This window comes from Pseudanabaena sp. PCC 9330 (genome assembly GCF_055795045.1).
Genome location: NZ_JAYFES010000089.1, coordinates 1 through 56,878, shown reverse-complemented (window position 1 = coordinate 56,878; position 56,878 = coordinate 1). Strand labels below are relative to the sequence as shown.

The 56,878-nt window shown below is 59.2% G+C and carries 48 protein-coding genes, 1 tRNA gene and 1 riboswitch (1 of these 50 cut by a window edge); of the genes, 21 read left to right on the top strand and 28 right to left on the bottom strand.

The features are described 5' to 3' along the window. From AC0QKW_RS08865 to AC0QKW_RS08835, 7 genes are all read right to left on the bottom strand, one after another. Positions 1-415, bottom strand: the 5' portion of a protein-coding gene (locus AC0QKW_RS08865) for a site-specific integrase (protein ID WP_473150700.1). The gene continues 245 nt to the left of window position 1, outside the view; the window shows 415 of its 660 coding nt (coding positions 1-415); its start codon is at positions 413-415; its stop codon lies beyond the left edge, outside the window. A 361-nt stretch (positions 416-776) separates the two neighbouring features. Next, positions 777-847, bottom strand: a tRNA-Cys gene (locus AC0QKW_RS08860). Positions 848-1,040: 193 nt separating this feature from the next. Further along, complete coding sequence (locus tag AC0QKW_RS08855) at positions 1,041-1,319, bottom strand: transposase (RefSeq protein WP_473150699.1); 279 nt, start codon at positions 1,317-1,319, stop codon at positions 1,041-1,043. Between the two features lie 46 nt (positions 1,320-1,365). Beyond that, complete coding sequence (locus AC0QKW_RS08850) at positions 1,366-1,677, bottom strand: NIL domain-containing protein (RefSeq protein ID WP_473150698.1); 312 nt, start codon at positions 1,675-1,677, stop codon at positions 1,366-1,368. Between the two features lie 10 nt (positions 1,678-1,687). Next, positions 1,688-2,566 carry a sulfate ABC transporter permease subunit CysW gene (gene cysW / locus AC0QKW_RS08845; RefSeq protein ID WP_473150697.1) on the bottom strand — a complete coding sequence of 293 codons (879 nt, stop codon included), beginning with the start codon at positions 2,564-2,566 and terminating at the stop codon, positions 1,688-1,690. After that, the gene (gene cysT / locus AC0QKW_RS08840) at positions 2,559-3,404 is read right to left on the bottom strand and encodes a sulfate ABC transporter permease subunit CysT (protein WP_473150696.1); all 846 of its coding nucleotides are present in this window, start codon (positions 3,402-3,404) and stop codon (positions 2,559-2,561) included. Before cysT ends, cysW begins: the two co-directional genes overlap by 8 nt. A gap of 77 nt (positions 3,405-3,481) precedes the next feature. Next, entirely contained in the window at positions 3,482-4,558 is a 1,077-nt protein-coding gene (locus tag AC0QKW_RS08835; protein ID WP_473150695.1) for a sulfate ABC transporter substrate-binding protein, read from the bottom strand. A gap of 321 nt (positions 4,559-4,879) precedes the next feature. Between AC0QKW_RS08835 and AC0QKW_RS08830 the strand changes: the two genes are divergently transcribed. After that, positions 4,880-5,911 (top strand): sulfate/molybdate ABC transporter ATP-binding protein, encoded by a 1,032-nt coding sequence (locus tag AC0QKW_RS08830; protein WP_473150706.1) that lies wholly within the window; start codon positions 4,880-4,882, stop codon positions 5,909-5,911. 40 nt (positions 5,912-5,951) lie between these two features. On the opposite strand, the gene AC0QKW_RS08825 is transcribed toward AC0QKW_RS08830, so the two are convergent. The 10 genes from AC0QKW_RS08825 to AC0QKW_RS08780 form a co-directional block, all read right to left on the bottom strand. Further along, a complete protein-coding gene (locus tag AC0QKW_RS08825; RefSeq protein ID WP_473150694.1) occupies positions 5,952-9,764 on the bottom strand; it encodes a PAS domain-containing hybrid sensor histidine kinase/response regulator in 3,813 nt (1,270 codons plus the stop codon). 119 nt (positions 9,765-9,883) lie between these two features. Next, the gene (locus AC0QKW_RS08820; RefSeq protein WP_473150693.1) at positions 9,884-11,947 is read right to left on the bottom strand and encodes a hybrid sensor histidine kinase/response regulator; all 2,064 of its coding nucleotides are present in this window, start codon (positions 11,945-11,947) and stop codon (positions 9,884-9,886) included. 8 nt (positions 11,948-11,955) lie between these two features. Further along, on the bottom strand, positions 11,956-12,531 hold the full coding sequence (locus tag AC0QKW_RS08815) for a chemotaxis protein CheB (protein WP_473150692.1): 576 nt from the start codon (positions 12,529-12,531) through the stop codon (positions 11,956-11,958). Then, positions 12,531-13,346, bottom strand: coding sequence for a CheR family methyltransferase (locus tag AC0QKW_RS08810; RefSeq protein ID WP_473150691.1), 816 nt, complete (start codon positions 13,344-13,346; stop codon positions 12,531-12,533). Before AC0QKW_RS08810 ends, AC0QKW_RS08815 begins: the two co-directional genes overlap by 1 nt. Continuing rightward, positions 13,343-16,987, bottom strand: coding sequence for a response regulator (locus AC0QKW_RS08805; protein ID WP_473150690.1), 3,645 nt, complete (start codon positions 16,985-16,987; stop codon positions 13,343-13,345). Before AC0QKW_RS08805 ends, AC0QKW_RS08810 begins: the two co-directional genes overlap by 4 nt. 247 nt (positions 16,988-17,234) lie before the next feature. After that, positions 17,235-19,070 (bottom strand): signal peptide peptidase SppA, encoded by a 1,836-nt coding sequence (gene sppA, locus AC0QKW_RS08800; protein ID WP_473150689.1) that lies wholly within the window; start codon positions 19,068-19,070, stop codon positions 17,235-17,237. A gap of 78 nt (positions 19,071-19,148) precedes the next feature. Further along, entirely contained in the window at positions 19,149-19,346 is a 198-nt protein-coding gene (locus AC0QKW_RS08795; RefSeq protein WP_473150688.1) for a Sec-independent protein translocase subunit TatA/TatB, read from the bottom strand. A 59-nt stretch (positions 19,347-19,405) separates the two neighbouring features. Then, positions 19,406-20,611 (bottom strand): aspartate aminotransferase, encoded by a 1,206-nt coding sequence (locus AC0QKW_RS08790; protein ID WP_473150687.1) that lies wholly within the window; start codon positions 20,609-20,611, stop codon positions 19,406-19,408. Then, positions 20,608-21,765: an iron-containing alcohol dehydrogenase gene (locus tag AC0QKW_RS08785; RefSeq protein ID WP_473150686.1), complete on the bottom strand. Its 1,158-nt coding sequence runs from the start codon at positions 21,763-21,765 to the stop codon at positions 20,608-20,610. The genes AC0QKW_RS08790 and AC0QKW_RS08785 overlap by 4 nt, the downstream gene beginning before the upstream one ends. A 71-nt stretch (positions 21,766-21,836) precedes the next feature. Further along, a complete protein-coding gene (locus AC0QKW_RS08780; RefSeq protein WP_473150685.1) occupies positions 21,837-22,352 on the bottom strand; it encodes a DUF2518 family protein in 516 nt (171 codons plus the stop codon). Positions 22,353-22,740: 388 nt separating this feature from the next. Here AC0QKW_RS08780 and AC0QKW_RS08775 point away from each other — a divergent pair, with 388 nt between their 5' ends. The 7 genes from AC0QKW_RS08775 (at position 22,741) to AC0QKW_RS08745 (ending at position 31,025) form a co-directional block, all read left to right on the top strand. Next, positions 22,741-23,343: a hypothetical protein gene (locus AC0QKW_RS08775; protein WP_473150684.1), complete on the top strand. Its 603-nt coding sequence runs from the start codon at positions 22,741-22,743 to the stop codon at positions 23,341-23,343. A 610-nt stretch (positions 23,344-23,953) separates the two neighbouring features. Next, positions 23,954-24,883: a heterocyst differentiation control protein gene (hetR, locus tag AC0QKW_RS08770; RefSeq protein ID WP_473150683.1), complete on the top strand. Its 930-nt coding sequence runs from the start codon at positions 23,954-23,956 to the stop codon at positions 24,881-24,883. Positions 24,884-24,975: 92 nt separating this feature from the next. Continuing rightward, positions 24,976-26,514, top strand: a complete 1,539-nt coding sequence (gene crtD / locus AC0QKW_RS08765) for a C-3',4' desaturase CrtD (protein WP_473150682.1) — start codon at positions 24,976-24,978, stop codon at positions 26,512-26,514. Between the two features lie 242 nt (positions 26,515-26,756). Further along, positions 26,757-28,013, top strand: a complete 1,257-nt coding sequence (locus AC0QKW_RS08760) for a hypothetical protein (protein ID WP_473150681.1) — start codon at positions 26,757-26,759, stop codon at positions 28,011-28,013. Between the two features lie 468 nt (positions 28,014-28,481). Then, on the top strand, positions 28,482-29,144 hold the full coding sequence (locus AC0QKW_RS08755) for a glutathione S-transferase family protein (protein WP_473150680.1): 663 nt from the start codon (positions 28,482-28,484) through the stop codon (positions 29,142-29,144). Further along, positions 29,141-30,742: a phospholipid carrier-dependent glycosyltransferase gene (locus AC0QKW_RS08750; protein ID WP_473150679.1), complete on the top strand. Its 1,602-nt coding sequence runs from the start codon at positions 29,141-29,143 to the stop codon at positions 30,740-30,742. The genes AC0QKW_RS08755 and AC0QKW_RS08750 overlap by 4 nt, the downstream gene beginning before the upstream one ends. A 151-nt stretch (positions 30,743-30,893) precedes the next feature. After that, positions 30,894-31,025 carry a hypothetical protein gene (locus AC0QKW_RS08745; RefSeq protein WP_473150678.1) on the top strand — a complete coding sequence of 44 codons (132 nt, stop codon included), beginning with the start codon at positions 30,894-30,896 and terminating at the stop codon, positions 31,023-31,025. Positions 31,026-31,035: 10 nt separating this feature from the next. Here the strand turns inward: AC0QKW_RS08745 and AC0QKW_RS08740 are convergent, their stop codons facing one another. Together AC0QKW_RS08740 and AC0QKW_RS08735 are read right to left on the bottom strand one after the other, a co-directional pair. Further along, a complete protein-coding gene (locus tag AC0QKW_RS08740; protein ID WP_473150677.1) occupies positions 31,036-31,908 on the bottom strand; it encodes a phosphatidate cytidylyltransferase in 873 nt (290 codons plus the stop codon). Between the two features lie 213 nt (positions 31,909-32,121). Continuing rightward, positions 32,122-32,730 (bottom strand): hypothetical protein, encoded by a 609-nt coding sequence (locus AC0QKW_RS08735; protein ID WP_473150676.1) that lies wholly within the window; start codon positions 32,728-32,730, stop codon positions 32,122-32,124. Here AC0QKW_RS08735 and AC0QKW_RS08730 point away from each other — a divergent pair. After that, positions 32,729-33,751 carry an aspartate carbamoyltransferase catalytic subunit gene (locus AC0QKW_RS08730; protein WP_473150675.1) on the top strand — a complete coding sequence of 341 codons (1,023 nt, stop codon included), beginning with the start codon at positions 32,729-32,731 and terminating at the stop codon, positions 33,749-33,751. The two genes, AC0QKW_RS08735 and AC0QKW_RS08730, sit on opposite strands and share 2 nt — an antisense overlap. Positions 33,752-33,781: 30 nt before the next feature. On the opposite strand, the gene AC0QKW_RS08725 is transcribed toward AC0QKW_RS08730, so the two are convergent. The 7 genes from AC0QKW_RS08725 to AC0QKW_RS08695 form a co-directional block, all read right to left on the bottom strand. Then, on the bottom strand, positions 33,782-33,967 hold the full coding sequence (locus AC0QKW_RS08725; RefSeq protein ID WP_473150674.1) for a hypothetical protein: 186 nt from the start codon (positions 33,965-33,967) through the stop codon (positions 33,782-33,784). A 277-nt stretch (positions 33,968-34,244) separates the two neighbouring features. Then, complete coding sequence (locus AC0QKW_RS08720) at positions 34,245-34,712, bottom strand: hypothetical protein (protein ID WP_473150673.1); 468 nt, start codon at positions 34,710-34,712, stop codon at positions 34,245-34,247. A 138-nt stretch (positions 34,713-34,850) separates the two neighbouring features. Continuing rightward, complete coding sequence (locus AC0QKW_RS08715; protein ID WP_473150672.1) at positions 34,851-36,608, bottom strand: ABC transporter ATP-binding protein; 1,758 nt, start codon at positions 36,606-36,608, stop codon at positions 34,851-34,853. Positions 36,609-36,691: 83 nt separating this feature from the next. Next, a complete protein-coding gene (gene lepB, locus AC0QKW_RS08710; RefSeq protein WP_473150671.1) occupies positions 36,692-37,732 on the bottom strand; it encodes a signal peptidase I in 1,041 nt (346 codons plus the stop codon). A 107-nt stretch (positions 37,733-37,839) separates the two neighbouring features. Then, positions 37,840-38,628: a type 1 glutamine amidotransferase gene (locus tag AC0QKW_RS08705; protein ID WP_473150670.1), complete on the bottom strand. Its 789-nt coding sequence runs from the start codon at positions 38,626-38,628 to the stop codon at positions 37,840-37,842. A 76-nt stretch (positions 38,629-38,704) separates the two neighbouring features. Further along, on the bottom strand, positions 38,705-40,021 hold the full coding sequence (locus tag AC0QKW_RS08700) for a MurT ligase domain-containing protein (protein ID WP_473150669.1): 1,317 nt from the start codon (positions 40,019-40,021) through the stop codon (positions 38,705-38,707). Between the two features lie 240 nt (positions 40,022-40,261). Continuing rightward, positions 40,262-40,468, bottom strand: a complete 207-nt coding sequence (locus tag AC0QKW_RS08695) for an acetyltransferase (protein ID WP_473150668.1) — start codon at positions 40,466-40,468, stop codon at positions 40,262-40,264. A gap of 155 nt (positions 40,469-40,623) precedes the next feature. Here AC0QKW_RS08695 and AC0QKW_RS08690 point away from each other — a divergent pair, with 155 nt between their 5' ends. From AC0QKW_RS08690 to AC0QKW_RS08650, 9 genes are all read left to right on the top strand, one after another. After that, complete coding sequence (locus AC0QKW_RS08690; RefSeq protein ID WP_473150667.1) at positions 40,624-41,436, top strand: cobalt-precorrin-6A reductase; 813 nt, start codon at positions 40,624-40,626, stop codon at positions 41,434-41,436. A gap of 315 nt (positions 41,437-41,751) precedes the next feature. Continuing rightward, positions 41,752-43,206, top strand: a complete 1,455-nt coding sequence (locus tag AC0QKW_RS08685) for a PP2C family protein-serine/threonine phosphatase (RefSeq protein ID WP_473150666.1) — start codon at positions 41,752-41,754, stop codon at positions 43,204-43,206. A gap of 145 nt (positions 43,207-43,351) precedes the next feature. Next, complete coding sequence (locus AC0QKW_RS08680; RefSeq protein WP_473150665.1) at positions 43,352-43,951, top strand: DUF2808 domain-containing protein; 600 nt, start codon at positions 43,352-43,354, stop codon at positions 43,949-43,951. A 56-nt stretch (positions 43,952-44,007) separates the two neighbouring features. Next, a complete protein-coding gene (locus AC0QKW_RS08675) occupies positions 44,008-44,610 on the top strand; it encodes a 2'-5' RNA ligase family protein (RefSeq protein WP_473150664.1) in 603 nt (200 codons plus the stop codon). A gap of 106 nt (positions 44,611-44,716) precedes the next feature. Then, positions 44,717-44,791, top strand: a riboswitch (Glutamine riboswitch). A 42-nt stretch (positions 44,792-44,833) separates the two neighbouring features. Next, entirely contained in the window at positions 44,834-45,280 is a 447-nt protein-coding gene (gene gifA, locus AC0QKW_RS08670) for a glutamine synthetase inactivation factor IF7A (protein WP_473150663.1), read from the top strand. 462 nt (positions 45,281-45,742) lie between these two features. Beyond that, a complete protein-coding gene (locus AC0QKW_RS08665; RefSeq protein ID WP_473150662.1) occupies positions 45,743-46,369 on the top strand; it encodes a DUF3859 domain-containing protein in 627 nt (208 codons plus the stop codon). Positions 46,370-46,375: 6 nt separating this feature from the next. Continuing rightward, a complete protein-coding gene (locus AC0QKW_RS08660) occupies positions 46,376-48,103 on the top strand; it encodes an asparagine synthetase B family protein (RefSeq protein WP_473150661.1) in 1,728 nt (575 codons plus the stop codon). Between the two features lie 29 nt (positions 48,104-48,132). Next, the gene (locus AC0QKW_RS08655) at positions 48,133-49,359 is read left to right on the top strand and encodes a diaminopimelate decarboxylase family protein (RefSeq protein WP_473150660.1); all 1,227 of its coding nucleotides are present in this window, start codon (positions 48,133-48,135) and stop codon (positions 49,357-49,359) included. A gap of 24 nt (positions 49,360-49,383) precedes the next feature. Then, entirely contained in the window at positions 49,384-50,502 is a 1,119-nt protein-coding gene (locus tag AC0QKW_RS08650; protein ID WP_473150659.1) for a toprim domain-containing protein, read from the top strand. Between the two features lie 132 nt (positions 50,503-50,634). On the opposite strand, the gene AC0QKW_RS08645 is transcribed toward AC0QKW_RS08650, so the two are convergent. Both AC0QKW_RS08645 and pdxR read right to left on the bottom strand, forming a co-directional pair. Continuing rightward, on the bottom strand, positions 50,635-52,356 hold the full coding sequence (locus AC0QKW_RS08645) for an asparagine synthetase B family protein (RefSeq protein WP_473150658.1): 1,722 nt from the start codon (positions 52,354-52,356) through the stop codon (positions 50,635-50,637). 272 nt (positions 52,357-52,628) lie between these two features. Continuing rightward, a complete protein-coding gene (gene pdxR / locus AC0QKW_RS08640; protein ID WP_473150657.1) occupies positions 52,629-54,092 on the bottom strand; it encodes a MocR-like pyridoxine biosynthesis transcription factor PdxR in 1,464 nt (487 codons plus the stop codon). Positions 54,093-54,219: 127 nt separating this feature from the next. Here pdxR and AC0QKW_RS08635 point away from each other — a divergent pair, with 127 nt between their 5' ends. From AC0QKW_RS08635 to AC0QKW_RS08625, 3 genes are all read left to right on the top strand, one after another. Continuing rightward, entirely contained in the window at positions 54,220-54,714 is a 495-nt protein-coding gene (locus AC0QKW_RS08635; protein WP_473150656.1) for a GNAT family N-acetyltransferase, read from the top strand. Continuing rightward, positions 54,711-55,322 carry a transglutaminase-like domain-containing protein gene (locus tag AC0QKW_RS08630; protein ID WP_473150655.1) on the top strand — a complete coding sequence of 204 codons (612 nt, stop codon included), beginning with the start codon at positions 54,711-54,713 and terminating at the stop codon, positions 55,320-55,322. Before AC0QKW_RS08635 ends, AC0QKW_RS08630 begins: the two co-directional genes overlap by 4 nt. A 108-nt stretch (positions 55,323-55,430) precedes the next feature. Beyond that, positions 55,431-56,087, top strand: a complete 657-nt coding sequence (locus AC0QKW_RS08625) for a pyridoxamine 5'-phosphate oxidase family protein (protein ID WP_473150654.1) — start codon at positions 55,431-55,433, stop codon at positions 56,085-56,087. The last annotated feature ends 791 nt before the right edge of the window (positions 56,088-56,878 follow it).

The following is a 56,878-nucleotide window of genomic DNA, read 5'->3' as shown; positions in this document are numbered from 1 at the left end:
GGTTAAGAAAATCGCCAAAGTCGATCATGCCCCCCTTCTTGCTGCGAAAGATGAACGCCTCCGGGTCGCAGTCCTCCGGGCGCATCGCATTCCAAATCTCCTTTAGCTGACGGTTCACCGGGAACCGCCGTTGTGGCTGAGTCTTCAGCCCACTCTTCAACGCCAGCCCCTTGGTGCTGATGGTAATGGCCTGCTCGAACAGGATAAAGCGATCGTAGATGTGCTTCCACTGGAGGGCGATCGCCTCCGAAGGGCGGCACCCCGTAAAGAACAACACCTGTACCAGCGGCGCATAGTAGCCATACAGCGGGCTCTCCTGGAACGCTTGGATAATGGCATCCCGCTCCTCCGCTGTAAACGGGTTGATGTCAGCCTCCTCCACATCGCCTTTAGAGAGATAGACATCGCCAGCCATATCCCGAAAGGGGTTGTGGTCAATTAGCTGGCTGCGGATGGCCCAGTCGCAGCAGGCATTGATATTGGTCAGAACCCGTTTGGCGGTGTTGGGGGTGACATTGGCCAGCAGGTAGTCTCGAATCGCGATAGCTTGCGCTGACTTGTCAGTTCACATCCCTCAAATCATCCGTCGGCAGCTTCTGGATGTGGTTGCGGTAGCGGCGATAGTCCACCGCGTAGGTGGACTGGCTAAGCTGAGGCTCCTTAAATTCGGAATACTCCTCCCGCAGCTCCGATAGCCTCAGCTACAGAAACACCGAAGTGCTGCACTCGCCGTCGGTCGGGGCCACTGGGGGCTGAATCTAGCGGTTTACCGTTAAAGGCGACACCCGGATTCGAACCGGGGGTGGAGGTTTTGCAGACCTCTGCCTTACCACTTGGCTATGTCGCCGCTTTGTTCAGTTTACGATTGTAGCAAACTTAGGGGTACGATTTAGCTAAGAACGCGATGTGCAACTAATCTATCATTGAATCACCAAGTAATAATACTGCCGAACTGTAGCCAAGGCCTCTCCCTGCTGGTGGCTCAGCCAAATTATCACGGTATGGGCGAGGATTTTACAGACTAAGTGGCTGGTCAGACGTTACAGGTTACGGCTAGAGACTCGCGCAAGGTCAAACCAATGGCACAGATGGCCAATGATGGTTTCAACACCCTGGCGTTGACAACTCACCAGCCGATTAAAGTCGGCGGCGCAAGCGGACATCGTTTTTTGTCGAGGCGTTAACAACTGAAGTCTTGGGTGGGCCAACTGAGTCGTTAGGCTTTGGCGGATATAGCCTTTGTCGCCGAGCAGCAAACCTTCGAGGCCCACGACGAGTTCAGGCACGACATCGCGTTCGTCACCGTTGGCCAGGGTCACCGCTAGACCGAGGACAGCCCCTTGATGACAAGACTAAAAACTAGCTTCAGTAGCCGTCGTCGTCGTCGGTGTTGAACCAGAGGTCGGCGTCTAGCTCCACCAAATCGAGCAGGGCCTCGTGGATGGTGCCCGCGCGCCCCTCGATCGCCAAATCAAACCAGCCATCTTCTTGGCCGTTGGCTCCGAGCAGAGCACCAAAAATATTCACCTTGAGGCCATAGCGGTTGATCAGGTTAGAAATCACCGGGTCGGGGTGCCGCGCTTTGGGAATGCGGATTTTGACCTGGGTTTGCACCAGGCTTTCAGGTTCCTTAAGGCGTAGTGCCTCCAGGCCATAGTCGGGAGAGATAGATGTCATAAAAACCTCTTTAATGACCTCTGTGCTGAATGCCAGCACTGCGCTCTAGCAAATACTTCAACACCAGAGTAACCACCGCCAAGCAGGCCAGCAGCAGCGCCGCCGTATAGGCCGCCTGGGTGTTGTACTGGATGTGGGCCTCTTCAATAAACAGCGGCAGGGTTTGGGTTTTGCCCACAATATTGCCCGACACCACCGCTACCGCCCCAAACTCACCCATGGCCCGCGCGTTACAGAGAATCAGGCCGTAGAGCAAACTCCACTTAATCGAGGGCAGCGTCACTCGCCAAAAGGTTTGCCAGGGGGTGGCCCCCAGGGTAGCGGCGGCTTCTTCCTGCTGAGTACCCGCTTCTTCGAGGGCGGGCAGCACCTCGCGCGCAATAAAGGGCATGGTGACAAAGATGGTCGCCATCACAATGCCGGGCATCGCAAAGATAATCTTGATACCGCCGGCATCGAGCAATGGGCCAAACCAGCCCCGGTTGCCAAACAGCAGCACCAGCATCAGACCGGCAACCACGGGCGAAATCGAGAAGGGCAGGTCGATGATGCTGATGAGCAAAGAACGCCCCGGAAAGTTTTTGTTGGCCAGCGACAGCGCCGCACAGAGCCCAAACACCGTGTTTAGCGGCACCGTGATCACCGTTGTAATCACCGTCAGCTTCACCGCATTCAAAAAGAACTTGCTGGTGAACGTATCGACTAAACCAGGCAGCCCCGCCTTAAGCGCCTGAATAAACACGTTGAGGGCAGGCACCAGCAAAATTAGCGCCAGGTAGCCAAACACAAAGGTCACCAGCAGCCACTTGCCCCACTGAAAGCCCGAGGTCGCTGCCTGGGTCTTAGACCCGGCCATAACAACGGGTTGTTTTAAAGACGAATCAGCCATAGAAGCGCCTCCCTCGGGCTTGAATCAGGTTAATTACCAACAACACCGCCAGGGAAATCAGCAGCAGCACCGTGCCCACCACCGTGGCCCCGGCGTAGTCAAACTGCTCCAACCGCTGAATAATCAGCACGGGCGCAATTAAGTCTTGAAAGGGAATATTGCCCGCAATAATCACCACTGAGCCGTACTCGCCCACCGCCCGCGAAAACCCCATCGCCACCCCGGTGAGAATGGCAGGCATCAGCGGCGGCAAAATCACCCGATAAAAGGTCTGCCACTGGGATGCCCCCATCGACCAGGCGGCCTCTTCCGCCTCCGCTTCCAGGTCTTGCAGCACCGGCTGCACTGTCCGCACCGCAAAGGGCAGCGAGATAAAGATCATCGCCACCAGCACCCCTAGGCGGGTAAACGACACTTTGATACCGAAGGGTTCTAAAAAACCGCCAATCCAGCCGTTGGTACTGTAGATGGTCGAGAGGGTTAACCCGGCTACCGCCGTCGGCAGGGCAAAGGGCAGGTCGATGATCGCATCGAGAAACCGCTTCCCTGGGAACTCGTAGCGCACCAGTACCCAGGCAATAATCAGTCCGGCAAAGCCGTTGATAATGCCCGCTACCAGCGCCGTAAAAAAGGTGACGTTGTAGGTGGAAATGGCCACTGGGTCAGTGGCAATCCGCCAGATTTCTGCTGGGTTGAGGGTCAGCGCCTTGAGCAGGAGAGCTGCGATCGGCAAAAACAAAAATAGGGTGAGATAGAGCCAGGTGACCCGCCAAGGCCAAGAGGCGTGGAGAACCTGGTGCCAGAAACCTGGCGATGAAGATGGTGGGGATGAAGTCATGGTTTAAAGAAGAATGATCAAGGTTCATGCAGGTTGGCAGGCTGGAACGTTCTAACCTGCCAACCCTTTACATCGACCTACTTGCCAACCTTGGATTGAACTTGGTCAAAGATTGCCCCATCGGCAAAGAACTTTTTATCAATTTCTTCCCAGCCACCCAGATCGGCAATGGTAAACAGAGTGTCAATTTTGGGAAACTGCTCGGCAAACTGTTCGCCCACCTCTGGATCAGAGGGGCGGAAGCCAACTTTGGCAAACTCCGCTTGGGCCTCTGGGGTAAACAAAAACTCCACAAAGGCTTCGGCTACCTCGCGGGTGCCGTGCTTATCCACATTGGCATCGACGACGGCAACGGGGTTATCGATGGAAATATTCACATCGGGAACGATGTAGGGCAACTCTTCACCATTTTGAGCGGCCAGCAGTACCTCGTTTTCGTAGTTAATCAGCACATCGCCCTGGCCTCGGGTAAAAAATACGTCGGTGGCTTCCCGCGCGTCCTTGGGCAGCACCGGCACGTTTTGGTAGACCTTGGTGACGAAGTCTAGGGCGGCGGCATCATCGCTGCCGGTTTGGGTCAGAGCGCCCCAGGCTCCGAGAAAGTTCCACTTGGCCCCACCAGAGGTCTTGGGGTTGGCGGTGACTACAGCCACATCGTCGCGGGCCAGATCGTCCCAGCCCTGGATATTTTTGGGGTTGCCCTCCCGGAACACGAGCACTGCTACAGAGCCATGCACGATCGCATTGTTGGGCGCTTCGCCTTCCCAGCCGGGTTCAATCAGGCCGCCCTCTTCCAGCTTTTTAGTGTCTCCAGCCAGGGCCAGGGCGACGATATCGGCTTCTAGCCCGTCGAGCACGGCGCGGGTTTGAGAGCCCGACCCCCCGTAGCTCTGGTTAAAGGTGACCTCCTGACCGGTTTCGGCCTTCCACTGCTCGACAAATTTAGGAATGATTTGCTCGTAGGCGGCCTGGGTGACGGCGTAGGAGACCAGGGTGAGCTCGACCGGGCCAGCGGCGGCGGTGGTCGAGTCGCCCGTGCTGGCTTCTGGGATGGAGGTGGTGCTACCGCAAGCGGCCAGGGTGCCCGCCAGTCCCAGGCCAGCCACAAATAAAACTGCCGATCGCCGCGAAATATAGCGTTGAGGTGATGTCATGGGTCGCTCTCCAAAAAATCTACGGTATCTCGACGGGGTTATCGAGGATTACGTTTATGGACTGTATCACGAATTTTTCAGATTGAATTGAAATTCATTTGAGTTTAGTACGAGAATTTTTTAGATCTTACTTGTGTTGTATTTTGAAGTGGCTTGCATTTGAGTTGTGAGTAGGGTAGGTTTGTTTCCACACGCGGCACTTGCTTGACAGCAAGTTTTGGTTTGGGGCTGCTGTATAGCGCCTTTGCTGGCGCTGGCATGGTTCTGGCCAGGTTGATCGAGCACCGCCTGGGGCGCACCGTAGAGTTTTGGAGATTACCCGTGGGAATTCGAGTCGAAAACGTGTCTAAGAGGTTTGGGGAATTTCAGGCCCTGGAGCCGATTAACCTCGACATTAAGAGCGGTTCGCTGGTGGCCCTGCTGGGGCCGTCGGGGTCAGGTAAATCGACCCTGCTGCGGGTGATTGCCGGTTTAGAGCAACCCGACACGGGCAGAATCTATATTTCGGCCCAAGACGCCACCACCAAGTCGGTGCAAGACCGCCAGGTGGGCTTTGTGTTTCAGCACTACGCGTTGTTTAAGCACCTGACGGTACGCCGCAATGTTGCCTTTGCTCTAGAGCTGCAAAAGTGGCCAAAAGACCGCATCAAGCATCGAGTAGATACGCTGCTAGATTTGGTGCAGCTGAATGGGTTGGGCGATCGCTACCCCGCCCAGCTCTCCGGTGGGCAGCGCCAGCGGGTGGCCTTAGCGCGGGCGCTGGCGATCGAGCCTCAGGTTCTACTGTTAGACGAGCCCTTTGGTGCCCTCGATGCCAAGGTGCGCAAAGACCTGCGCGATTGGCTGCGCCGCCTCCACGATGAGGTGCATGTGACCACGGTCTTTGTCACCCACGACCAGGAGGAGGCGATGGAAATTGCCGACGAGATTGTGGTGATGAGCAATGGTCGGGTTGAGCAGGTGGGCTCGTCGGCTGAGATTTACGAAAACCCCGCTACTCCCTTTGTGATGAGCTTTATCGGCGCGGTCAACGTGCTGTCGCCTGACAGCACCTGGAAGTCGCTGCACCGCGATGCCCCGGCCCATGGTGAAGTGTTTCTGCGGCCCCACGATATTGACATCTCCACTGACCATCAGAATGGCAGCGTGGCGGCAGCGGTGAACCATATCATTCACCTGGGTTGGACAATCCGCGTCGAGCTGACCCTCGACAATGGTCATCCCATAACGGCCCACATCAACCGCGAGCAATATCGCGATCTGGGCATTCAGCCAGGGCAGACCGTGTACCTGCGAGCCAAGTTCATCCGCAGCTTTGAGGGGTCTGCCAGCTACTCGCAGTCAGTCGCCTGAGGAAAGAGCCTTGCTTGGCACTGGTCTCTACACAAGGAAATCAATCCTCGATTTTGCCCCTGCGATCGCATTCGGTGAGACCCACCTGCAGCAGGGTTGACAGCGTGGTGAGCAGGTCGCTGAGGTCGTAGGGCTTGAGCAAGAAGGCATTGGCCCCGGCGGCGATCGCCGGTTCGCGGTAGGTGGGCAACCCACTGGTAGCCAGCACCTTGAGCGCTGGTTGAGCCGCTTTTAGGTGCCGCACCAGGGTGATGCCATCCATGCCGGGCATCATAATGTCGAGCACCACTAGGTCGGCTTGGCGGTGGGCAAAGCCGTCGAGGGCTTCTAGACCGTTGTTGGCCACCAACACGCTGTAGTTGTAGCTGGTCAGCAGCGATCGCACCGCCTCCTGTACCGAGATATCGTCTTCGACCAGCAAAATGCGATCGCCCTGGCCCCGCTGGGGCTGGTTAGCTGGGGCAGGCCCATCACTGGCACTGTCGCTCGGGTCGAGGGCGGGCAGATACACCTGCACCTGGGTACCTCGCCCTAGGGCACTGTCGATGTGAATGAAGCCGCCGCTGGCTTTGACAATACCCAGCACCGTGGCCAGCCCCAGCCCGGTGCCCTGGCCGGGAGGCTTGGTGGTAAAAAACGGGTCAAAGATGCGATCGCGCACCAGCGGATCAATGCCGGTACCGGTGTCGGCCACGGTCAGCCGCACGTAGTCGCCCTCCTCGGCATCTAGGTGGGTGTGGGCCAGGGCAGCATCGACCCAGACCCGCTCAACCGCAAGGGTCAGGGTGCCGCCCTGGGGCATAGCGTCGCGGGCGTTGATGCCCAGGTTCATCACCAGCTGGTGGAGATGGGTGGGGTCGGCGCTAACCCACAGGGGCACAGGGGTATCTGTTTCAGCACAATTGCAGACGCTAGGCCCCGTTGGCAGGTGCAGCAAAATATGGGGGGGCAGACTCTGCTCTAGCATGTGGGCCACGTCTTGTAGTAGCGGCCCCAGATTCACCTCGGTGCGGCTGTCGTCGCTGCTGCGGGTAATCGAGAGAATCTGCTGTACCATACTGGCCCCCCGCTTAGCGCTTTCCTCCAGCAGGCGCAGCTGATCCTGGGCTTTGTCACTCAGCGATCGCTGGGTGAGGCGCAGCAGCTGGGCAATGGTAACGATGGGCGTAAACACGTTATTGAGGTCGTGGGCGATGCCGCTGGCCAGTCGGCCCAGGCTCTCTAGCCGCTGGGCCTGATAAAACTGGGCCTCTAGGGCTTTTTTGGCAGTGATGTCGGTCTCGACCGAGAGCAAAAATCTGGGCTGGTTAGCCTCGTCGCGCACTAGAGTCCAGCGGGCCGCGACGGTGACCAGCTGATCGGCTTTGGTAAGTTTTTCTAGCTCACCCTGCCATTCGCCCTGGCCCAGCAGAATAGGCATCATGTCGCCGTGGCGGGCGGTTTCGCAGCGCAGCAGGTCAAAGGCCCGGTGGCCCAGGGCCTCGGCGGCGGTAAAGCCGTAGAGACGCTCAGCCCCCTGGTTCCAGTAAAGAATGTGCTGGTCAAAGTCGCGCACGGTGATGGCGTCGGAGGCAATGTCGAGCAGCGCTGCCTGCTCTCGAATTTTGGTTTCAGCCTGTTTGCGTTCGGTAATGTCGCGCCCCTCAGGCACCAGCATTACCACTCGCCCCTGCTCGTCTAGCACCGGCTTGATTGAGAAGTCGACCCAGGCGATCGAGCCGTCGGCCCAAATGTGCTGGTTTTCCATGCGCACGGTGTGGCCCTGGGCGGCATGGCCGATCGCCTGCCGCATCCGCTCTCGCTGATCAGGAAAGTGATCCCACCAGGGGGTGAGCCAAAAGGGCTGGCCAATCACCGCCTCAGGGGTGGCTGCAATCACGGTCAGGGCAGTGCGGTTGACATCGAGCACGGTGCCGTCGGTTTTGAGCAGGCCGATAAATTCAAAGGTGCTGTCAAACACAGCCCGCAGCTTGCGTTCGCTCTGCTTGAGGGCCAGATCGGTCTGACGACGCTCGGTGACATCGCGAAACAGCACCGCCACCTGGCGCAGCTCTGGAGCCCCAAAGCGAAAGGCAAACACGTCAAACCAGCGGTGCATTGCCGCCGCATGGTCTTCAAAGCGCACCGACTCGCCGGTTAGGGCCACCTCTCCCAAAATTTCAAACCAGTGGGTTTCGAGGTTGGGCACCAGCTCGCGGACACGTTTGCCCTGGGCGTCTCCGAGGCCGGTCTGCTGGGCAAAGGTGGGGTTGATGTCGAGGAAGCGATAGTCGATCGGGCGATCGCCCGCATCGAACAGCAGCTCGATCACGCAAAAGCCCTCGTCCATGGAGTTGAACAGCAGGCGATACTTCTCCTCCGACTCGCGCAGAGCGGCCTCGGAGCGCTTGCGCTCGGTGATGTCGATCGCCCCGCCGTAGACCCGGCCATCGTCGGTGTATAGACGGGCCTTCCACAGCAGCCAACGGTAGGTGCCGTCTCGATGGCGGTAGCGGTTTTCAAAGGCAAAGGTGTCGTGGCCCTTAAACAGCTCGACAATTTCCTTGGCAGAGGCGGCCAGGTCGTCGGGGTGGACAAAGTCGGCCCAGGGGATGGCGGTCATCTCGGCCACAGTCCAGCCCAGGGCTTGCTCAAAGGTGGGGCTGACCCAGTGAAAATGGCCATTGCGGTCGGTGATCACCTGGAGGTCGGAGCCCACGGCCAAAAACCGCTCGCGATCGCGCTCCAGGGTCTTGCGATCGGTAATGTCGTAGTTGACGGTGGTGACCAACCAGCAGTCGGCGGCGATCGGTTGCGAGGCGTAGTCGCTGTGAAACCAGCGTAGAGACCCATCGCGGTGGCGAAAGCGATACTCAGCGGTGACCTGCTGCCCTGCATAAAAGGTCTCGAGCAGAGGTATGATCACCTGCTCGCGATCGTCGGGGTGCACCTGCTCTAGCCAAAAATGCTTGTCGGCGTAGGCGCTGCGGGGATAGCCAAACAGATCTTCGCACCCAGCAGACCAATATTCATACTCCCAGTCGCCGCCCCGATAGACCCGAAAACTAGAGATGGCGGCGATCGCGCTGTTGAGAATGCCGCTGAGCTTGGCCTCTGACGCCGTTAGCGACTGCTCTAGGCGGCGGCGCTCGACCTCACCCTGCACCCGCTCATCAATATCGAGCACCGAGCCAATATAGCCCTCAAACTGGCCCGACGCCCCCCGCCAGGGGCGGGCGGCGTCGAGCATCCAGCGGTACTCACCGTCGCGGCGGCGCAGCCGATACTCCGTGCGAAACTCCTGTTGGGCGGCGGTCGCATTCAGAAACACCGCCTTGGCCTGGGTGCGGTCTTCTGGGTGCACCGCCCCGAGCCAGCCCAGCCCCAACCCGGTGGCCTCGGTCTGGCCGGTAAACTCGTACCAGCTCTGGCTGAGGTAAGAGCAGTGACCGCTGGCGTCGGTAATCCACACCATCACCGGGGCGTGGTCGGCCATGGTGCGAAAGCGGGCTTCGCTCTGGGGCCGCTGGGCCACCGGGCTCACCTGCTCTAGGGTCTGCCCCACCAGGTCGCTCACTTGGGCCACCAAGGCGACAGCATCGACGGGCTTGACCAGGGTGGCGGTGGCCCAGGCGGGCTTTGGCCCCGGTCGGTCGGCCAGCAGCAGCACGGGGGTCTGGGGCTGGCGATCGCGCCAGTCAGCAGTTCCAGCGCCGACCGCACCGCCGTCCACAATAATTAAATCGTAGGCCACCTGCGTCGCCGCTAAGACGGCCGTATCTTTAGCCAGGCACACTTCACAGGTCAAGCTGTCTAGCAGTAGCTTGAGCGCCTGGGCCACCAGCGGCTCCCGCTCAATTACCAAAAATCTCATTGCGCGTTCCAACGACAGAAGGGTTCAATCCGCCGATCTCTCCCGATCCTAGGGAAAGGGCAGCCCGTTGTCGCTAAACCGCCTGGTTTCGCAATGAAACGCTAAGGAAAAAGCTGCCCCTAAGCGATCGCCCCCGTCACCTGGAGAATCGTGTTAATCAAGGTCTCGGCTTCGATGGGCTTGGCCAGGTGGGCCTGAAAGCCAGCGGTAACCGCCTGGGTTTGGTCGGCGGCGCGGGCGTGGGCGGTGATGGCGATCGCAGGCACCTGCGCCTGGGGTAGGGGCAGCTGGGTACGAATGGTGTGCATCAGCTGGTAGCCATCCATATCCGGCATGCTGATGTCGCACAGCAGCAGGTCGGGAGGCGCGGCGTTGAGCAAATCTAACCCTTGCTGGCCCAGGGCCGCCGTGGTCACCACCGCCCCCTGGCCTTCGAGCAGAAATCGCAGGAAATCGCGGGTGTCGGCGTCGTCATCGATAATCAGCAACGTCATCTCTGCCAGGGGGTGAGCTTCAGCGGGCGCAGGCGCAGGCGCGATAGCGGGGTCAGGCGGCAGCTGGGATGGGGCTGCTCGCAGCGGCAATACGACGGTAAACGTGCTGCCCTGGTCGAGGCCGCCGCTCTCGGCCCAGACTCGCCCTTGGTGCCGATCTACCAGGTAGTGCACGATCGCCAGCCCCAGCCCTAGGCCCCCCTGGGCACGGGTAGTGCTGCTGTCGGCCTGGCGAAATCGGTCAAAGATGTGGGGCAAAAAGTTGGCGTCAATGCCCTGGCCGGTATCGGTGACCCGCAGTTGGGCGTAGGCGGCAGCGGACGATGGCGGGGCCTGGGCCGTCGGCAGATCGTCAACCACAGCGATGTGCAGCTCTACCTGGCCGTGGTTGGGGGTGAATTTGATCGCATTGGTGAGCAAGTTCCAGATCACCTGCTGCAGCCGCAACAGGTCGCCGGTCACCTCTAGGCGAGGGCAGTCGGCCAGATTGGTGACCAGGGCAATGTTTTTTGGTGTTGCCGCTGGCCTGACGGTTTCAAGGGCCGATTGGGCCACCGCCACCAGATCGAGGGGCTGCTGGTGCAGCTGGAGCTTGCCCCGCACAATTTGAGAGACATCGAGCATGTCTTCGATCAGCTGCTTTTGGGCGTTGGCGTTGCGTTCAATGGTGTCGAGGGCATAGGCAATTTTGTCGGGGGCGAGATCGCGCGATCGCAGCAGGTGCGACCAGCCCAAAATCGAGTTGAGCGGCGTGCGCAGCTCGTGGGAGAGAATGGCGATAAACTCGTCTTTCATGCGGTTGGCGGTCTCGGCCTCCTGGCGGGCCGCCTGCTCGCGAATCACCTGGGCATTGGCCGTTTCGGCCTGGCGGCGCTCGGTAACATTTTCGATGGTGCCAACGTAGCCCAAAAAGATTTTCTGCTCTGACACCAGCCGCGCCGCCCGAATCGCCACCCAGCACTGGCTACCCTCTACATCGGTGACAAACTCAAACTCCTGGGAATATTCCTGCCCATTGGTCATATAGTCGGCCCAGCTCGATCGGGCCGCCTCCAGATTGTCGGGGTGAACCCGGCCCAGCCAGCCTTCGTCCATCGGGCAGTCCTCCGACATTTGGCAAATGGTGCGAAATCGAGGATTGGTGTAGACAATGTCGCCCTGGGGATCGGTGACAAACACCCCCACTGGCGAACAGGTGCAGAGCAGCCGAAACCGCTCTTCGCTGGTCTGGAGCTGGGTGTTGATCGCCTCTAGCTGGGAGGCCTGCTGCTGCAAAATTTCAGTCTTTTGCCTGAGCGCCTCGTTCTTTTTAAAAAGATCGATAAAAATTGCCACCTTAGACAGCAAAATGCTGGGGGCAATCGGCTTGATCAAATAGTCGACCGCCCCCAGGGCATAGCCCTTAAACATAAACTGCTCATTGCTGCCAAAGGCGGTGAGAAAAATGATCGGCGTATCGCGCGATCGCTGGCGACTGCGAATCAGCGAGGCCACCTCAAACCCATCCATCTGGGGCATTTGCACATCGAGCAAAACCACCGCAAAGTCGTCGTTCAACAGACAGCGCAGCGCCTCTGCGCCCGAGGTTGACCTGACCAGGTTGGCCCCCAGATCGCCCAAGATCGCCTCCAGAGCCATCAGGTTTTCGGGCTGATCGTCCACAAGCAGAATGTTTACTGGTGCATCCATCGGCATAGCTATAGCCCCGTCGAGGGGCTACACAGACGCACCAGATAGGGCGCAATGCGGGTCAGGGGTAAAACTCGATCGACTGCGACAGCGGCGATCGCCGCCCTGGGCAAAACTGGGCTTTCGGCGGTATCTGGGTCTTGCACAATGGCGATGCCCCCCCGGGCCTTGATCTTTGACAACCCCCAGACCCCATCCTGATTGGCCCCGGTCAAGAGCACGCCGATGGCGCGATCGCCGTAGGCGTCAGCCGCCGACTCTAGCAGCACATCAATTGAGGGGCGGGCATAGGAGACCGGCGCATCTACAGACAGTGAAAAGTACCCAGACTCTACCAGCAAATGGTAGTCGGCTGGGGCAAAGTAGATATGGCCTGGCTGAATCCGTTCTTTGTCTTCGACTTCGTGCACCGGCAAAACCGTAAACTGCTGCAAAAAAGAGCTCAGCGCCTGGTCAGACTCCCGGTGGCGGTGCTGGACAATGGCCACCGCCGCCGGAAATGTCTCGGGGATGCATTCTAACAGAGTTTTTAGGGCCGATAATCCTCCCAAAGAGGTACCTATGGCAACCAGTTCGTAGGGCATCAGCCCCGCCTCCTGTAGAGCTTTTCAGCTTTGACGAGATCGTCATAGGCGGCTTCATACTTGGTAAAGCGAATGGTCTCTTGCTTCCCCAAGCCCAAAATACCAAACTTGCACAAGCTGTTGTGAAACAACCCATGCACCTGATTTTGCAGAGTGGGGTTGAAGTAGATCAGCACATTGCGACAGATAATCACATTAAACTCATTAAATGAGCCATCGGTCACCAGATTGTGCTCACCAAAGACGATTCGCTCCCGCAGGGCCGGCCGCAAAATAGCGTTGTCATAGTTGGCCGTGTAATAGGCTGAAAAGCTCTGCTGCCCCCCCGCCCTGAGGTAGAGCTGGGTGTAGTCTTGCATTTGTTTGTAGGAGTAGATGCCCTGGCGAGCCGTCTGCAGCACCCTGGTGTTGGCGTCGGTGGCATAGATGCGGCAGCGGGGGTAGAGCCCCTCCTCCTGCAGCAAGATCGCCATCGAGTAGACCTCCTGCCCCGTAGAGCAACCCGCATGCCAGATGCGAAAGAACGGATAGGTGCGCAGCAGAGGCACCACCTGCCGTCGAAAGGCCAGGTAAAAACTGGGGTCGCGAAACATAGCGGTGGTATTGACCGTCAGCCCCAGCAGCAGCCGTTCGGCACAGGCTGGGTCGCCCAGCACCTGCTGTTGCAGAGCCGCCACGCTGGGCAGGCCTTCGGTTCTGAGAAAGCTGTGCACCCGGCGATTGAGCGAGGCCATGGCATAGTCGCGAAAATCGTAGCCGTATCGTTGATACAGCCCTTCGATCAGCAAATGAATGTCGACATCGTCTGGTTTCACTGGTATAGCCACAGCCGCAGCAGGGTGAGCAACTGTTCGGTATCGACGGGCTTGGTGATGTAGTCGGAGGCACCGGCTTCGATGCACTTTTCGCGATCGCCCTGCATCGCCTTGGCCGTCAGAGCAATGATTGGCAGCGATCGAAACCGATCGATCTGGCGAATCTGGCGGGTGGTCTCATAGCCGTCTAGGTCGGGCATCATCACATCTAGCAAGACAATGCCCACATCGGGGTTGGCCTGCAGGGTGGTGATGCCATCCCGGCCATTTTCGGCAAAGACCACGGTCATGTCATACCGCTCAAGCAGGCTGGTCAGGGCAAAAATATTGCGCACGTCGTCGTCAACGAGCAGCACTTTCTTCCCCGCTAGGGCCAGATCGCTGGGCTGCAAGCGGCCTAGAACATCTGGCTGGGGGGCGGGCAGGTCAGCCTGCACCCGGTGCAAAAACAGAGCAGTTTCGTCGAGCAGGCGCTCGGGCGATCGCACATCTTTGATGATAATAGTTTCCGCCAGGCGACGCAGCTGACTGGCTTCGGCCTCGGTCAGATCTTTGCCGGTGTAGACAATGATCGGCAGGCGCGCCAGGGTCGAGTCTTGCTTGATCGCCTCGATCAGGTCAAAGCCATTCATATCGGGCAGGCCCAGATCGAGCACGATGCAGTCGCAGGGCTGCGATCGCAGCATTTCCAGGGCCGCCGCTCCGGTGTGTACAGCGGTGCTGGTGACATCGCCGCCACCAATCAGCTCAATGATGCTCTGGGCCTGCACCGGGTCATCTTCGACCACCAGCAGGTAGCGCACCCGGCGCTCCACAAACTGCTTGATGTCGATCAGGGTCTGGGTCAAAATCTCCGGGGCCACGGGCTTTTGAATGTGGGCGATCGCCCCAATCTGAAACTCCTGCTGCTGCCGGTCATTCACCGTCATCACATGGACAGGAATATGGCGGGTGGCGGGGTCGCCCTTGATCTGCTCTAGCACCGCCAGCCCGTCCATATCGGGTAGGTGCAGGTCGAGGGTAACGGCGTTGGGCACATACCGCTGGGCCAGAGCCAGCCCCCCCCGCCCGGTCAGGGCGATCAGCACCGCAAACCCCTGGTCGCGGGCCATATCGAGCAAGATCCGGGCAAAGTTGGGGTCGTCTTCGATCACGAGCAGGACTGGGGCAGCGCGCCCCGATTCGGCGGGAGAGAGGCGATCGCGATCGTCTTCGAGGCCCTCGGGCAGAGGGGCAATAGCCAGGGCTGGGGGGGGCGAGGCCACCGCCGCCAGGGTCACTGCCGCCGGGGCAAAGGGGCGCAGACCCGACTGCCCTGGCCCCCCAGGAGGCTGACCCTCAGCTCTGGCTAAGGGCTCGTAGTGCAGGGGCAGGTAGAGGGTAAACGTACTGCCCTGGTTGGGCTCGCTGTGGAGCTCAATGGCACCGCCCAGCAGCTCAGCTAGCTGCAAACTGATAGAAAGGCCCAGCCCGGTGCCGCCGTACTTGCGGCTGGTGGTGCCGTCGGCCTGCTGAAACGCCCCAAAAATAGTCTGCTGCTGCTCGGGGGCAATGCCGATGCCGGTATCGCTGACCGCAAAGGCCACCCGGCCCGCCGCCGCCGGATAGATGCGTACCGTCACCCCTCCCCGCTCGGTAAACTTGATCGCGTTAGAGAGCAGATTTTTGAGAATCTGCTGTAGCCGCCGGGGGTCAGTGGCGAGGGTAGCGGGCAGATCGTCATCCAGGTCAATCTCTAGACGGAGCCCTTTGCTGGCGGCGGTGGGCTGAAAGGTGCGTTCCAGCTCCAGCTGAATGGCGCTAAAGGCCAGAGCATCGACCACCACCTCCATGGTGCCCGACTCGATCTTGGCCATGTCGAGAATGTCGTTGATCAGCGACAGCAGGTCAACCCCAGCGGAGTGAATAGTGCGGCTATACTCAACCTGCTTGGCGGTGAGGTTGCCGTCGCCGTTGTCGCCCAGCATTTTGGCCAAAATCAGCAGGCTGTTGAGCGGCGTGCGCAGCTCGTGGCTCATGTTGGCCAAAAACTCAGACTTGTACTGCGACGACTGGGCTAGCTGCCGGGCCTGGTCTTCTAGCGCCTGGCGGGCCTGCTCTACCTCATGATTTTTATGCTCTACCTGCTGCTTTTGGGTTTCGAGCAGCTCGGCTTTTTCTTCCAGTTCTTCGTTGAGCTGTTGTAGTTCTTCGTTTGACTGCTGTAGCTCCTCCTGCTGCTGTTGCAAAATCATCTCCGACTCTTGCAGCGACTGGGTGCGCTCTTCGAGCAGCTGGTTGCTCTGCAACAGTTCTTCCTGCTGCTGACGCAGCTCTTCGGTGAGCACCTGCGACTCTTCCAGCAGCTGCTGGGTTTGAATGTAGGAGGCGATCGCATTGATCATCACCCCCGTCACCGCGCTGGCTTCCTCTAAAAAGGTGATCTGGAGGTCGCTAAAGGGCTGCAAAGCCGCCAGCTCCAGCACCCCCATCACCTCGTTTTCAAACAGCAGCGGCAGCACCACAATCGTGACCGGCGGTGCCTCGCCCAGGCCCGAACGAATGCGAATGTAGTCGCCCGGCACCTGGGTCAGCACAATCCGCTGCTTTTCTAGGGCGCACTGGCCCACCAGCCCCTCCCCCAGCTCAAATTCGTTCGATAGGTGCTTGCGCTCCTGGTAGGCATAGCTGCTCAACAGCTTCAACCGAGGCGGCTCGCCGCCATTGTCGAGCACATACAAAACCCCCTGCTGGGCCTCAACCAGGGGGGCCAAGTAGGTTAGCACCCGGTGGGCCAGATTTTCTAAACTCCGCTGCCCCTGCAGCTGCTGCGACAGATCGGCCAGGTTAGACTTCAACCAGCGCTGATTTTCGTTGATGCGTATGGTCTCCCGCAGGTTGCCCACCATCTGGCTAAAGGTGCGGGTGAGAATACCGGCCTCGTCCTCGGCGGTGCTGTCGGGCAGGGTAACAGCCAAATTGCCCGCCGCCAGCTGCTCGGCAGTAGCGGAGAGATCGCGCAGGGGCCGAGAGATATTGCGAGACAGCCACCAGCCCAGCAGCGAGATCAGCAAAAACGAGACCGGAATGCCGTAGGCAATGGTGCGGGTGGTCTGCTGCGCTGACCGTTGAGCCTGGTCAGCCCGCTCTTCGAGCATCACCTGCTCTTGCTGACGAATCTCGTTCATCTGATCGCGCAGCTGTTCCATTAGCTGCCGCCCCTGGTCGGTGAGAATAAACGCTTGGGCTGCCGGAAACCCGCCAGTGTCGCGCCGCTGAATGCCCTCTTGCAGGCGGGCGAGGCGGGCCTCAATCAACGGGTCGAGGTCGGCCAGACGACTCTGAAGGCGAAGATTATCAGTTTGGAGCAGGCGCAGGGCGGCATAGGTATCCTCAATCTCGGTCAGGGCGCTGTTGTAGGGCTCTAGATACTCGGCTTGACCGGTGATCAGGTAGCCCCGCTGCCCAGTTTCGGCATTGGTCAGCTCGGCCTCTAGCTCGGTCAGATACCCCAAAATTTGATAGGTTTCCTTCTCTCGCTCAGCGCTGCGAATCAATTCGGTCGTGGTGCGGTAGGCTACCGCCCCCAGCAGAGCCAAAATTGCTAACCCCACCCCAAACCCAGCACCGATGCGCGTCCCAATTTTGAAGCGATTGACCATAGGTTGAGGTATAGACTTGAGAAAATACTAGAGAGACTGACCACGGCGGCACCGGCCCCTTCGGGCGGTGAGGTCGGGATGATAGGTTGGGGGCAACTGCATTTTACCCACGGATAGGGCACGGTAGCCAAGGCTCCCTGGGAGGATAAAGCCAAAGCGATCGCCTGGCCCCTAGAGTTCAAGCGGTTGCTCCCATGAACCTCCACCGTGCCCTCGGCCATACCTGGGGTCGCGGATGAGCTGATGCTCACTTGATGACAAACTCAAAGGGCATCAACGAATAGATACCTCGGGGGTCGTTGAGGGTGCGCAGAATCTGGCTCTGATCAAAAAAGGTGACTACCTGGCTGGTGAGAGGGTCTGCATGGGGGGCGATCGCCGTTTCAGAGCCGAGAAAAGTACGCAAAAACTTCTGCCACTCGCCGGGTTCAGGGTATTCTTGCAGCCGCCAGTCGTCGCCCAGCTCGGCCAGGTCGGCGGCCTTGGCGATCGCGGTATTCAGCCCTCCCAGCTCATCCACCAGGCCCAGGCGCTGGGCCGACTTGCCCGACCACACCCGCCCCTGGGCTAGCTCGGCCACCTCTTGGGGAGACAGATCACGGCCCTCTACAACGCGATCGAGAAAGGCACCATAGATATTGTCCACCGATCGCTGAATCACCGCCAGCTCGGCCTCGGTTCGAGGCCGAGTGGAGGAAAATATGTCGGCCAGTTGGGCGGTTTTGACCCCTTCCCAGTTGACCCCCACCTTGGTGCCTAGATCTTCCAGGTTGAGAAAAATGCCAAACACGCCGATGGAGCCGGTAATGGTGGTGGGCTGGGCCACAATGGCGTCGGCCTGGGCCGCGATCCAATAGCCACCGGAGGCCGCCACGTCGCCCATGGAGACCACCACCGGCTTGCCCGCCTGGCGCAACAGCTGCATTTCTCGCAGCATGACCTCCGAGGCAGTGGCGCTGCCGCCGGGGCTGTTGACCCGCAGCACCACCGCCTTGACCTCGTCGTCTTGACGCAGCTGGCGGAGCTGGCGGGCCAGGGCGTTGCCCGCGATCACCGCGCTGCCAAAGTCGTCACCGCCGCCGTCAACGATGGGGCCTTCGGCGTAGACCAGAGCCACTTCGCGGCTCGATTTGCGGCTGGTGAGCGGGTCATCGACGGCGGCGGCGTAGCGGGCCAAGCCAATCTGGCGAAAGTCGCTGTCGCTGTCACCGGCATCCGGTGCACCCTCACCGGTAATCTCTCGCAGGGCGACGATCACCTCGTCTTCGTAGGCGATCGCATCGGCCAGCCCGGCGGTCTCTCCCTCAGCGCCAAACAAAAAACCCTGGGTGTTGGCGATCGTCTGCAACTCTCGGGGCTGAAGCGCCCGAGGCTCAGCCATGTCCACCAGCAGGGTTTGCCACACATCCCCTAGCAGCTGCTGGGTCTGCTCTCGCTCCTCAGGGCTCATACCGCTGCGGATCAGCGGCTCCACCGCCGACTTGTACTTGCCCACTCGGGTGACCTGCACGCCCACGCCGAGTTTCTCTAGAGCCTCGGCCTGGTACATGGTCTCGCTGTAGAGACCATTCATCTCAATCTCTCCAAAGGGGTGGAGATAGACCGTGTCGGCCAGAGCCGCCAGCACATACTCCCGCTCACTCCAGGAAACGTTATAGGCCACAATCGGCTTGTCGCTGGCGCGAAAGGTCTCCAGCGCCTGCTGCAAGTCGCGCTGGTTAGACAGCCCCGCCCCCAGCCCAGCCCCGGTGCCCTTGAGGTAGAGCGCCGCAATGCGATCGTCGGTGGCGGCGGCTTCGATGGCCAGCACCGCCTGGCGCAGGGGTAGCTCCGCCGAGGCGCTGCCCCCCAGCAGCAGGGTGGTGGGGTCAACCGTCCCTGGCGAGTCAGGAATCAGTGTCGCCAAGTTGTAGACCAGCACCGAATCTTTTTCAACGGTGGTGGTGTCGCTCTCTTTACCCAGGCCCGCAATCAGCACTCCTGCCAGCCCCACCGCCCCCAGGGTGAGCAAAAAGCCCAGCAGCAAGCAAAACAAAATCGACCCGGTTAGACTGGCCAGGGTGTACTTCAAAAATTGCCGCATGGGGTGTCTCTGGGTGCTGGTCTGGGGTGACTCTAGATGCGCGCCTGGGGGGCTCTGTGGAGAATGACGACGACCAGTCTACCGAATCACGTCAGCGTCTTCGGCATCTTCGTAGGGGTCGAGGGCGGTTTCCTCAGGGGCCGCCTTCATTTCTTCTTTAAAGCCGCGCAGGGTCTTACCCAGGGCACTGCCCAGCTCAGGGATTTTTTTGGGGCCGAAGATCAAGACGGCTACCCCAATGACAAGCACAACTTCAGTCCAGCCGAGGTTAAACATGGCGATCGCAGGGATGGAGATTGGTATCACTATACAGCGTGGGCTTACGCAGTGTGGGTCTAGACCGCCGCTGCCTCGGGGGCAAACCGAAAGCCCGCCTGTCGAATGCGATCCATAGCGACGGCTAGGCGATCGCGATCGGCAATCAAGCTCACCCGAATGTAGCCTTCACCGCCGGGGCCAAAGGCATTGCCGGGGGTAACCACCACCCCAGTCTCCTGCAAGACCGAGAGGGCAAAGTCAGTGGAGGAGGGCATATCGGGCGGGCAGGGCACCCACAGATACATGGTCGCCTGGGGCTTGTCGACCGTCCAGCCCAGGTCGGCAAACTCGTCAATCAAAAAGTCGCGGCGGCTAGAGTAGCGCTGCTGCACCTCCTCCAGGTAGTGGTCAGGCAGCGACAGGGCCGTCTCCGCCGCCCGCTGGAGGGCGGCAAAGATGCCGTAGTCGAGGTTGGTCTTCAGCGTCCGCAGCCCTTGAATAATGTGGGAATTGCCCACCACAAAGCCCACCCGCCAGCCAGCCATGTTGTAGGTCTTCGACAGGGTGTGAAATTCTACACCGACCTCCTTGCCGCCAGGAATCTCTAGCAGGCTGGTGGGCTGGTAGCCGTCAAAGGCCAGCTCGGCGTAGCAGAGATCGTGCACCAGCAAAATTTGGTACCGATGGGCAAAGGCCACTGCGGCTTCAAAAAACTCGCGCGGGGCGGTGGCGGCGGTGGGGTTGTTGGGGTAGTTAAAAAACAGCGCCTTGGCCCGCTGGGCCACCTCAGGGGGGATGGCATCGAAGTCGATCAGCCAGTTGTTGGCTCGGGTCAGGTGCAGGTTGTAGACCTCGGCCCCGGCTATAGCTGGGCCACGAAAATGGGCTGGGTAGGCTGGGGTCGGCACCAGCACCAGGTCACCAGGGTTGATAAAGGCCATCGCCAGGTGGGTAATACCTTCCTTGCTGCCCAGCAGGGGCAGAGCCTCGGCGGTGGGGTCAAGGGCCACCCCGTAGCGACGCCCATACCAGTCGGTAATGGCGGTGCGAAAGCTCGCCGTGCCCTCAAAGGGGGGGTATCCATGGGTCGACACATCGCCAATGGCGGCCCGGGCGGCCTCTACCACCGGGGCTGGCGTCGGGCCGTCGGGGTTGCCCATACCCAGGTCGATCAGATCTAGACCCTGCTCACGGGCGCGGGCCTTGAGCTCGTCGAGGCGGGCAAAGACGTAGGGAGGCAGGGCGCTGAGGCGCTTAGCGGGGGGCATCCAGTCAAGGGTCATGGCTGCACCTCCAGGGCAACGCTAGAAGACGAACGAACAGGGGCAGGAGCCTTGGGCCGCAGCTCCGGGCACAGAGGCGACACCATCGCAGCCATCAACGCCTCTGGGGTGACGGTAAAGGGCAGATGGTGAATATCAGATCCTGGGCGACAGGCAAAGCTGGCCGCCTCATGCAGCTGGGCCAGCGTGATGTCTCCTAGACCCAGGTCGTCTAGGGTCTGGGGCAGCCCAGCGGCTTTGTAAAAGGGCAGCAGCTGCTGACGGGCAGCACGGGCCAGGGCGGCATTGCCTCCCATCTCTTCGAGCCGCAGCTGCACCAAAATACCGTAGGCCACCTTCTCTCCATGGAGAATGCCGTGGCTGGTGGGCAGTTGCGTAAGACCGTTGTGTACCGCGTGGGCCGCCACCGTGCGGCACTGAGCCCCGCCGATGCCACCCACTACCCCGGCCAGCAGCACCGTGGCATCGACCACCTCCTGCCACTCGGGGCCACCCCACTGACGCAGCGCCGCTGGAGTCTTTTGCAGCAGAATGTCGCGCAATACCCGAGCCTGCTGCACCGCCGCTACCATCAGGGTCTGCTGGCTGCTGCCGCTGCTCACCGCCGCCTCGTACCACTTGGCCAGGCCGTCGCCGATGCCTGCCAACAGGGTGCGGCGGGGGGCCGTGCGCACTAGGGCATAGTCGAGAATGAGCAGGCTCGGGCAAGTCGGTAGGGCCACATCGTAGCGAAAGGCCCCCTGGTCAGAATAGACGTTTGATAGCGCAGTCCAGGCCGCGCAGGTAGCCCCGGTGGTGGGCACCGTCACCACCGGACAGTGAATCTGGTGGGCCAGCAGCTTGGCGGCATCGAGCGCCTTGCCGCCGCCGATGCCGATTACCAGGTCGGCCTGGTGGCTATTGGCCTGCGATCGCAGGTGAGCCAGGGCGCTCTCGCTACAGTTGCTGCCGTAGTTAGCGGCCTGAGGTACCAGGTTGTGCTGCTCGAGGGCCGCCACCAGGGGGGCCGCCAGTCTAAGGCTGTTGCTACCGCCCACGATCAGCGGTCGCTGTCCCAAACGGGCAATCGCCGACACCTGGTCAGTCAAAATTCCTTCTCCCCGGACAACCTGGGCCGGGGCAATGGCAAGGGTGGGCAACGAAGAGAGGGTCATAGGCGCGGCAAAGAGGGGAGATTGGGTAAAGAGCCTGAGATTTAGCCTGGGGAAATTCGCCTTGGTGAAGGTCAGCTCTCAGACAGCAGCGAGACGGGCCAACGGTCAGGATGGAGCGTGACCACAAAGCCCGATTCAGACCCTTTGGGGGCGGGCTGAATCTGCCCTAGGTAGAGGAGCCGAGAGACCCCGCCAGCCTCGTGGGCAATGGTGCGGGCACGAATGGTCGCCGCCTGGCCTGGCAAACCCAGACGGTAGGGCTTAAACAGGTTGCTAGCCGCCTGGCGCAGGGTGGCATCAAGGGTGTCAGGGGCAATGGTCGAAGGCACCGCAATGACAATTTGACTGGCCCCCGAGTCGTACACCGTGGCGTAGGGGACAGCCCCAAGCACCGCCGTACGCGAGAAAGGCTCAAAGCTCAGGCCCAGCAGCCCCACCGTCAGCACCGCCGCGAACCCAGTTGCACCCACCAGCCGAAACCGCAGGCCCCACTTGAGCCCAAAGGCGATCGCTGTCAGAACGGCCAAAGCCACAGTACCAATGGCCGCCCACTGGGTAGCCACTAAAAATTGGTCGGGGGTGAGCATAACGCCACAGCATCCTTTACATCAGCACATAGATCGCAGCAACCCAGCCGGTTGCTATAGCCAGATCAATCAAGATATCGCAGAAGCCTACCGCTCACCATGAGGAATACCCCAGGGAGGCTGAGCAATCAGTGCAAAGGGCTGGTATCCGATACAGACATCTGGCCATGCGTCTGTAGTTGATCCTATCAGCAGTTTTCCTGTCTTGACCGCGATCGCACCAACGTGTTCTCCGGGCCGCTCACTCCTAGATCTAAACTCTGGCGGCCAGGTGCCGCCCGCCGCCCGGCAAAAGCTCCATAAATTTGGTTGTAAAGCTACCCAAGACAGGGTAAAACTTGAAGCCGTAACCATACGTATGGCGGCAGCGATGACAAAGGTAGCGAAGATGGGCAAAGCAAAACCGCGACTGCAAGTCGCGCGGGCAGCGGGGCTATTGCTGCCGCTACTGATCGCCGGCTGCGGATCTTCAAAAGTAGCCCAGTGCAATCAACTGGCCGAAGTAGTCAACCAGACCCAGGGCTTCATGCAGGAGTTTGAGGCCGAAATTCAGACCTTTAGCGACAGCGCCGCCCAGGTCAAAAACCTCGACGACATCAAACTGGCCGCTAGCCAGTACACCACCGCCGTTGATAAGGTCGTCACCAACCTCAACGACCTGACCAGCGATCTGCAAGCTACCACCCTGCGCGACGAAAGCCTGAGCCAATTTCGCGATGACTATGTCGGGGTAGTGCAGGGGTTCAGCGGCGCTCTGACCGATGCCCGCAACGCGATGGATCTAGTCGTACAGGTCGAGGCCGAAGCAGAACTACCCGCCAAAATTGAAGAGTCTCAGCAGCAGACCATGGCCGCCGTAGCAACCATTGAAAGTCTTTCCCAAACCGAGGCCAGCCTGATCAACGAGGTCAATGGCTACTGCGGTGCTGCCCAGCCTACTGCTCCCGCCGCTCCCGAAGCTCCCGCCGCCCCTGCTGCTCCCGGTTCTTAAGGTGCTGTCAAATCTACTGCTGCCATAGGTAGGTTTAACCAACCAACCCGCTGCATCCTGTAGGGCAACAACTCACCCTCCGGATAGTTCTGCCCGCCTACTCATTCAGTCGTGGATGGGTCAGCTGGGTGGCCCCATCGGCTGGGCAACATCAACTTCCATCAAGTCCGGGGGGAAAACTGTATTTTTAGAAAAACTTCAGATACCAACTTGGGCATGCTGGAGATAGGCAATAGATAGAGCCTAGAGACAACCTCGTCTACCACACCCTCGCCTGGGTAGGTCAGCTTTGTGCATTTACGTTAGGTGCTTTACCTGTAGATGCTTGACGCCGCTGACAGCCCTGCTGGCAACCATAAGTTCAAAACGGCTGACAATTAAATTGTTGGGGGTGCAGCGTTTTTGAAAAGTGACCCTATACTTTAGGCCTGGCACCTGTTTTTACTCAAGCTGGTAATTTAATTATTAGTAGAGGGCCGCCTTAGATTGATAGACGGCTATTAAGTCTGCGGCCTCGGCTAGACATGATCCTTTATAGTGCTGTCTACCGGTGAGTGAGTTGGGTTTTTACGCCCTCCAAACTTACCAAATCTGAATACGTTTTCCAACTGTGAACCAATCGTCTAAAATTCCGCCAAATCTTCAGCAAGACCTGCTGCGCGCCGTAGACAACAGCCCCGCAGACTGGATTTTGCTAAACCTAGCCCTCAGCACCATGAAAATGGGTGGGCATCGCTACGGAGCTTTTTTAGATGCGGCGACCACCGCCGCTAAGCTGGCCATCTACAGCACCTTTGTAGAGCAGGGCAATAATATTCGCAAAACTGGTTTTTTGTATCACGTTGAGCCTAAACGGGTAAAGGCGATCGTGCAAGAAATTCAGGTGGCCCTGGCCGAAGGGCAAAGCCTCAAGGTACTCAACTCTAAGGAACCGTTTTATCTCATCGCCCTACCTTTTCTCTGGCAAGAGCACTTTTCCTGTGAGGCCCATGGAGCGCGGGTGCAGATTCCTGGGTTGACCTCCGGCGAGCGCAAAGCCATTGAAGAAAGCCTCCCTCCCACTGCTCCTAAAGCGAGAATTTTAGACCAGGTCGAGTTTAACGAACTCGTCGATCTGCTCCACCAAATGTCTCAGGAAGAGCTGCCCCAGAGTCAACGAATGCCCTTCAGCGATGCGCTAATGTCTCACATTAAGTTTCGACTGCTGCACTCGGGCACCGTTTTGCAGATCGATTCGCCCCTAGTAGATATGCCCCTCTATGCCCTAGCCAGCGAGTCATACTCCCCCAAAGGTGAGCAGGAGCGGGTGTTTGCCATGATCGACGACGTAGCCCGCTACTTTAGTCTGTTGCAGGCCTGGGTGCGGGAAGAGGCTGGAGTATTGCGGGGGGTGGAGGTGTTTGATGTCGCTCCCCAAAACCGCCAGGAAGCCCTGCAAGAACTTGACACCCTGCTGCGAGCTTGGGCCGACAAATATCACCAGGATGGCGGCCTGCCCATGGTGCTGCAGTTTGCGGCGGGCACCCGAGACTACGACTGAATAGCCCCAAGTTTTTGGGAGGCGTGGACTGAGGCCAGCGCGCTGGCCCCTGAACTTGGGCTAAGCTGAGAATGTTGTAACGAAATGTAACCATGGACGCTGTGGCATCCTCCTCGGGTCGCCAGGTAGTAGTGATAGGAGCCGGTATTGGCGGGCTGACGGCGGCTGCCCTGCTGGCTCGACGAGGCTATGCCGTGCGGGTGTTTGACCAGGCGGGAGTGGCCGGGGGCTGTGCTTCAACGTTTAACCGGCGGGGGTTTACTTTTGACGTGGGGGCGACCCAGGTGGCGGGTCTAGAGCCCGGTGGCATTCACCACGAGATTTTTGCTGAGCTTGATCTGCCGTTACCCGAGGCCAGCCCCTGCGACCCCGCCTGTGCAGTGTTTTTGCCTGGGGAGAGTGACCCGGTGCGGGTATGGCGCGACCCAGAGGCCTGGCAGGCCGAGCGCCAGCGCCAGTTCCCTGGCAGCGAGCCCTTCTGGCAGCTGATGGAGAGGCTGTTTCAGCCGAGCTGGCGGTTTCAGGCGCGGCAACCGGTGCTGCCTCCCCGCAATGCCTGGGATCTATGGCAGCTTGCCCAGGCTCTGCGCCCCGATACCCTGACAACGGTGCCCTACACCTTTACAACGGTAGGCCAGGTGCTGCAACAGCTAGGACTGGCGGGCCATTCGCCTAGCGATTCAATGGCGAATCGCCGCCTCAAAACCTTTCTCGACTTGCAGCTCAAGCTCTATTCCCAGGTGGGGGCCGACGAAACGGCTGTGCTCTACGCCGCTACGGCCCTGAGCATGTCTCAAGCGCCCCAGGGGCTGTGGCACCTGAAGGGCAGTATGCAGGTTCTCAGCGATCGCCTAGAGAAAGCCCTGCTCCGCGACGGTGGCCTGGTGCAATTGCGCCACCGAGCACAGCAAATCCACACCCAACGAGGCCGGGTCACCGGGGTGACCATAGCCAACCAAAAGACCGGGGCCACCTGGATCGAGCCCGCCGATCACGTCATCGCCAACGTCACGGTGCAGAACCTGGTACAACTGCTGGGCGACGCCGCCCCTAGGGGCTACCGCCGCCGGGTTGAGGCGCTGCCCTCTGGGAGCGGTGCCTTTGTGGTCTACCTGGGCGTAGAGGCAGCGGCTATCCCCGCTGGCTGCCCGCCCCACCTTCAGTTTCTCTATAGCTACGACGGCCCGATCGCCGAAAATAACACACTGTTTGTGTCGGTCAGCCGTCCTGGCGACGGGCGCGCCCCTGAGGGTCGAGCCACGATTGTGGCCTCCTCATTTACCGACATTACCCCCTGGTGGCAAACCGATGACTACGAGGCCATGAAGCAGGCCTACACCGACGAGGCTCTACGGCGGCTGTCAAACTACTTTGACCTTCAAGACGATCATCTGATCCATGTGGAGGCTGCTACGCCGCGCACCTTTGCCCGCTACACCGCCCGTGACCAGGGCAGCGTAGGCGGGCTGGGCATGCGGGTCAGCACCTTTGGCCCCTTTGGCTTTGCCAACCGCACACCAGTGCAGGGGCTGTGGCTGGTGGGCGACTGCACCCACCCCGGCGAAGGTACAGCAGGGGTGAGCTATTCAGCCCAGACCGTCGTCAGTCAAATTCATGCTCTGCTACCCTAAGGCCCGCTCAATTGCAATGAGACTCGGCTACCTAGCGTAATTGGGAGTGCAGTTGGAGAAAAAACAAAAAAACTTTAAAAACTGCATCCTAGATAGCCGAGAAAATGGGGTCCGACCTGGGTATTATTGACTAAACTGTGGCGGTACTGAGATGGCTTTGATCTAGTCATTACCACTTAGGGCTTTTCGGGGCTCGGTGATATGCCTCTATGCCGTCACTTCTTTACAATCAGGTCATCAGCATGAGCCCCTGGGATTCCCTAGATTCGTGGTCAAACTACTCTAGTCGGCCCCCGGCTGGTTTAGAAGATTTGCTCTACCAGCACTGGCAGTACTGGCGCAAGCATGAATCTCCCGAGGCGCTGATCGCTCGATTTCGTCAGCTGTTTTTAGATGTCGCCAGCTACCCAGATAGCTCCATTGCCAACGCACTACAGGCCCTGTCTGAGCAAGACACAGCCGATCGCCAGTTTAAGTACGTTCTCAACCGCTGCTGCTACACCCTAATCAATTTTTGGTATACCCAGCCCCGCGACCACTGGGCTATTCCTGAGCTGGTGCAGCTGTTTAATGACCTACCACCAGCCAAGGCATCTACCCCCGGGGCACAGCAGGTTTACTCTCTGGTCAAACAGTTTCCTCAGACTGAGCAGTACGCCTCCCTGGTCAGGCTAGAGCAGATTCTCAGTCCCCAGAGAGAGACCGAAGCGCCTAAACCTGGGGCGCTTGACGAGCAGCCCTTAGGCTTTCGCATTCGTCACTATCCCTTTCTCTACGACAACAGCCTGCTGACCAAAGACAGCGGCCAAGAGCAAAAGCAGAATATCAACGACCTGCGGCGTCGGGCCGAGACTGACCTGGGCATTCGTCTAGCTCGCTACCACGCCCAGGGAGGGACCAAAGCAAGCCCGGTGCCCAACCCAACCCTGCTCGATGCGGCTGGTCTGCACGAGGCTCTCAACTTTTATACGGGCAAAGCCAATGGCCGCACCCATCGCGATCAGGCCCGCTGGTTTGCCACTTACAGCAAGACTGTGCGATCGTTCCGCGACTTCAAAGATGAGTTTGTCGACTATTTGATCCAGCCGATCGCGGCGGCAGAGCCCAAATATAGCGGCAATCACTTTACCCGCAACCTGCGCCAGTACCTGCGCGAAACCCTGTCTGAGTTTGACAACCAGCCTCTCAACAGCTTTATTTTGGTGGAGACCTGCCGACGGCTGCTCAACTTTTTGGTGGTCGATAGCCCCCATCGCCCAGTTTTTCGCAACTTTCGCTATTTGGTCAACGACGTGGGCCATACCCTGACCATGGGGCTGCTGCTGCGGCTGGTGCTGTTTTGCTCGGCGGCCAAGCCCTGGCTAGAGCGCTGCTTTTCGGTGCTGTTTAACGTCCACGAGCGGCGCACCTGCAAGGAGGTACCCTGGCTGGTCACCAGCCTAGAGCACGCCAATGTGGCGTTGATTACCAACTTTGGTGACGTGGGGTATCAGTTCTAAAGGCCCTGGTAACGCGTCAAGTTTAGTTTTAGGCTTTGGCAGGGGGCATGGTTTCACAAGTGCATCGCAGAGCCGAGCTTATCCGTTGGCCCAGTCACCCACGGGGTTATAACCCCATGGGCGATGATTTGAGGTCTATCTAATACCAATCGTCCATGCCGCTGGCGCGGCACTCCCCACGATAAGAACATATTTTCAGGGCAAATCCGAGTCACATCACCCCGATTCCCAAAAGGCCGAACCGTAGGGGCAAACGGTTGTTTGCCCTGCTGAATCGGGGGTAGCCAAGTAGGATTTAGTCTAAGGCAGCGGCGAAGTGGGCTACATCTCACCTAGGGAGAGATGCCCGGAGGACAGCGAGCCAAATAGCGACGGTAAATATTAAAGAAACTGGGCTTCTCTCGCCGCAGTACCATAGCCATAAAAAGAAACCAGGTTTCTTGCCAACCCTACCCCTGGAGCCTTCCCATGCTGACCTTTTACCACATTCCGCTGTCGATCAACTCTCGTCGGGTCTGGGTGGCTCTGCTGGAGAAAAATTTGCCCTTTGAAGAAAAGGTGATGGCCCTCAGCGGCGACCAGTTTACCCCCGAGTTTTTGGCCCTCAACCCCTTTCACCACATCCCGGTGCTGGTGGACGATGGCTTTACGGTGATCGAGTCGTTTGCCATTTTGGACTATCTGGAGGCCAAGTACCCCACCCCGTCGCTACTGCCCACTACCCCAGAAGACATCGCCACTATGCGCATGGTGGAAATGGTGACGGTAAATGAGCTGGTGCCCGCCATCAGCCCCCTGGTCAAGCAGATGATGGGCTTTGGCAACGACCCCGAAGATGTGCTAGCAAAGGCCAAAGAAAAGGCAACGGTCTCGCTGCAGTTCTATGCCGATAAGCTGGGCGATCGCCCCTTTTTCTGCGGCGACCAGCTCACCCTAGCGGATATCGTGGCAGGCACCTACGCCTGCTGGTTTGAGGGCATGGGTCTGCCGATGACGCAATACCCCACCCTGACGACCTGGGTCAGCCGCCTGCTAGAGCGGCCCAGTTGGCAGACCACCCAGCCGACAGAGACGGCTGTGGCCGCCTTCCGCGATCGCATGAAACAGCGCCTGGCCGCCCAGGGCCAGTGATCCGTCGGGTTCCCCTCTGGACTGGGATACTGGGGTTGGGGGCGATCGCCCTCAGCCTGCGCCTCGCTAGTCTAGGACAGCCCCATGCGATCGTCTTCGACGAGACCTACTATGTCCCTTTTGCGCTGAACTATCTAAAAGGGACACCCAGCTTCGACGCCCACCCGCCCTTGGGCAAGTACCTGATTGCGCTAGGAATTTGGCTGGGGCAGTGGCCCGCTACCTGGCTGGGCTGGCTCACGGTAGACGTCAACGGTACTGCGATCAGCCCCCTCGCATTTCGCTGGCTGAATGCGGTGGTGGGGGCGACGGTGCCGATGCTGCTGGCGGCGATCGCCTGGGAGCTAGGGGCTATGCACCACAGTTCCAGGGGCGATCGGTGGTCAATGGCAGTGGCGGATCCCCCTAAACCTGCTTTAAGGCGTGAGGCGCTGACGCAGCCCCAACCCTTCTTTTTTAACGAGGGTAGGGAGGTTCTGCTCCCTAGGCGACATACCTTTGCCCTGCTAGCCGGATTGCTCATGACCATGGAGGGGCTGACCCTGGTAGAGTCTCGCCTGGCCCTGATCAATATCTACGGCCTCGCCCTGGGGCTGCTGGGCCAGTGGGCCTGGGTGAGGGCAAGGCATTCTCCCCATCCTGGGCGCTGGCGTTGGGTGGCAGGCATTGCGCTAGGGGCCGCCATCAACGTCAAGTGGAACTGGGCGGGTCTGTGGCTAGGTCTGGTGCTGTGGGAAATAGGTTTCAGCCACAATTCAGGTGCAATCGCGGTTCCTAAAACCGCCAATCGGGTCGGGGCGAATGGTGATTTGCCCCGACAACTCACGGTGATTTCAACAGACTTTGACCCATATTCACATCAAACGCTACCCAATCAAACGCTACCGATGCGGTATGAGATGACCGCAAGGGCAAACAACCGCTTGCCCCTACGCCCCTGGCACAGATGGGTAGCCTACCTGGGCGTGATTCCCCTGCTGACCTACCTTCTGCTCTGGCTACCGCACCTAGCCCTGACGGGAGACTCGCTGGCGGGGGTGCACCGCCAGCTCTGGTCGACCCATCAGTCTATTGGCGCAAACGCTAGCCACGCCTACTGTTCGCCCTGGCACAGCTGGCCGCTGATGCTGCGCCCGGTGGCCTACTTTTATGAGCGGATAGGACAGGGAGAAGAGGCGATAGCCACCACCATCCACGCTATGGGCAACCCGGTGCTGTGGTGGCTATCGACGGCGGCGGTGCTGGCGCTGGCGCTGGGCTGGCTGGGACGACAGACTGTCGTGGCCAAGACTCCCCCCCCTACAACCAACGCAGTCGTGCCGTTTATTTTGCTCAACTATCTCACCAACTGGCTGCCCTGGATGTGGGTGAACCGCTGCACGTTTTTCTACCACGCCATGGGAATTGTGGCGTTTAGCACCCTGGCACTGGCCTGGCTCATGGCAAAGTGGCTAGGGAATCCTCAGCATCGTCCCTTGGTTCTGTTCTGGCTGGGCGCGATCGCCCTCAGTTTTCTCTTTTGGCTCCCCCTCTACTTGGGCAGGCCGCTCTCACCGGAGGCTCTCCAGAGTCGCTGGCTGCTGCCAGGGTGGATTTAGCACCGTCGGGCGGGGCTGAGGGTGGGCCGTCTAAGCGCTCAAGCTAAGCGTTCAAGCTAAGCGTTCAAAGATTTGTAATGGGGCCAAGTTGGAAACCTCAGCCTCGTTAAACTGTAACTATAGCTACAGTTTAACAGCGAGGAATAGGACTATGGAGAACAAGCAAGTAGGCCAGCGTCAGCAGGTCATCGGTGAACTGCGCCATCAGCTACGGTTTGCGCAGCCCGCCGATCGCGATCGCATTCGCCAAGAGCTCAACTTCTGGGAAATGCGAGGGCGCTAGACACGACTTCTCAACGCCCTGGCAGCGTAGGCAGCAACAGAGTGACGAAGAAATACACCAGTGCGCCGGTAAACACATAGCTGTCGGTGCGATCTAAGATACCGCCATGGCCGGGGATGAGGGCACCAGAGTCCTTCACCCCGGCATCGCGTTTCATCAGCGATTCGGTGAGGTCACCCAGCAGGCTAGAGGTGCCTATTATCAGGCCCAGGGCGGCACCGGTCAGAAGCCAAAAGGGCCACTGGAGCCAGTAGCTACCCACCAGGGCTACTACCATGCTGCCCAACATACCAAAGGCCGCGCCCTCCACCGTTTTCTTGGGGCTAATGTTGGATAGCGGTGTGCGGCCAATGCCCTTGCCAGCAACGTAGGCCCCAATGTCAGCAGCCCAGATGCTGGCAAAGGCCAGCAGCGTCACCACCAGACCGTAGGGGATGGTCTCCAGAGCCGGGGGCCAGGTCTCAGGCCAGTAGCCACCCAAGGGTAGGGTCGCCCCTGCCTCTCCCAGGTCGCGCAGGCGCACCCAAAAGCTCGGCAGATAGCCACCATAAAAGAGCCCCAAAATAGAGGCGGCCACGTCGGCGATGGTGGCCACCTGGGGCTGAAACAGCAAATAAAAACAAATGAACGTGCCCCCTAGAGGCAGCAGCGCATCTGACAAGCTGGGGGAAAGGTGGGCAGTGATCAACAATAGCTGACTCACCACCAGGGTTGTCTTGGTGGCGGGCAGTATGCCCTTGGCATGTACCAGGGCAAATATTTCGAGCTGGCCTAAAAAGATGATCAGCCCAAAGCCCAGGGTAAAGTACCAGCCCCCCAGCAAAACCATCGCCAGGGCCACCACAATGGCCACCAATCCGCTAATTATTCGAGGCCAAGGCATAGGCGAGGGTGCGATCGTGCAACGCTAGGTTGGGCTTAAGCATATAGACAACAGCATTGTAGTGGAGCAAGCTCCCTCCAATCTGCTCACTCCAATGTGACACATTCTAGAGCCGCCCTCTGGAGCAATCGTCAGCCTGAGAACCGGAGTGACACTCGATTCGGTGGCCCGGCATTGATAACGGCGTAGCCACTGATGAAATGGCGGCTGAGTCTACAGCACCAGAGGATTGCCTCGGTTGGTAAAGATCACCGCTTCAATTTTCCAGTCGGGCTGGTGAATCAGGGTTTCGCGCAGGCTACCCAGCAGCGCTTTTTGCTCACACAGCGAGAGCGATTGCAGCACTCGGCGCGAGTTGCGAGCCACCCGCAGATCGATGGTGACGGTTTTGTTGTCGGGGTTAAAGCTGGTGCGATAGCCCGAGAGGATCAGGTCTGGAATGCTCTGCTCGGCCAACACCCAATCGACGGTGGTTTCCATGCTTTGGGCTCGGGGCACCTGGATGGGCTCAATCCGGTAGGCCTCGCAGGTGGGGTCAAGGGTGTAGAGATCGACAGCGACCGGATCGGTGGGCACCACCAGGCGGCGTCCCTGGGTTTGAATCTGCCGATGGGCGACTAGAAGAATATCCCCCGATGGCAACATCGGTTGCAGGGTAGCTAGGCCGGTGTCAGCGGGTAGGGGTGCAGTGGGCGCTGACACTGGATTTTTTGGCTGGCCGCTACACCCCGCCAGCAGGAGAATGACCACAGCGATCGCCCCTAGCCCCCCAGGCCAGGTATGGTGGTGACGGTATTCAACTGGGTTAAGGCAACGGGCCATGGCGAGCGCTCCCTGGAATCGACGACATGTACTATCGCTGGCAGATTTTACGCTGGCGGAGTTAGAAACGGTGATGGAGACAGCGGTAAGTTTTTGGCAGGTGCTGTCGCGGCGGACCCGCAAGGTGCCCGCCCTGCAGGGGCTGGTGGTCACCAACATGTTTTTTGAACCGTCGACCCGCACCCGCAGCAGCTTTGAGCTGGCCGCCAAGCGCCTGTCGGCAGATGTGCTCAACTTTGCCCCCGGCACCTCCTCGCTCACCAAGGGTGAGACTATTTTAGACACCGCCAAGACCTACCTGGCTATGGGGACCAATCTCATGGTGATTCGTCACCATGAGGCGGGGGTGCCAGGGGCGATCGCCGCCGAGATGGATCGCCTCAACACCGGCGTTGGCGTGCTCAACGGAGGCGACGGGTTGCACGCTCACCCCTCCCAGGCCCTGCTAGATCTATTCACGCTGGGGCAGAGCCTAGATCCGGATCAACCGACCGCAGCATTGCTGGCGGGCAAAAAAATTGCCCTGGTGGGCGACATTCTGCACTCACGGGTGGCGCGATCCAACCTCTGGTGCCTCACCGCCTGCGGGGCCGAGGTGCATCTGGCCGCTCCCCCCACCCTGCTGCCCCCTGGCTTTGCCGATGCCTTTGTCACCCAATCGCCGATCGATATTCCCCGCGCTATTGTGCAGCACAGCACCCTATCGCCAGCGCTGGAAGGTGCCGATTTTGTCATGACCCTGAGGCTGCAAAAAGAGCGCATGGCCCAGCACCTGCTGCCCAGCCTGCGAGAGTATCACCAGGGGTTTGGCATTACCCGCGATCGCCTACAACTCTGCCAGCCGGGGGTCAAAGTGCTGCACCCTGGCCCAGTCAATCGCGGGGTGGAGATCAGCTCTGAGGTGATGGATGATTTGAGCCTAAGCCTGATCGCCGATCAGGTCACCAGCGGCGTTGCCGTGCGCATGGCGCTGCTGTACCTCATGGGGGTAGGGGATAAAGACAACCCGAGCCCTCCCTAGGGCGGCTAGGGCATGCCATCAGGTATAACCCTAATACTGATTTTTTAGCCGACCCCGGGTGCGGCCACTGAGGCGCTCAGCGACCAGGTCGCGGTCTTTGTCGGTGAGACCGCTGAGGCGCTGCTGGGCCTGGTTAACCTGGTGGTTATCTGACAGGCGGTTGATCAGGTCGGCTTCGTAGGATCGCTGCCGAGGGCTGAGGTGTGACTTTCCCATAAACAGGTGATGGAATAAGGATGAGGCCAATACAAAACAGAATAAACCTTACTCAAGTCCAGCAGCAGAGTTTTGCCTGGGGAAAACCATGGCCCCTGAGCCAGACTTGGGGTGTTTAGTCTAGGTATAAACCAGCAGCCTGGGATATCTACCGGCAGCAACGAAAAGTTACCGAAGAACACCCCGGCAACTGCATCCTGCGGGCTGGCTCTTCAGTCCCTCGGGAACAGATTCCCTAGGCCGCCAGACCAGGGAATCTGCCAGAACAATCTAACGGCTAAATGCCGGTGTCTAGGGCATCGATCAGCTTGTCGAGGTAAAGCACCATCAGGTTGCTCTGGTCGCCGGACATGCTGGTGCGCACTTCTTCTTTGAGCAAGCGGTAGGCGACTACGCAGGCCGACTGCCGGTGAAAGGAGCGAATAATATTCTGCATCCACACCAGGTACTCTTCCATAAACCCATCTTCGTCGTGGAGCAAGATGCCCTTAGAGATGTATTCGAGGGTGTAGGTCATATCGCGCTGGCACTGCTGACCGTGCTCTTGCACCACCTGGCGATGGGGCGTCTGCATGAGCCGCCGCAGGGTATTGAGCACCAGATCCTTGCCATGATCTCTGACATGGTTGTAGAGGCTCATCCGGGTTTGAAAGGCGTCCATCATGTCGTTGAAGGGGCGCAGTTCCGCGTCGGTCAGGTAGCGACCGTCGGCCTCGCGAATGGAGTTGAGTAGAGCATTATTCATGGCGTCATAGGAGCGCGATCGCGCCGCTGCGATGGGTTCCTTTTCAAGGTGCCCTGGGGGAGTGGTGTGACACGTGATACCGAAATAATTCTTCGTACTGAGGCGAGTGAGAACTCAGCCACTCTCGCTTAGCCCCATTCAGTCGTTGCCCAATTGCAGACTGTAGAGGTTGGCGTAGATGCCCGCTCGGGCCATAAGCTCGCTGTGGGTGCCCTGCTCGACAATTTCTCCCTGCTGAATGACCAGCACCTGGTCAGCCTGGGTGACAGTGCTGAGGCGATGGGCGATGACAAAGCTGGTGCGATCGCGCAGCAGACGGGCGATCGCATCTTGCACTAGCCCCTCAGTGCGCGTATCAATGCTGCTGGTGGCTTCGTCGAGCAGCAAAATGCGCGGGTCGATCAACACCGCTCGGGCAATGCTCACCAGCTGTCGCTGCCCCTGACTCAGGGGGGCACCCCGCTCGCCCAGACGAGTGCTATAGCCCTGGGGCAGCGAGGTAATCAGGTCGTGCACATTAGCTGCCTGGGCCGCCGCCTCGATGTCGGCCTGGTTGGCGGCGGGGGCACCAAAGGCAATATTCTCAGCCACGGTGCCGCTAAAGAGCAAATTGTCTTGCAGCACAATACCAATCTGGCGACGCAGGCTGGCCTGGGTCACCCGGCGCACGTCAAGGCCATCGATGGTGACCGCCCCCGCCGACACGTCATAAAACCGCATGATCAGGTTGATGATGGTGCTTTTGCCCGCCCCCGTCGGCCCCACCAGGGCGATCATCTGCCCCGGCTGAGCCGACAGATTGACCCCCTTGAGCACCCGCTGCTGGGGGCTATAGCCAAACTCGACCGCCTCAAAGCGCACCTCTCCCTCGATGGGCGGCATCTCCGTGGCATTGGGCGCGTCTTGCAGGGTCGCCGGCTCATCGAGCAGCAAAAAAATGCGGTCTAACCCCGCCAGCGCCGACTGCGCCTGGGTATAAAACTGACTGAGAATCTGAATGGGCCGAAAGAACTGCTGCACATAGAGCACAAAGGCCGTCACCGTGCCCACGGTCATCACCCCGGTTACCGCCAAATATCCGCCGTAGGCCATCACCCCGGCAGTGGCCAGGGTATTGAGAAAGTCGATGGAGGGCAAAAAGGCCGCCGTCACCGCCACCGCCTGCACGTTGGCTTTGCGGTTAGCCGCGTTGAGGCTGTCAAATTCTTCGATGTTGATCTGGGTGCGGTTAAAGGCCTGGGCCTCTTTGACGCTGCCGATGTCTTCTTCTAGCTTGGCCGACAGGTCGCCAATGGTCTGCCGCGTCACCCGAAACCGCCCCCTGGCCCAGCGGGAGAAAAACCCGGTGGTAAAGATCATCAGCGGCACTACTAGATTGCTCAGCAGCCCCAGCTGGAGGTTGATCGAGAGCATGGCAATGATAATGCCCACCAGGCTGAAGGTCTGCCCCAGCACCTGGGGAATGGTCAGACCAAAGGCCTGGTTTACCGTGTTGACATCGTTGAGCAGGCGGCTCATCAGATCGCCTGCCTCACTGCGGTCAAAAAAGCTCACCGGCAGGCTCTGCACCTTGTCAAAAATATCTTGACGCAGCTGCCCCAGCAGCTTCTGCACAATGCTGCCCATGCGCGAGATCTGCTCTCGAATCGCCCAGACGCCAACAAAATAAATGATGACTAGGGTCAGCAGTATCCCGACCAACCCCCGCAGGTTGCCGGTCAAAATGAGATTGTCGATCGCCCAGCCGATCAGCAGCGGCCCGATCGCCTGGGTGGTTGCCCCGATCGCCACCATAGACAGGGCCAGCGGCAGCTCTTGGCGATAGGGGCCAAAGTAGCGCAAAAACCGCTCGAGGGTCGAGAGCTTGGTGTGGGAGTCTGCCGGAGCCAGGGTCATGGATGATAAATAGTTAACTATCCAATTGTTTGATCGAGAGAGCGGGGCCGACTCTGCAAAAGTGGGATGCGCCCACGGGGCAGCTACCTCTGGATCACTAATGGCTGTACCCGGTGGGGGGGCCAGTAGATTTTGTAGGCATTGCCCAATATGTGGGGTCTCGGTAAAAAACCCCAAACGTGGGAGTCACGACTTTGATTGCGATTGTCGCCGAGCACAAAGAGATGATCGGGAGGCACGATTGCTGGCCCCCATCGGTAAAGCATAGGCTCTTTGAGAAAGGACTCGCTGAGGGGGCGGTTGTCAATCCACACTTGGCCGTCGCGGACTTCGACCCGCTGGCCGGGAAGGGCGACAACTCGTTTGACCATGAGGTTAATCGGGTCGCCCGCCTGCTCTAGGGGCGTACGCTCGGGGTTTGAGAAGACGATGACCTCGCCGGTGGTCGGCGCATAGGTGGGAGGCTGGCGGCGGACAAACATGCGATCGCCCACCTCTAGGGTCGGCAGCATCGACTCACTGGGCACAATACACTGCACCACCTTTTGGGGCACCACAAACGGGATCGCACTCACAGCGAAGCGCGTGAGAATGACCAGCGCCAGCAGCGCGGCTAAAGCCCCCCACTGGCGACGACGAGCTGGGGCAGCCCGGTAGGCCAATCCGCAGGCGATCGCCCAGATCAAGGGGGGAATGGGCAGCAGAGCGGGGTTGAAGTTGACCAAGTAAGCCGCCGTAACCCCCAGCAGCAACAGCACCCCCCCAACAGCGGCTTTTTGTAAAAACAGATGCCCCAAACCCGGCAGCACCTGGGAGAGAAACACCGGATACCAGGGATCTTGAGATTGATACCGCAGGGGGCTGAACTCGTCGAGGGTGACCCCCCGTTTGGCGGCATGGTGGCTATCCCACAGGCTCAACAGATATAGAGTGATCAAAGGGATCAAGGTGAGCAGCCCCCGCAGGGTGTTGCCGTTAGGGGCAAAGATCGACCAGAGGACGAAGAAGATGAGGCCCCAGAAGGCGATCGCGATTACCAGACCACGGGCGATCGCGCCATCGTACATCTGCCCCAGCCCCGGCAGCACCGCCGACAGATTGACCGCCAGCCAAGGACTTTTCATCTCTGGCCTACCTACCCAGACCTTGGCACTTGCCTTGACCATTGGGAACAATCCCCTGCTTTTAAGACTTCACAGATTAAATCTCGACGGGTTAAATCTCAATGGGGCTAGCCACCGTAGCGCTGCACCACGTAGCTGTGGGCCGCTAGCTCTTCGGTGTCGGTCAAAACGGGCAGAGTGGCTTGGGGATGCTGGCGACGCAGGGCCAGGCCGATCAGGTAGTCGGCAAAGTGAGGATTTTTGGGCAGTAGCGACCCATGCATGTAGCTGCCAAAGACATTTTTGTAGCGCGCCCCTTCGTACTCGGCACTGGCGTTGTTACCAAAGCCCACCATAGTTTTGGCCAGGGGGGCAACGCCGTCACCCAGGTAGGTTTGGCCCGAATGATTTTCAAACCCCACCAGAGTGCGGGGCAGGTCGCGGGGGGTGGCGTATAGGGTCTGCATGTCGGCGTAGGTGGCGGGGGCAACTTCTACGATCAAGTTGCCGATGCACCGCTGTTTGACGTCGGTGCCCGGTGCCCGGGTGTCGACGTTGATAATGCCCAAACCGCGCGTCTCTTCGCCATTGCCCATGAGAAAGGTGTTGCCCATCAGCTGGTAGCCACCACACACCCCTAAGAAAGGTACCCCGGCCTCGGTGTCAGCGCGAATGGCGTCGTATTTGAGCTGGTGAAAATCTTCAACCACGGCTACCTGGTCAGTGTCTTGGCCGCCGCCCATAAAGTAGAGATCGGTCTGACCCGCCTGGGCCACTTCGCCCATGGTCAACACTTTCACGGTGCAGTCGATTCCCATCCACTGGCAGCGACGGCGCAGCACAATCAGATTGCCGGTGTCACCGTAGAGGTTGAGGTGGTCGGGGTAAAGGTGAGTAATGGTGATGGCGTAGGGCATGGGGGTGAGGATGGGGATGGCTCTATAAGTAAGGTGGGCACTGCCCACCCTTGTCTATGGCTCCTGGGGGGGGACCTTAGACTAAATCTAGGGTTTTGCCCATGAGCTTGCGAAATTCGAGCATGGCGGTGTAGGTGGGTAGCACAAAGACGGTGTCGCCAGGATTAGCGTTTGCAAACGATAAGTCAATCGCTTGACGGATTGATTCTACGGTTGGAATTGGGCTTGGGGGCACGTCAAGGGCGTACTTGAGCCGCACGGCCATGTCTTTAGCGCGAATGCCGGTGCAGACAATCCAGTCGATATCGGCCTGGTTGAGCCGCTCCAGCTCGCTATCCCACAGCCAGGAGACGTCTTTGCTATCGGCAGTGTTGTCGTTGATGGCGAGAATGAGCTTGAGGCGGGGAATATTGCGCAGCAGCTCTAGGCTGAGGCTAAAGCTGGCAGGGTTTTTCACCAGCAGTAGGCGGTAGTTGACTAGCTTGTCGCCCTGGTGCCGGGTGAGAATTTCGCCTCGGCCAAAGGCGGGTTTGAAGGTTTGCAGACCCGCGATCGCAGTCGGCCCATCGATACCGAGCAAAAGGGCGATCGCGATCGCCGTCAGCCCGTTATACACATGAAAAAACCCTGGCGACACCGTCTTGGCCTGGGGCAGATTGACCGCTTGGCGATTGATGAGCCCCTGCACCGCAAAATCGGTGGTCAAGTCTGGGTTGATGCGAATATGGGTCGCCTCTAGCCCCTGACTATCGGGCAAGCGGCTATTGACCTTGCCCTCGTAGGGTAGAAATTTGGCGTACTCAGGGGCTAGAGATAGGTAATAGGTGGCGTTGCCCAAGCCCTGGGTCAGGCGAGAGGTGCGAGGATCGTCACCGTTAACCACTACCGCAGCAGTGGGGCACTGGGCAATGCCGTCGCGAATCAGCTTTTCGGTGCGATCGATCTCGCCGTAGGCGTCTAGCTGATCGCGATAGAGGTTGGTAACGGCGATGATGTCGGGTTTGAGCAATGTCGCGATGCGGGGCAGAGTCGCTTCTTCTACTTCTAAAACGGCGTGGGTGAAGTTGAGCCGTCCGAAGGGGTTGCTCTGCTTCAGCAGTTCTGACAAAATGCCCTGGCTGAGATTAGCCCCAGCCTTGTTGCGCAGTACCTTAGCCTGAGGCACCTGATCGAGCACAGCGCTGAGCATCGTTTGGCTGGTGGTTTTGCCGTTGGTGCCGGTAATGGCCACCACGGTAGGAATCTGGCTGACCAGCGACCCCAGCACAAAGGGAAAGTAACGGCCCACTAAGTAGCCCGGCAGAGCCGTACCCGAGCCTCTGCCAGACATCTGCAAGACCAAAGTCAGCAGCTTTGCGAACGCCACAATGGGGATCAGCAGCAGTTGTTTCATAGCAGGGTGGCTCTACCCAACAGCAGGACTCCGCAAAGCGTACCAGAGTCTTGGGTCTATAGCGTAGAGGGTAGTTAAAGCGCCTGCCGATGGGCCAATGCCTAAGGAGATTTCCACTAAAGTAAATATCCTGCCAACGAGTCGTTCTACCGTAGGGGCAAACGGTTGTTTGCCTAATGCAGGGGCGTTCTTTTCGAGAAATGGCCTTAGTTAACCTCTCCGCTGTCTGCTGGGCTAGCTCTACTGCTGGTAGTTAGGGTCAACCCAGCACTGGGGCAAGGGCTCTCCCGAAGGAAAGATCAGCTGAGCTTTGGGATAGTGCTCAGCGGGCTGCTCTTCTTCGCCAGCCTGCTGTCGTCCTAATACGGTGGGCTGCACTGGGTTGAATAGGTCGCTGGGGTCACTCACCTTAATTAGAGTTTGACTTTGGCTATCTTTAACAAACATGGTGCAATTTCTCCCTAAACCTCATCCAACCGCAAACGTGAAGCACCAGCTATGGAAGACTGTAGATTCTGAAGCTGGTCTTATCTGAGCTGGATTTGTATACGTCAACTAGCCTACGAAACCATGTAGGGGGCAGCGTCTGCCTGGGGAGTGAAATGGAGCAGGATGGGACAGTGCTTTGGCTGATTGGCGGTACCGGGGAGGCCGTGACCCTGGCCCACGGGCTGGTAGCGGTGGGCATACCCTGTCTGGTGACCGTGACGACAGCAACAGCAAGGCAAGCCTATGACGAAACCCCTCACCTCAGGGTGCAGGTGGGTGGGCTAGAGGCGGCAACGCTGGCCAATTTTATCCGGGCCGAGCGAGTTGGGGCGGTGCTAGATGCGTCCCATCCCTTTGCGGTGGAGATATCGAGGGGGGCGATCGCCGCAGCCCAAGCCCTGGGTCTGCCCTACTGGCGCTACGAGCGACCGGCTGTAGCACCAAGGGAACCCCAGGATAGTGAGAGCCCCTGCATCCGTAGGGTCAACGACTTAGACCAGGTGCTAACGGCAGACTGTCTGACGGGTCAGCGAGTGTTGCTCACCCTGGGCTATCGGTGGCTGCACCAGTTTGCCCCCTGGCAGTCGCAGGCCACCCTGTTTGCCCGAATTTTGCCCTCAACCGTAGCCCTAGAGGCGGCTTTGGCCGCAGGGTTTACCCCCGATCGCCTGATTGCGCTGCGGCCACCCATCGGCGCAGAGCTGGAAGCCGCACTTTGGCGGCAGTGGCGTATTGGTAGCGTGATTACCAAGGCCTCTGGAGCCCCCGGCGGTGAAGATGTCAAACGGGCGATCGCCCAGCGTCTGGGCGTATCTCTCTACATTCTCGATCGCCCTTCCCTTGACTACCCGGCAGTGCACCACAGCCAGGAGACGATAGTGGTAGCCTGTCGCCAGTGGTGGCAGGGCCAGAGGGGAAACCGATGACCGATCGCCAGGGCCAAAACGGTGAGGCTAAGACAAAAAACGACCGCTGCCTGGAGGTGACAGCTGGGCACAGAAAATGCTGTCCTTGGCCTCCAGTTTATGCGCTACTATGGGCTATCGCTTAGGGGTAAGGGCGATCTACAGGCGGGCACACGAGGTGAGCAAAAGCCGCTGTATGCGGTCAAAAATAAGAGTTTCTCGGGCTATAGCCGAAAGAGCTGCGCCAAATTTTGATTTAGCCCCTATATTTAGTTGGTCGTTTCGCCGACTGAGTTTTTTAACTCCTGTCTTCGAAAGTTTTTGCACAGGTCGTCCATGACAGCTGTTCCTATGCCACCTGGGTCATCACCATCTTTTGAGAGCGCTGGCGGTACCCCCCTGCCAGATACGCCGCCTGTGTTTGCCCTCAAGGAGTTGGTGGCACGGCTACAGCGTGAGCAGTACAAAATTCAAGATTTACTCAGCTCCCTGGGGTTTGCCCTACGCAGCCTCAACAATCTGAACCAGTTTCTAGAGCTGATCCCGATGATTGCCAGCCGGGTGACCGACGCCAGCGGTGGTGCCCTAGTGCTGTTTCGCGCCGATGGGCAGGTGCGCCTAGAGCGGCTGCACTGCCAGAGCGAAGACCAGTGCCAAGATGTGCGATCGGCCCTGGAGGCAGCTACTCGCCAGGTGACCGCCAGCTTTCAGGCGGCCCCTGAGAGCAGCATGATGTCGATGGCGCGCAACGCCATGCTGGCCCTCGATCGCCAGGTGAACCGCTACCTGGGCGACGACTTTCAGCTGTTTGGCACCGCCATCATCGTGCAGAATGTGGAGCGGGGTCGGCTCTACGTGTTTAGCCGCGACCCCGACTACGCCTGGACTGAGACCCGCCAGAAGCTGGTGCGGCTGGTGGCCGATCAGACCTCGGTGGCCATTGAGAACAACGAGCTGACCGCTGCCCTACGCAAAAAAGAACGCCTCGATCGCGAGCTGGAAATCGGGGCTGAAATTCAGCTGCAACTGCTGCCTCGAGAGTGCCCTGCGATCCAGGGTATGGATCTGGCGGCGCGGTGTAAAACAGCCCATCGAGTGGGCGGCGACTACTACGACTTTATCCCCACCACCTTCGACCAACTGCGCTACACCGACACTCAGCAGACGGCATCGGCCCCCTGGAGCTTTGCCATTGGCGATGTCATGGGTAAGGGCGTGCCTGCCGGGCTGATCATGACCATGATGCGGGGCATGCTGCGTACAGAGGTGCTCAACGGCCACTCTCCGGCGCGCATTTTGCAAGACTTAAACTTTGTCATGCACAGCGATCTAGAAAGCTCTAATCGCTTTGTGACGCTGTTCTACGCAGAGTACAACCCCAAAACCCGCCGCTTGGCCTACGGCAACGCTGCCCACAACCCGCCGCTGCTCTGGCAGGCAGCGACCAACACGATCGTTCGCCTCGATACCCCCGGCATGCTGCTGGGGCTCGATATGAACACCCAGTACTGCGAGGCCGAGGTCGAGCTTCAGCCCGGCGATACGGTGGTGTTTTACACCGATGGCTTTACAGAGGCGGCCAACCCTCGGGGCGATCGCTTTGAAGAAGAAAACCTGGAGCGCGCCCTCCAGTGGGCCTGCCGCAATTTCACCCTGGCCGAAGAGATTTTAGACTACACCTTTGATCTGCTCAATCGCTTCATTGGCAGCGATCGCAGCAACGACGACGATATGACCCTAGTGGTGATGCGAGTGAAGCCCGACTTGCAGCTGACTCTGTTTGACAACTAAGGGCTGGGTAGCCACCAGGGGCTGGTAACAATCGTTGGCGACCAGGCCGCACCGGCAAAAGTTAGCGCTAGACTTGAGCTAAAACCAGAGCAACAGCTAGGCTTTGCCCACCGCTTCTGTGGGTTAGCCCACCTGAGGTATAGCCATGTTTACTTCCTTTACCTGGCCCCAGATCAACCGGCGGGCAACGGCGATCGCTACCACCAGTCTGTTAGCCTTCTGCCCAGTAACACAGAGCCTGTCGCCCGGCGCTGCACTTGCCATTCAGTACAGCGATGGTACCGTTGGGTTTTCCTATCCCCTACGGCTAACCGAGAGCTTTGCCACCCGCAACCTGGTCTATGACAGTAGTGTGACCTACTATCTGACCTTCGAGTTTCCGGCGGCGGCGGCAGAACCCCTCGATCGCATTGTTATCAGCCTAGACCAGGGGTTTGACCCGCTGTTCAGATTTCGTCCAGAGCATACCGAGGCCTTTGTCAACACCCCCGATGGCCGACTCTCGCTGCCCCTAGGAGAGATCACCCAAGACCGCGAAGCCAGTACCTTGACCGTTGCCTTTGACCCACCGGCTGTCCCTGGTGTGCCCATTACCCTGGCGCTACGGCCCCAGCGCAATCCTCGGTTTGCCGGGGTGTATCTGTTTGGGGCGACGGCCTACCCGGTGGGTGAAGCCGTCAGGCCGACCTTCATGGGCTACGCCCGCCTGACTTTTTACGATCGAGACAGCTATCGCTGGCCCTAGAAAATGAGGCATTTTAGATAGGCGATGCCAAAATCCACAAAGGCCCACGCCTCCCAATGACGCCTCCATCCTCATCCCTAGCTCGTTTTTTTGTAGCGCTGCTGCCACCTCAGGCCGTACAGGATGAGATTACGGCGATCAAGCAGGAGATTTGGCAGCGATTTGGCAGCCAAGGTGCCCTCAACGCGCCACCCCACATTACCCTTCAGCCACCCTTCTACTGGCCCAAAGAACGGGTGAGTGAGCTAGAGCAGGCGCTGGCTCACTTTGGTCGGGGGCGATCGCCAGTGCCAGTGCAGCTAAAAAACTTTAGTGCCTTTGCCCCCCGCGTCATCTATGTGGATGTGGTGCAGACCGAGGCCTTGATGGCTCTTCAGTCTGAGTTAATCGCCCATTTAGAAACCACCTGTGGCATCGTCGCTGCGATCGCTAAACATCGGCCTCAGTTTATACCCCATGCCACCGTGGGCTTTAGAGACCTGACCCCAGAGGCGTTTCATGCCGCCTGGGCAGAGTTTAGCGATCGCTCTTTTGCCGCCGAGTTTGTGGTGCCGCAGGTCACGCTGTTGCAATACGACGACCAGAGCCAGGATCGCTCCCCTGAAGAGCCAGGGCGGCAAAGATGGCAAATTTTCTCCGAACATTTGCTTAACACCTGAAACCCTTGCCACCAAAGCCTACCGAATTGTATAGAAGCGTATACAGAACAGCTATTTCCTTGACATCACCTAAAACCGTATCTTAATATACAGAAGTAATCAGAAATTCGTTCATCTCACTCTCCCATTAGGCTCGGAGCGAGACGGAAGTAGGGGTTAACAGCCCCCGAAGGAACGCGCCCCAATGTTCTGATCAAACCCTTGATCTTTTGGAGGCGAACCTATGAAACTCACTTATCGCGGCGTCAGCTACGACTACAATCCCCCCGCTGTGCAAACCAGTACCACCGACGAGGTGGGCAAGTTCCGGGGCGTTGACATCCGGTTTCGGACCGTTAAGAAGTCGATGGTGCAGCAGCCCACTTTAGACTTGGTCTATCGCGGTGCACCTTACCAAACTGGCACCCCTGAAGTGGCAGCGGTGACCCCTGTGGCTCTGCCCGTGGCCCCTGTGGCAGCAACCGCTGCCCTCAGCACTGAAGATAGAGCCCGTCTGAGTATGATGAATCGTCATCGCTCAGTAAAACAGCGTCAGCAATCGATGCTGGCCCGTTTGGCAACTGAAGCCGGTCTGCCCGCTGAGGCAGCCCACTACTGGAACCACATCCAGGGCAAAGTGCACCCCAGCTTCTGGGCTACCTATAGTCGCGGCGGCGCTTCTGCCAGCTAAGCCTTTGGGTTTAATCTCAGCTAAGCGATGGCCGTGGCAGTCTAGGCTGCCACGGCCATCGCTTAAGGGCTGTAAAAAATCAGATCCTGAAACGGGTTTCATTTAGAGATTCCCGAAGAATGAAGAATAACGACAGACCATACGCTGGCGGGGATAGCAATCTGCCAGCGTATGGTCTGTCGTTTTCAGTTGCAGACTCGGTAGTCATTGGCCCCACCCGCATTCCAGAAAATCAGACCTGGGCAGCGCCTCTAACCACCAGGCCCAAGACGATGATCCTCCAGGTGGCCGCTTGAGTAATGACGGGGGTTGAGTAATTACGCCTTAAAGCTTTTGCCGCTCCGGTTGGGCGCATTCCCTGACTAGATGAAGAAATACCTGAGCGTTGGCCGAGTTGATTCAAAGACGATAGCCTTAGACACGAGTAAATACGCGATCGCACCCTCTAACCCCATTTTTTCTATGGATAGGCGATTGACTGATGCCCAATTGCAGCGCCTGGTGGCCGAGGTGCAGCGGCTCTCCGATCGCCACCAATCGGAGCTAGACGCCGCCGAGGTGCAGGATATTTTGCGGCAGCTCAACCTGTCGCCCGAGTTTTTAGACGATGCCCTGGTGCAGCTCAAGCGCCAGGATGTCCTGGTGGTGCAGCAGAGGCGCAGGCGCTGGCTGATGGCAGGGGTGGCAGGAGCGGTGGCGCTGGGTCTAGCCAGCTGGCTGTGGCTGGGGACTCAGCAGCAGCAGCAGCTGGCTCAGGTGGTGGCCCAGGGCGATCGCATCACGTTAAGCCAAGACGATGGCGGCAGTCTCAGCCGCGTCTCACCCCAGGCGGGCGGCAGCGAGCTGGTCTATCGGTTAACCCTGGCCGATGCCCCGGTGGGTGAGCAGCTCGCCCTCTCCTGTAGCTGGAGTGACCCCAGCGGCCAGGTGGTGCACCAAAATCAATACCGCACCAAGACCATCACGACCCCGGTGTGGCCCACCTACTGCCGCTACACCGTTGGCCCCGAGTCACCCAAGGGAGACTGGACGGTGGCGGCCTTTGTGGGCGATCGCCAGCTCAGCGATGCCACCTTTACCGTGGACTAGGGATCTATGGGACGGGATGCGATCGCAGCGTTAGCAACCCAGTCCCAAGGTGGCCTCGGCTACTGGGGCTACGGCGATGAAGATTCCCTAGGCCAAAGCCTGAGCGATCTGGTGGCCCAAACGCAGCTGAGCGACTGGCAGCGTCCAGCCTTCAATGGGGATTGCCGGATTGCCCTCTCGGCCTCTGGGATAGATATTGATGCCTGGGTCACGGTGACCCCAAATCGCCTCACCCTGGGGCGCGATGCCTTTGGCCGCATGTCCCTCTACTGGATGCAGCAGGATCAGTTAATCTGGTTTGCCTCGCGGCTGCAATGGCTACTGCCCCTGGTGCGTTCCCAGGGGAAATATCCCCACCCGGCGGCGCTCTACGGCTACAGCTGCTTCTCCTACGTACCAACCCCGTTCACTCCAGTGCAAGAGGTAATGGCGCTGCCTGCGGGCATTGAGCAAACTTGGGAGGTCGACGGCGCGGGTCAGTTACGTTCTCCTACCCGCCACAGCCTGGTGAACTGGCGAGAAAGCCCAACCCAGCTGGAGGATGAGGCGGCGGCGATCGCCCAACTCCAGATGCTGCTAAAAACCGCCGTGGAACGCCAGATTAGCGATCTGGGAGATGAACCCGTCGGGGTGCTGCTGTCAGGCGGGCTAGATTCCTCCATAGTGGCGGCGCTGCTGGTGAAGGCGGGGGTGCGGGTGCGGGCCTATACCCTCGATTTTGGGCTTGACTCTGGCGAAAGCGGTCTACCGGAATGGCCCTACGCTGAGCAGGTGGCTCAATTTCTAGGAATTCCGCTGGTCAAGGTAGAGGCGACGCCCCGCCGCATTCGCCAGGCATTGTCAGCCACGGCGCGGGCGCTGGATCTGCCTTTTGGCGATGGGGTAACGGTGCCGCTGTATCTGCTCAACCAGGCGGCCAGCCAGGAGGTAGGGATGATTTTCAACGGCGAGGGGGGCGACCAGCTATTTGCCGGATGGACGAATAAGCCTCTGATTGCCGCCAGTCTCTACCAGGCCAACCATCCCGACGGCATCGAACCCTTTGCCCTGCAGTACCTCCGCACCTTCCATCGGCTGTGGGGCTGTGAGGCCCAAGTGTTTCAGCCTGCGGTGCTGGGCGAAATTCAGGCGCTGAATCCTCAGGACTGGCTATACCCCGCCCTCGACCCAACGGCGGCCCAGGGACTACTGCATCGGCTACGGCGGGCCACGCTGATGCTGAAGGGGGCACAGAATATTCACCCTCGGGCGACCAATTTGGCGCTGGCCCAGGGTTTGAGGGTGCGATCGCCCTTTTGCGACCCCGACCTGGCCCAATGGAGCTTTGGCCTCGCCGGTACCCTGTGCCTTCAGGGGGCCTGCGAAAAATACATTCTCAAGCGAGCGGTAGAGCCCTGGCTGCCTGCCGACATTGTGTGGCGGCCCAAGCGCGGCATGGGCGTGCCCTTAACCTCTTGGTGTTTGAATGAATGGTGGCGCGATTTGGGCCAATGGCTCAATCCTGGGATAGTGGCTGCCGAGGGCTGCTGGCAGCCGGATCTAGCCCTGCGCACAGCCCTGGGCGATCTCAGCGGCACTATTCAAGGGCGGCGCATTGGCGAAATTCTGTGGCTATTGGTGATGTGGCAGCAGTGGCGATCGCAGGTGCTAGGCCAACCCCTAGAAAATCCGCTGGGGCCACACCCGTTTTGGTTGCCCCCCCAAGTTTGGAGATACCGCAAGCGATGGCTCTAATCACCCAACCCAGCTCCCCAGTCACCCCCATGCCAGGAGCATTTCAACCCGCAGCGGCGTTGGCAACAGAACTTTTGCAGGTCTATGGGTCACCGCTGTACGTCTATGACGGCGATCGCCTCCAGCAGACCCTGCGCCACATTGCCCAGGCCATTCCCTACCGCCGCACCCGCTTTCACTTTGCTACCGTCACCAACGGCAGCGTTGCCCTGCTGCAAATCGTTCGCGATGCGGGCTGGGGGCTGCACGCCAACACCCCCGGCGATATTTATCTGGGTTTGCAGGCCGGGTTTGAATCGGAGTCGATCGTCTACAGCGGCAGCAACCTCAGCGGCGACGACATGGCTCAGGTGTTGGCCTGGGGCATTGCCACCCTTAACCTGGACAGTCTGGCCCAGCTTGAGCAACTCTGCGACCTGTATCAAACCCTGCCTAGCGCCAACCGGCCTCCATTCTTGCGCCTGGGGCTGCGCCTCAACGACCCTGCTCTCACGGGCGACAGCCGCATTGGGGTCAGACCCGAGGAGTTTGCTGCGGCCCAAGCTCTCGTCGCCGGGGCCAATGAATCCATCGGTTGTGAAGCAATCAAGCTCTGTGGGCTGCACTTTTATCGGGGCACGGGCACCAATGCCACCCAGGCTTTTACCCAGGTGATTGACCGGGTGCTAGAGCTGGGGCAGCACCTCCCCGACTGGGCCTATCTCGATTTTGGCGGCGGATTTGGCCACCCCTACCGCCACGGGGGCAACGCATTTGATTGGTCTGAGTTTGGGGAAGCCATCACCGCGAGGCTGAATCAGCTGTCGCACCCAATAGACCTGGTAATCGAGCCGGGGCGGGCGGCGATCGCCGCATGTGCCGCCCTATTGACCACGGTAGTCTCGGTGAAATGGCAGGGCGACAGGCAAATCGTTGGGGTCGATACCACCGTGGCCAACCTGTCGGTGCCCTCTGTCCACGGCGGCTACCGCGAGATTGTGGCCCTAGAACCCAGCCCAGATCCCCAGACCTACACCACCGATGTGTGCGGCAACACCACCTATTCTCGCGACTACCTGGGGCGCAACTGTCAGCTGCCGCAGCTGGCCCCCGGCGACACCCTGGCCATTTTGGATGTGGGGGCCTACGGCTACGCCATGGCGTCTCACTTTTTGCACCGCCCACGCCCGGCGGAAGTCCTTTTGAGGTCGGGAGAGCACCGGCTGATTCGCCAGCGAGAGAGTTACCAGGTGCTCCTTCAAAATCAAGTTTTTTAGCTGCCAGCAGGGAAGGAAACGACCATGAAATGCGTTCAATGCACCGCCGAGAACAATCTCAAAGACCGTACCGCTAACCAGGGGCGCTGCAAAAACTGCAACCATCCCTTTGCCTTTGAACCCACTACCATGGATATCAAAATTCGCTTCACGGATGGGTTCTTTGCCAAGGCTCTGGCCGATATTTCGGCCAACGACACGCTATATTTCAGCCCCAAACAATTGCTCTATCTCTTAGAAAAGCGGCTGGGTCGTAAGGCCGCTGTCGCTGAGCGGACTTCTAGAATAATATTTGGCATTGTCCTGGTTGCGTTTGGCTTTTTTACCGCTGTCTTTGGTGTTGGCCTGGTCATAATCCCCATTGGTCTGTGGCTGATCATTTCTGGTCTACGTCGATTGGTGCGGCGATCTGAGCCGCATCGGAAGATCGTTCTGACCGACACCATGGTGGATACCTGGCTCCAGCAGTGGCAGCGATTTAATGCAGCCCCGGCCAAGCTGCTACTACCCCCCAGCGCCTCGGCATCCCTAGCCCCTGCCGCTGAGGATGTAGCGGCCTACAGCTTTGACCGGGTGCTGGTGTGCGACAGCGTGGCGATCGCCCAGCTTCTCATCGCCAACAACATTCACTTTGAGCACAACTGCGCGGTGCTCAGCATTAGCGGCTACCCCCAATCTATCTTTGCCACCACCATGGCCATGCTGCGCCGCAACCCAGACCTCCAGGTGCTGGCGCTGCACAACTGTAGCCCCCAAGGCATGGCGCTGATTCACGAACTGCGCACCAGCTCCAACTGGTTTGCCGAGAATACGCCGATGATTTTTGACCTGGGCCTGCTACCCCGACAGATTGAAGCGGCCCGACAGCAGGCCTACATTCAGGTTTCGCCCGACTCGGCCCAGGCCGCCCAGGGCCTGTCGACCGAGGTGCGTCAGCCCCTGTCAGAGACCGAGCTACAGTGGCTGGAGGCAGGATATTTTGTCGAGCTAGAATCGTTCACCCCGCAAAAGCTGATACAAATTGTCGGTCGCGGCATTGCCCGACTGCGCGACCTGGGCGAAAACATTGACGACAATTTGATTTTGGTGGGCGATGGCGTCAGCAGCGGCACCTTCATCTACGCCTCCGACAATTTTGGTTGACCAACGCGAGTTCTGAATAAGACAAGCTCTTGGAAAGGCAGGCCTGCTGTCCCCTCCTGGGAGGGGTGGGGGTGGGTCAACCTGAGGCCAAACAATGAGTTTTGTGGCTGTAGCCAGGCTTGCATAAGATTGTCAGCGGTTGACTTGCAGCCAAATTTCTAGGCTGACCAGCAGCCACAGCTTGACCCCGTAGCGTCGCCAGGGGTCGCCCCGATAGTTTAGCCATTGCTGAATTAACGACTGGTTGAGGTAGGGGGCGATCGCCGCCCGCCGACTCAGCAATAATTCTCTCGCCGCCCGCTGCCACTCACGCTGAAACCCGGCCTGCACGGGCACCATCATGCCGCTCTTGGGGCGCTTGAGAATCGTCTCAGGCAGCAGATCGGCCACCGCCTGTTTCAGCACCGCCTTTTCCTCCACCCCCGACAGCTTGTACTGGGGGGGAATGGCCATGCTCAGCTCGACAATGCGCGGGTCAAACAGGGGCGATCGCCCTTCCACTCCGGCGGCACGGGTGAGGTTGTTGACCTTGGTCAAAATCTGGTCGGCCCCCTTAAATTTGATGTTCAGCGCCATCAGCCGGTTCAAGTAGCTAGCTGAACTGTGCAGATCCTCGGTAAAGCAGTAGGGCTCGTGCTGCACCAACTCCCAGAGATCGGGCTTCAGCAGCTGGGGCAGGTCAGCAGCGCACTTGCGAAAGGCCAGCAAATACGCTTGCAGTGAATCCTGTGGGCTGATCGAGCCGTAGAGCTGGTTGATCAGCATGGGCTGGTTTTTGGGGCCGCCAAAGCAGGGGTCGCCCCCTTCGCCGTTGAGCACGACCTTAACCTGCTGCCGCGCCAGTCGCCCCAGCAGCAGGTTCGGCACCGTCAACGGATCGCCGATCGGGTCGTCGAGCCAGGCCATGGCTGCCGGCAGTTGCTCCCACATCTGGCGGAGGGGAATTTCGAGAATGTGGTGCTCGGTGCCGCAGTGCTGAGCCACTTGGCTAGAAAAGTCCAGCTCATTGGGATAGCCTGCGCCAAAGTGAATGGAGTAGGTGTGGACGGGGTGAGCGTGAAATTTGGCGGCTAGGGCGGTGACAGCGCTGGAGTCGAGCCCGCCCGAGAGCAAGACGCCCACCGGAGCGTCTGGCAGCGAGTCTTGGACGACCTGATCGAGGAGCGATCGCAGCCGTTCCCCGTGCCATTCCAGAGATTCTCCCTTGCCCTCAGCCTCCAGCCGTTCCGCCAACTGCCAGTAGGGCTGGCTGTCATCCCCAGGCCAGGCGAGCCGGGTGCCGGGGCGCAGCTCGCGCACATCTTGCCAGAGGGTGCGATCGCCCGGCACAAAGGCGCAGCACAGGTAATCGCGCAGGGCGATCGGGTCTAGCTGGTTAGATCGGTAGGCGGCGAGCGATCGCAGATCTCCCGCCGCCCACCGGGTTGCGCCCTGGGTGGTGTAATACAGCGTTCTCGCCCCCACCGGGTCGCGCCCCAGCCATAGCACCTGCCGCTCTCGATCCCATACCGCCAGGCTAAAGGCACCCACCAGTTTGGGCAAGGTTTCGACCTGCCATCGTTCCCAGGCGGCGGCCACCAGCTGTATATCTGACTGGAGTAACGGATTCTCTAAGGCGAGGTCGGTGAGCAGCGATCGCCGCTCCGACAGCCAAATGTCTCCCACGACGGCATAACGGCAGGAAGGGCTGAGCGCAAACTGACTCTCAGCCAAACGGCCAGCTCCTACGGCGATCGCCAATGGCCCTTCCTGCCAAACGGCTTCCTGCAGTGTGGCCTCCGGCCCCCAGCCCACCCGCCAGAGGGTAGAAACTGGCAACGCATAGCTAATAGGGGAGTGAGAAAACCGGAGCATAAAGCCTTTCCAGGAGGTCAGGTAAGGGAAACGCCCACCCGCTTTTCGTTAATCACAGCATTTTTGTAGAGTCTCCGCCAGGGGCACTGGCCCTAAAACAGCTATCCATTGTCTTAGGCGTGTTGCCTAAGCATCGCGAATCAAAAGCATTGCTGATTCGGCATCAACGTTAATATTCTGTCCAGTTGTTAGATAAACAATCTGCTCTGGCCAGTCCCTATTGCATGTCAGAGCTAGGTAATGGGCGGGCAATTGGGCGGTCAGAGCCCTCATTATTGCGGCTTGGCACAGATAGTGGCCAGCTTTTCAATACCCGTGGCGATCGCATCTTCATTCAGCTCCGTAAAGCTAAAGATGAATTCATGGCCGGGGCTATTTCCCAAGTACTGAGGAGCCGCTGAAATCAGCCCAACGCCCGCCTGCTCGGCCCGATCGATCAGCTCGGCATCGGGCATCTTGGTCTGGAACCGCACCATCATGTGCAGTCCGGCGTTTTCGCCTAGGATCGTAGCGCGAGTACCAAACTGAGTCTGCAATGCTGTCACTAGGGCCTGCCGCCGCTGGTCGTAGAGCGATCGCATTCGCCGAATGTGGCGCTCCAGATGCCCCTCCGCGATAAAATCCGCCAGCACCGCCTGCTCTAGGGTCGGCACCTGGCGATCGGCCAGCCACTTGGCCCGGCTGAAGATCGGCACCAGGGCCGAGGGCAGCACCATGTAGCCAATTCGCAGCGACGGAAACAGCATCTTCGAGAACGTGCCCAGGTAGATCACCGACTGCCCACTGCCCAACCCCTGCAACGCCGGAATCGGTCGCCCCCCATAGCGATATTCACTGTCGTAGTCGTCTTCGAGAATTAGAGCACCCTGCAGCTGCGCCCAGGCCAGCAGCGCCAGCCGACGCGGCAGCGACAGCACCGCCCCGGTGGGAAACTGGTGCGACGGCGTGACGTAGACCAGCCGAATTGGGCCAGTTGCCTCTGCCAGAATGTCCACACCCAAACCCTCCCCATCCACCGGAATGGGATGCAGGTTGGCCCCCTGGCTGGCGAAAATGCGGCGGGCGCTGAGGTAGCTGGGTTCTTCGAGGGCCACGGTGTCGCCGAGAGAAACCAGGATCTGGGTGGCCAGGCTAAGGGCCTGCTGGGTGCCGTTGGTGATCAAGATCTGGTCGGCGTGGCACTGCACGGCGCGGGCCTGGGTGAGGTAGGTGGCGATCGCACTCCGCAGCGACTCGTAACCCATGGGGTCGGTGGCATAGTCGAGCCAGTCTGCCCGCCGACAGTGGCGCGACAGCAGCTGCCGCCAAATCCCTAGGGGCACCTGGTCGAGGGCGGGGCGACCATAGCGAAAACTGATCGGGGTGTTGGGTTCCGGGCTTGGCCCGGCCGCAACCTCCGCTAGGCGTTGACCGTAGGCCGAGAGCACCAGGGGCCGAGGCGATTCAGATAGAACTGGTTCGTTTCCAGGCGCATGGAGCAGGGTTTCGGGCAGTTGGTCACCCACGTAGGTGCCGGAGCCAACTACCGTTTGCAGATAGCCCTCACTGATCAACTGCTCGTAGCTCTGGGTGACGGTGGCCCGAGCCACCCCCAGGCTCTGGGCCAGAGCGCGAGTGGAGGGCAGTCGCTGGCGTGGGGCAAGCTGGCCCGTGAGAATTTTTTGGCGCAGGGCGGCGTAGATCTGCTGGTAGCAGGGCACCGGGCTATGGGGGTCGAGCAGCAGGGTGAAGTCCATAGGGCCAAAGTGGACTGGTAGGTTACGTCAAAATTGGCTCTTGTGGGTTGCCAATCTGATGCCTATGCTAGGCGAACAGTCGCAATTACAGTTATTTCTCCTGACCAAATAGCTGAATGAATGCCCCATGGAGACACCCGCTAACGTCAACTTTCGAGCCGCCACCCCCCAAGAAGACGGTGTCATTGCCGATCACTTCTACCGCATGTGGCGCGATCTGGGCGTGGCCGATGCGGTAATTCAGCCCCAGTGGCCCACCCTTTGCACCGAGTTCATTACCCACGCCCGTCAGCACCTGCACTATCAGGCTTTTGTGGCGGAGGTGGAGGGGGCCATTGTCGGCTCTGCGGGCGGGCAGCGGTTCGCCGGGCTGTATCCCTGGATTATCGACCTCAGTCATCGCCAGTATGGCTACATCTGGGGCGTCTATGTAGAGCCTGACTATCGCCATCGGGGCATCGCTACCCGGCTGACCCAGCTTGTGGTGGAGCATTTGCGCGGCATCGGTTGCACCAAAGTGGTGTTGAATGCCGCCCCTAAAGCCCGCCCAATCTACCAGCGCCTGGGCTTTGGCGATAGCAATCTGATGGAACTTGATCTAACCGTAACCAAACTCCCATGACGCTTCCCCTCACTCCAGAATCTAACCACTTGGCAGACTACCTCGCCCCCTCAGCGGTAATTGACTGGCAACATCCGACCATTCTGTCCCTAGCGAAAACGCTAACCCAGGGCATTGATTCTATCCCGGAGCAAATCAGGGTGGTGTATGAGTGGGTGCGCGATCGCATCTCCCACACCTACGACATTGGCAAGCCTCGCGTCACCTGCACCGCCTCCGAAGTGCTGCACCAGGGCCACGGCTTCTGCTTTGCCAAGGCCCACCTGCTGGCGGCGCTGCTGCGCAGTTGCGGCATTCCCACTGGCTTTTGCTACCAGCGCCTGGTATTCGACGATGCCCAGCCCGACCACTTCACCCTGCACGGCCTCAATGCGGTTTACCTACCAGAGCTAAACCACTGGGTGCGCCTAGATACCCGAGGCAATAAACCCGGCGTACAGGCAGAGTTTTGCACCATCCGCGAACAACTCGCCTTCCCCATTCGCCCCCACCTTGGCGAAATCGACTATCCCAATCTCTTCCCCCAACCCCTTCCCAAAATCATCACCGCCTTGCAAACCCACCCCACCGCCCAATCTCTGATCGCCCGCCTCCCCGATACCCTCTAACCCTCCCCCAGATCTCCGACTTCACCCCCAATTCAAAATTCAAAGCTCAAAATTCAGAACTTCCCAACCTCCCCAACTTCCCTACCTCCTACCAAGCAACCTATCCCCATGACCTACCCCACCGCACCCACCCACCGCACCCAAGTCAAGCGCCTGCCTCAGCGAGCCAGCTACGATGCCCAGCAGGTCTACGACATTCTCGATGAAGCGCTGGTTTGCCACCTGGGCTTTGTGGTCGAAGGGCAACCCTTTGTGATCCCCACCGCCTATGGCCGATTAGAGGATAAGCTCTACATCCACGGTTCCCCCGCCAGCCGGATGCTGCGCACCCTCGATCAGGGAGTGGAGGTGTGCCTAACGGTGACACTGCTGGATGGGCTGGTGCTGGCACGATCGGCCTTTCACCACTCGATGAACTACCGCTCAGTGGTGCTGTTTGGCACCGCCACTCGGGTGGATGACCCGACTGAAAAGCTGACAGCGCTAAAGGCGTTTACCGACCATGTGGTGCCAGGGCGCTGGGCAGAGGTGCGCCCCCCCAACCACCAGGAGCTGGCCGGAACCCTGGTGCTAGCCCTGCCGATCGCCGAAGCCTCGGCCAAGGTACGCACTGGCCCCCCGATGGATGCGCCGGAGGATTATGCTCTGCCCGTGTGGGCAGGGGAGATCCCGCTGCGACTGACGGCGGCGGCTCCGGTAGCAGATGAGCGGTGTTTGCCGCAGCTTGAGGTGCCGGGGTATGCAGCGGCCTATCAGCGGGGTTAGGCAAGGTTAATGGATGGGCTTGGCCGCCAATTCATCGACTCAAAATAGTCGGGAAAGCTGACGAGGTTGGGTGGCCCTGTGGTTTGGGTGAGCAGGTGATGGTGCCGTTGGGGTAGGCAGGTCGGTGGGCAGCAGCGACAGGGGTCTACATATCCACTAGACTCGGTCTTGCAGTTGCAGAACTTCTACGCTGCCCATAGCTCCGGCTCAGACTACAGACAAACTGACTCGACAAAACAGAAGCTCAGGAAATTTGGGACGAAAGATGGTATTAATTGACAAATCTTCATTCCATGAATTCTGCCTCAATGCTTCGATAACACTCGTTCACCTGTTGAGGAGATCGAAGATGATAGACTCGCTTAGTTTCTTTAGCTTTACTCACATAGTCTCGGTACTTTGGAGTAAGTTTCTGATGGCATAGCCAAACGGTATAGTAGCTGTTGAATGTGCCCTTCAGGAGAGGACTATTCTCTGGCCAATTTTCGGGTGGAACAAGGAAACCTCTCAGGAATCGCTTTGTCACCCACCAATAATGCAGAGAAACGGGCATATCCAGATAGATCAAGGTGTCTGCTATTTCTAGCCGTTCCCATACCGTATCCAATGATCCATAGCCATCAATGATCGACTGATCTTGCTGAAGAATCTGATCATGAGCTGCTTTATACTCATCATAGGAAACTTCGCCACCACCCAGGGTAAGCGCAAGAAAACTATCGAGACATTGTGCTAGGTTGCGAGCCCTGCAGCAAGGACAGTGAGCATGTAGTCAGGACTCATTGAGGCTC

What these genes read in the sequence shown, in the direction of transcription:
- AC0QKW_RS08850 (WP_473150698.1), bottom strand. Translation starts at nt 1,677, where the DNA reads ATGACATCTATCTCTCCCGACTATGGCCTGGAGGCACTACGCCTTAAG.
- cysW (WP_473150697.1), bottom strand. Translation starts at nt 2,566, where the DNA reads ATGGCTGATTCGTCTTTAAAACAACCCGTTGTTATGGCCGGGTCTAAG.
- cysT (WP_473150696.1), bottom strand. Translation starts at nt 3,404, where the DNA reads ATGACTTCATCCCCACCATCTTCATCGCCAGGTTTCTGGCACCAGGTT.
- AC0QKW_RS08835 (WP_473150695.1), bottom strand. Translation starts at nt 4,558, where the DNA reads ATGACATCACCTCAACGCTATATTTCGCGGCGATCGGCAGTTTTATTT.
- AC0QKW_RS08825 (WP_473150694.1), bottom strand. Translation starts at nt 9,764, where the DNA reads ATGAGATTTTTGGTAATTGAGCGGGAGCCGCTGGTGGCCCAGGCGCTC.
- AC0QKW_RS08820 (WP_473150693.1), bottom strand. Translation starts at nt 11,947, where the DNA reads ATGGATGCACCAGTAAACATTCTGCTTGTGGACGATCAGCCCGAAAAC.
- AC0QKW_RS08815 (WP_473150692.1), bottom strand. Translation starts at nt 12,531, where the DNA reads ATGCCCTACGAACTGGTTGCCATAGGTACCTCTTTGGGAGGATTATCG.
- AC0QKW_RS08805 (WP_473150690.1), bottom strand. Translation starts at nt 16,987, where the DNA reads ATGGTCAATCGCTTCAAAATTGGGACGCGCATCGGTGCTGGGTTTGGG.
- sppA (WP_473150689.1), bottom strand. Translation starts at nt 19,070, where the DNA reads ATGCGGCAATTTTTGAAGTACACCCTGGCCAGTCTAACCGGGTCGATT.
- AC0QKW_RS08795 (WP_473150688.1), bottom strand. Translation starts at nt 19,346, where the DNA reads ATGTTTAACCTCGGCTGGACTGAAGTTGTGCTTGTCATTGGGGTAGCC.
- AC0QKW_RS08790 (WP_473150687.1), bottom strand. Translation starts at nt 20,611, where the DNA reads ATGACCCTTGACTGGATGCCCCCCGCTAAGCGCCTCAGCGCCCTGCCT.
- AC0QKW_RS08785 (WP_473150686.1), bottom strand. Translation starts at nt 21,765, where the DNA reads ATGACCCTCTCTTCGTTGCCCACCCTTGCCATTGCCCCGGCCCAGGTT.
- AC0QKW_RS08780 (WP_473150685.1), bottom strand. Translation starts at nt 22,352, where the DNA reads ATGCTCACCCCCGACCAATTTTTAGTGGCTACCCAGTGGGCGGCCATT.
- AC0QKW_RS08775 (WP_473150684.1), top strand. Translation starts at nt 22,741, where the DNA reads ATGGGCAAAGCAAAACCGCGACTGCAAGTCGCGCGGGCAGCGGGGCTA.
- crtD (WP_473150682.1), top strand. Translation starts at nt 24,976, where the DNA reads ATGGACGCTGTGGCATCCTCCTCGGGTCGCCAGGTAGTAGTGATAGGA.
- AC0QKW_RS08760 (WP_473150681.1), top strand. Translation starts at nt 26,757, where the DNA reads ATGAGCCCCTGGGATTCCCTAGATTCGTGGTCAAACTACTCTAGTCGG.
- AC0QKW_RS08755 (WP_473150680.1), top strand. Translation starts at nt 28,482, where the DNA reads ATGCTGACCTTTTACCACATTCCGCTGTCGATCAACTCTCGTCGGGTC.
- AC0QKW_RS08745 (WP_473150678.1), top strand. Translation starts at nt 30,894, where the DNA reads ATGGAGAACAAGCAAGTAGGCCAGCGTCAGCAGGTCATCGGTGAACTG.
- AC0QKW_RS08740 (WP_473150677.1), bottom strand. Translation starts at nt 31,908, where the DNA reads ATGCCTTGGCCTCGAATAATTAGCGGATTGGTGGCCATTGTGGTGGCC.
- AC0QKW_RS08730 (WP_473150675.1), top strand. Translation starts at nt 32,729, where the DNA reads ATGGCGAGCGCTCCCTGGAATCGACGACATGTACTATCGCTGGCAGAT.
- AC0QKW_RS08735 (WP_473150676.1), bottom strand. Translation starts at nt 32,730, where the DNA reads ATGGCCCGTTGCCTTAACCCAGTTGAATACCGTCACCACCATACCTGG.
- AC0QKW_RS08725 (WP_473150674.1), bottom strand. Translation starts at nt 33,967, where the DNA reads ATGGGAAAGTCACACCTCAGCCCTCGGCAGCGATCCTACGAAGCCGAC.
- AC0QKW_RS08720 (WP_473150673.1), bottom strand. Translation starts at nt 34,712, where the DNA reads ATGAATAATGCTCTACTCAACTCCATTCGCGAGGCCGACGGTCGCTAC.
- AC0QKW_RS08715 (WP_473150672.1), bottom strand. Translation starts at nt 36,608, where the DNA reads ATGACCCTGGCTCCGGCAGACTCCCACACCAAGCTCTCGACCCTCGAG.
- lepB (WP_473150671.1), bottom strand. Translation starts at nt 37,732, where the DNA reads ATGAAAAGTCCTTGGCTGGCGGTCAATCTGTCGGCGGTGCTGCCGGGG.
- AC0QKW_RS08705 (WP_473150670.1), bottom strand. Translation starts at nt 38,628, where the DNA reads ATGCCCTACGCCATCACCATTACTCACCTTTACCCCGACCACCTCAAC.
- AC0QKW_RS08700 (WP_473150669.1), bottom strand. Translation starts at nt 40,021, where the DNA reads ATGAAACAACTGCTGCTGATCCCCATTGTGGCGTTCGCAAAGCTGCTG.
- AC0QKW_RS08695 (WP_473150668.1), bottom strand. Translation starts at nt 40,468, where the DNA reads ATGTTTGTTAAAGATAGCCAAAGTCAAACTCTAATTAAGGTGAGTGAC.
- AC0QKW_RS08690 (WP_473150667.1), top strand. Translation starts at nt 40,624, where the DNA reads ATGGAGCAGGATGGGACAGTGCTTTGGCTGATTGGCGGTACCGGGGAG.
- AC0QKW_RS08685 (WP_473150666.1), top strand. Translation starts at nt 41,752, where the DNA reads ATGACAGCTGTTCCTATGCCACCTGGGTCATCACCATCTTTTGAGAGC.
- AC0QKW_RS08680 (WP_473150665.1), top strand. Translation starts at nt 43,352, where the DNA reads ATGTTTACTTCCTTTACCTGGCCCCAGATCAACCGGCGGGCAACGGCG.
- AC0QKW_RS08675 (WP_473150664.1), top strand. Translation starts at nt 44,008, where the DNA reads ATGACGCCTCCATCCTCATCCCTAGCTCGTTTTTTTGTAGCGCTGCTG.
- gifA (WP_473150663.1), top strand. Translation starts at nt 44,834, where the DNA reads ATGAAACTCACTTATCGCGGCGTCAGCTACGACTACAATCCCCCCGCT.
- AC0QKW_RS08665 (WP_473150662.1), top strand. Translation starts at nt 45,743, where the DNA reads ATGGATAGGCGATTGACTGATGCCCAATTGCAGCGCCTGGTGGCCGAG.
- AC0QKW_RS08660 (WP_473150661.1), top strand. Translation starts at nt 46,376, where the DNA reads ATGGGACGGGATGCGATCGCAGCGTTAGCAACCCAGTCCCAAGGTGGC.
- AC0QKW_RS08655 (WP_473150660.1), top strand. Translation starts at nt 48,133, where the DNA reads ATGCCAGGAGCATTTCAACCCGCAGCGGCGTTGGCAACAGAACTTTTG.
- AC0QKW_RS08650 (WP_473150659.1), top strand. Translation starts at nt 49,384, where the DNA reads ATGAAATGCGTTCAATGCACCGCCGAGAACAATCTCAAAGACCGTACC.
- AC0QKW_RS08645 (WP_473150658.1), bottom strand. Translation starts at nt 52,356, where the DNA reads ATGCTCCGGTTTTCTCACTCCCCTATTAGCTATGCGTTGCCAGTTTCT.
- pdxR (WP_473150657.1), bottom strand. Translation starts at nt 54,092, where the DNA reads ATGGACTTCACCCTGCTGCTCGACCCCCATAGCCCGGTGCCCTGCTAC.
- AC0QKW_RS08635 (WP_473150656.1), top strand. Translation starts at nt 54,220, where the DNA reads ATGGAGACACCCGCTAACGTCAACTTTCGAGCCGCCACCCCCCAAGAA.
- AC0QKW_RS08630 (WP_473150655.1), top strand. Translation starts at nt 54,711, where the DNA reads ATGACGCTTCCCCTCACTCCAGAATCTAACCACTTGGCAGACTACCTC.
- AC0QKW_RS08625 (WP_473150654.1), top strand. Translation starts at nt 55,431, where the DNA reads ATGACCTACCCCACCGCACCCACCCACCGCACCCAAGTCAAGCGCCTG.